Below are 41,529 nucleotides of genomic sequence, written 5' to 3'. Positions count from 1 at the left end.
ACCCAGCCCTGACCCGCAGATGACAACACACCGCCACCACCACCCCACCGTCAGGCCACCGTGGGCCGGAGGGGTCCATGGAGCCCACGGAGCCCACGGAGCCCACGGAGCGCCCACATGGAGCCCATGGTGTAACCAGTACCACCCGCAAAACGGATGCCTCCATACCTGCCTTGAGGGCCCGGTCCGGGCAAGATCGAGTGTCGACATCGTGGCCCGCAACATCGTGGCCCTCAAGGTTGGGAGAAGCATGCCGTCTCAGGGCACCCCCGCACGACGGTCGGGACGCGGCTGTCTCATCTGGTCCGTCATTGGCGTGCTGTGCATCGCCGCGTTTGTCGTGGGCGGTGTGCGCACGGGGTGGTACTGGCTGGAGCGGGCTCCGAAGCACACGGCGACCGAGCAGCGCACTTATGCGCACCCGATCGACCGGATCGAGATCGAGCTGCACAGCGGAAGCGTGGACTTGGAATCCGGCGAGGGCGGGCGGGTCGCGATCGACCGGACCTTGACCTGGAGCGATGACCGGCCGACCTATCGTGAGGAATGGCAGGGCAATGTCCTGCGGATCACCACCGGGTGCAGTGGGCGACGCTGCTCCCTCGATTACCGGATCCAGCTGCCCGCCGGAGTCGCGGTCGACGCGTACACGTCGGCGGGCAATGTCAACTCCCGGTCCATGCAAGGTGATCAGAAGCTGCGCAGCGACTCCGGTGATGTAGGCGCGGTCGACGCTTCCGGTCGGCTCTCGGCGAGCTCGGGCAGCGGAGATGTCATCGGTACCGGCCTGTCGTCCACCAGGACCGACGGTAAGACCGACTCCGGTAACCTCAGTCTGAAATTCGCCAAGGCGCCGGAGCAGGTGACCGCCGGCAGTGACTCGGGGAATGCGAGCGTGACCGTGCCACAGGTCGCGCAGGGGTATCGGGTGCGCGCTGACACCGACTCCGGCTCGCGGGATGTCGAGGTCACCCAGAGCTCCGGCAGCCCATATGCCATCACCGCGCACACCGACTCCGGGAACGTCGTCGTTCGCTATGCCTGACCGGGCAAGCGTGGTCGAGTGAGTGTGGTCGGGTGAGCGTGGTCGGGGTAAAGCAATATTTTGCTTTAGATTTACTTCTTGCTTAATGTGAGCGTGCCCGCCGGCTCTGTCGAAGGATTCACCGCAGTGAAGCGCTCCACCCGTACCGCCCTGTCTGCACTCTGCCTGGCGGGCCTTGCCCTTACTGGTACGGGATGCGGGCTGCTCTGGGGCGACGACGCGGCCTATGACGGCGCGGCCTATGAGGTGACGTACGAGATCACCGGAACCGGTGTCGACGAGATTGACTTCAGTGGCGGAAAGGGCACCGAGTCGGTCGGGTCCCCCGGGCTTCCCTGGCGCAAGACGGTCACGCTCAGGGGCGCCGAACCGCCGTCCGTCTCGGCCGCTCTCGGTGAGCGGGGTGAGGTCACGTGCAAGATCAGCTACAAGGGCAGGATGCTCAAGGAGAGGACCACCAAGCGCGGCTTTGACTCGGCCGTCTGTGTCGCGGTTTCCCCCGCCCCCTGAGTTTCGGCCGCCTTGGCCGAAAGGTCATTTCCGCTGACACGTCGTCAATAGCGTGGAGCCCTCGTCCTGTTCGGACGAGGGCTCCACGCATGTCCGGCGGTAGAGGCGGGTATGCGCCCATGGCTGGATGAATTATCGATTACGTTGAGCCGCTCTGGCCCGGTTGGCTGGGGAAGCACGGGTCCAAGTCGCCCAACTGCTCAGTGTGATGGGTCGGGAGCGGTCCGGGATCGCTCACCCGGAGTCAGCGTAAAGCTGATCGCGGTAACTGCCGGCGAATGAACTCAAGCTGGTGTTGCCCGTTCTCGTCAGCTAATGAGTGCATCTTCCCCTCCTGTATATAGATGCCTCACTCCTGGTGCGGCGTTCCGCCCTGTCCTTGACGGGTTCGCTCTCCCCCGTGGGGCGAACCCGCCAAGGGGGCGGTGCGCTTCAGGTGATTGATGCCAGTAGCCAGATGATGCAGGAGTGGTGCGATCATTTTGGTGGGAAGTTTTTTGATGGAAAAACCGTCATAGGTATTCGACTTCCCCGATGGGGGAGATCGTGATATGGGGAGTGGGCGTGGACAAGCAAGGACTCCAAGCTCTGCTGCGCGAGAGCAGAGCACTCATCGACCCGGGGGCGTTCGGTCTTTTCCGGCCGACCCGGCAGGGCCGACGCGCGCCTGGGCTGACTCAGGCCCAGATGGATCAACTGTTGCATCGTGCCCATGGAACTTACAACCGGCTCGAAACCGGCAATTACCGCAATCCCCCCGAGGGGTTATTGCGGGACGTCGCGCGGTTGCTGGCCTTCACTGAGCACGAGTGGGAACTGCTGTGGCGGTATACCCGCCGCTGTGACCCGCCAACCGGCCTGAATCCCAGTTCCGGGCAGGAAATTGCCGCAATCTGGCGGGAGGTGATGGACGGCATATCGCACATGGCCTATGTGACCGACCAATCCTGGCGGGTCGTCACCTACAACCAGCCGTTCGCCGACCTGTTCCCCCGGGGCGAGGTCCCCGCCAACTCCATGCGGTGGATGGTGCTGGACCCCGAGGCGCGCGACATCCTCGCCAAGTGGAGCGAGTGCTGGCTTCCGCTGATACTCCCCCAATTCGGCGCCGCCCGCGCGGCCTTGCCCCACGATGAGACCCTCGCCGAGCTGGAGCGGGAGATACTCGCCGAGCCGGTCGCCGGGCCGATGTACCGAGCCGGCGGCGTCTCGCCCGGCGCGCACGCCTATCGTCATGAGCGCCCCATGAACCACTCTCTGCTGGGGCCGGGCTGGGTGCACCTGTGCCCGGCCGAGCCCATGGCATCGCGCGGCGCACGGCTGATGATCATCGTCTTCCATCCCGGCGAGGAGCGCCCCAACTGCCCGGAGGGCAGCCTGCGGGCCGATGGGTAACCCAAGTGGGTGACATTGGGCGACCCACCGTAAATGTCGACCTATCTCCGCGATGATCTGGTTCATTCTCAATGAACCGGTTTATCGACAATGGATAGGAGCGCCCCCATGCGTCGCATCCTCACCGCGGTTCTGCTCACGGCCGCTCTCATCGCCGGTGCGGAGACGGCCGCGTCCGCCGGCGACGGAGAGCTGTCGCTCAAGCCCAAGCCACGCAAGGGTGGGGACGTGGAGATCGTCAAGACGTCGACGACGGCCACCAACACGGCGATCGGTGTCGCCAAGTGCCGCGACGGCTTCCACGCCACCGGGGGTGGCTTCGAGGGAACCCGGGGGCAGTCCATCGCCCCCGACTTCACCCGCCCCACGGACGACGGCCGGGGTTGGACGGCGAGTCTCTCCACGCGCGTGCCGCAGCCGTCCAAGACGCTCACCATCACGGTGTTCGCCATCTGCCAGGAGGACTGACAGCCGGCTCGCCTTCGGTTTCCTGCCGTGTTCCCGCCGTGCTTCCCGTGGCCGCGCCTGCCCGGGAGCACGGCGGTGTGCAGGCTCAGGTCTCGTCGCGCATCAGGCGCAGGTACACCACGGAGAACAGCGCTCCCACCAACAGAAGGAGCAGCGCCACCGCCGTGCCATAGCCGATCAGCGACTTGAGGAACGCCTGGTCGTACATGAAGACAGGCAGCGTCTGGCTGCGATTGCCCGGACCGCCCCGGGTCATGGCCCAGATCAGACCGAACACGGAGAGTGTCTGGAGGGTGTTGAGCATCAGATTGGTGCCGATGGAACGGCGCAGCATGGGGAGCGTGATGTGCCAGAAGCGGCGCAGCCCGCCCGCGCCGTCCACCTCCGCGGCCTCGGTGATGTCCTGGGGGATCTCGGCGAGGGCGGCGGAGTAGACCAGCATCGAGAAGGCGGTGCCCCGCCAGACATTGGCGAAGGAGACCGCGAGGATGGGGAGGGTGAACAGCCAGTTCTGGGTGGGGAGATGAAGGTGATCGAGGATGGCGTTGAGGGTGCCGCGCCGGTTGAAGAAGGTGTAGAGGAGAAAGGCCGCCACGATCTCCGGGAGCACCCAGGCGGCGATCACGATCGAGCCCGTCAGCGCCCGGACGGGCCTGGATGCGCGCCGCATCAGCGCCGCCAGCAGGAAGCCGAGCGTGTTCTGGCCGACGATCGAGGACAGTACGGTGAAGAGCAGGGTCAGCACCACCGCATTGCGGAAATTGTCATCCGCGAAGGCCCGCCGGAAGTTGGCGAGACCGACGAAGGAGGCCGACTCCTGGCCGGTCAGCTGGGTATTGGTGAAGGCGAGGTAGACGCAGTAGGCGATGGGACCGGCCAGGAAGAGCAGCATCAGGACGGTCGCGGGGGCGATCGGTAGCCAGCGGGCGGCCCGTCGGGCCCGCACTCCGGGGGTCGTCGTGGTCATGACCCGCTGCCGCCGGTGATCGACGCGATTTGCTCGTCGTAGTGCCGGGCGGCCTGTGCCACGGAGGCATCTCCGGTGGTCACGGATTCCATGGCGTCCTGGATCGCGCCGGACACCTGGGGGTAGACGGGCAGGGCGGGCCGGTAGTGGGTGTCCTTGACCAGGCCGGTGAAGAAGTCGACGCCCGGCATGGAGGTGAGGTAGCGCCGGTCGGCGGCCACATCGTCGCGGACAGCGATCTCGGCGTCCCTGATCTCCCATTCGGTGGCGTTCTGTTGGGTCTGCAGCGTCTCGATGGCCTGCCAGGCCAGGTCGGCCTTGCCGGACTTGGCGGGGATCGACCAGGTCCAGCCGCCGGAGAGGCTGACCCTGCCGGGGGCCTGGCCGTGCTGGGTGGGGAAGGGGGCCTGTCCCAGCGTCTTCGACCACTGCGGCCAGGGCTTGGCGCCCCGCGGCAGCCAGTTCTGGGCGAGCCAGGAGCCGTCGAGGTCGATGGCGAGCTTCCCGGCCGGGAACCACTCGCTCTTCACCCGGGTGCCGATGTTGGGGTCGAGGGCGTCGGAGCGGTCGGGCCCGAGCTTCTCGGCGTAGACGGTGTGGATGAACTCCAGGGAGTCCTTGAACCCCTGGCTACCGGTCACCCACTTCTTCTCCCGGGGCCGGTAGAGCGGATCGGGCCCGGTGCCGTACAGCAGCATCTCAAAGCCCTGCATCACGGAGGCCTCGCCGGGCCCCTTTCCGGTGTAGACATTGAGCGGGATGACGCCGGGCACCGCGCGCTTGACGGTACGGGCCGCCTCGAGGACGTCCTGCCAGCTCTTGGGCCGCCAGTCGGCGGGCAGTCCGGCCTTGGCGAAGATGCTCTTGTCGAACCAGAGGCCTCTGGTGTCGGTGCCATCCGGTACTCCATAGGTCCTGCCGTCCTCGCTCCGCGCCGCGGTCTTGGCGCTGGGCAGGTAGTGGCTCCAGTCCCGCCAGGTGGACAGCTTGTCGTCCAGCGGTCTCAAGTAGCCGCTCTTGATGTCGGAGTTGATGAGGAAGGTGTCCTCGCGGATCAGATCGGGTGCGGTCTTGGGGGACCGCATCATCTGCTGGAGCTTGGTGTAGTAGTCGTTCTCGGCAGCCTGGATGGGAACCAGCTCGAGCTTCTTGCCGGGGTGGTCGTGCTCGAACTGCCGCTTGACCCCGGCCAGATAACCGTCCATTCTCCGGTCCTTGTTGTCCGTGCTGCGCTGGTAAGCGATCTTCACGGTGTTGGGGTCATGGTGGGAGTCATCGCCGCAGGCGGTGAGCGAGGCGGCGGCGATCGCCAGGGTGGCGAGGAGCACGGGGGCGGTGGGACGCATGGGGCGACCTCCTATGTCGGCACCTTGCTGCCCTCGTACGTTCCCGGGTCCGACCGCGGCTACGCGGTGGGTTACTGCCCGGTCAGCCACCGGTAATGGCCGACAGTGTGCCCTGTGGCCGATTCCTGATCGTAATGAACGAAAGGGTGATCGCCTTCGCAGCAGCATGCATAGTCACCGGGACGAGCCGCGAGAACGAGGAGGCGCCATGGCATCGGTGAGTGTGAACGGACGGCCGGACCGGACCCACTACCTCTATCTCGCGGTGATCGCCGCGGTGCTGGTCGGCATCGCGGTCGGCTTTGCCGCGCCCGGGGTCGCGGTGGAACTCAAGCCGCTGGGCACCGGGTTTGTGAACCTGATCAAGATGATGATCTCGCCCGTCATCTTCTGCACCATCGTGCTGGGCATCGGTTCGGTGCGCAGGGCCGCCAAGGTCGGTGCGGTGGGCGGGCTCGCCCTGGGCTACTTCCTGCTGATGTCGAGCGTCGCGCTGCTCATCGGGCTGGCGGTGGGCAATGTGCTGGAGCCGGGCAGTGGGCTGCACCTGACCGACAGCCTGCGGCACGCGGGGGCGGCGCAGGCCAAGGGGGCACACGAGTCGACCGCCGACTTCCTGCTCGGCATGATCCCGACCACCCTGGTGTCCGCCTTCACCGGCGGCCAGGTGCTGCAGACGCTGCTGGTCGCGCTGCTGGCGGGTTTCGCCCTGCAGGCGATGGGCCCGGCGGGCGAGCCGGTGCTGCGGGGGATCGGGCATCTCCAGAAGCTGGTCTTCCGCATCCTGTCCATGATCATGTGGGCTGCTCCGGTGGGGGCGTTCGGCGCGATCGCGGCCCTGGTCGGGGCGACCGGCGTCGATGCGCTCAAGTCGCTCGCCGTCATCATGATCGGGTTCTATGTGACCTGTGTGCTGTTTGTGTTCGTGGTGCTGGGAACGCTGCTGCGGGTGGTGGCCGGGGTGAATATCTTTGTGCTGCTGAAGTATCTGGGGCGGGAGTTCCTGCTGATCCTGTCGACCTCGTCCTCGGAGTCGGCGCTGCCGCGCCTGATCGCGAAGATGGAGCACCTCGGCGTCAGCCGGCCGGTGGTCGGCATCACGGTGCCGACGGGCTACTCCTTCAACCTCGACGGCACGGCCATCTATCTGACGATGTCCTCGCTGTTCATCGCCGAGGCGATGGACAAGCCGCTGTCACTGGGCCAGCAGGTCTCTCTTCTGCTGTTTATGATCGTCGCGTCGAAGGGGGCGGCGGGTGTGACGGGTGCGGGCCTGGCGACGCTGGCCGGTGGACTGCAGTCCCACCGGCCGGAGTTGGTGGACGGGGTCGGCCTGATCGTGGGTATCGACCGGTTTATGAGCGAGGCCCGGGCGATGACGAACTTCGCGGGGAACGCGGTGGCGACGGTGCTGGTCGGGACCTGGACGAAGGAGATCGATCACGGCCGCGTCCGCGAAGTCCTGGACGGCCGACTGCCGTTCGACGAGGCGATGACGGCGGCGGACGGCGGGCACGCGCCGGAGCCGGAGGGCGACAAGGCGCCGGCCGTCGCCTGAGACAGGCCCTGGCGGGGGTCCGGGAAATCCCGGACCCCCGCCAGGGGTGGATCAGTTGGCCGAGTGGCTGCCGTCGTCACAGAACATCGGGATGTTCGGGTTGCTGCCCGGGTAGCCGTCCGGCACCTGCTGCAGGCTCCAGGGGTTTCCTCCGTTCCCCCGGATCTCGATCCCGCAGGTGCCGTACGCGGACGATCCGTTCTCGCCGTTCGCCATGGCGCCGAACTTCTTGAAGTTGCCGTCCTGCACCGGGCCGCTGGTGGGACGGCCCGCCTGGTCGACCTGGTGGCCGTCCAGGTAGAGGTACAGGCTCGGCATATAGCTCTGGTACACCAGGCCCAGCTTCGGCTCGTTGTTCTCGAAGTCGGGCACCGCCTGTGTGGACTTCACGGTGCCGTCGGTGCAGAAGCCCATGCTGAGGTTCTGCCAGATCGGTCCCGCCATGTTGAACAGCGATCCCTCGGCGATGTCGGTGCCCGACAGGCGCGCTTTGCGGAAGAACATGCTGTAGATGTCACCGGCAGTGTTGGCGACCTGGGGTGGCAGATCGCCCGACTCGGCCAGGGACTTCAACTTGTCCACCCACGCCGACACCTCGGAGTCCGCGTTCGAATGGGACAGCAGCGGCCGGTAGCCGATGGTCCCTCCGCTGACGTACTTCGTGGTGACGCACTTGCCGCTGTCGTCGATGGAGGTGGGCTTCTGGCCGGTGCGGTAGGCGATGCCCGGGGTGACGCCCGTCACCATCGGATTCGGCACCGTCCGGTGGTTCCCCGGCTCATTGGCGTCGTCCATCTCGAACGACAGGTCGGGCATCTTGACTCCGAGCGCGCCGTAGTCGTCAACCGTCGCCTTGACGAACGAGCGGACGAACCCCGCGATCTCGGTGTCGCCCGTTCGCCCCTTGGGCACCACGGACTCCGTACCCGGGATGATCTTCCCGTCCTCGCCGGTGACCCACTCGGCGTCGACATGCGTCTTGACCTTGTACGAGCGGTCGTTGTCGAAGCTGTGCTCGTCGATTGTCGAGGGCGGGTCGGCGATGGCGAAGTTCATCCAGTCCGCCTGGGACGGCCGCCGGTCCGGGTCGGTCCCGGCGGCATCGATGTCGGTCTCCCATTTCCGTGCGGCATCGTGGACATTGCTGCCGACGCAGTTGGCGTTGTGGGCGCCGTCCGTGCAGATGCCGAACTCCAGCATGCCCTTGAGCACCGCGGAGTTGTCGTAGGCCATGCCGCCGGTGGTGCGCGAGCGGCCCCAGTCGTAGAGGGTCTGCCGCGTCCGCATCGGCGTCTTCAGCAGATAGGGGGTGTCGGTGTCCAGGTTCTGGTTGCTCCGGAACACGGACACTGCGTCGAAGGTGTGGTGCTCGTACTTGGCGTTGACCGGTATGAAGGCGAGTGCGTCATAGGCGACTGTGCTGTCACCGGAGCTGCTGTCCTTGGTGACATTGGTCAGTGAGACCCGGGCGTTCGAGCCCAGCTCGAAGTAGCCGATGTCCACCCAGTCGTTGGATGCCTTGCTCTGGTCGACGATCCTTTCCACGACCCGCCCGCTCTTTGTCATGATCTGGTAGCGGGCCGACTTCGTCTTGAGCCCCAGATATGGCATAAACGCCCGGACCTTGTACACCTTGTCCGCGAGCTGCGGCTTCCAGGTACCGGTCGTCACCAGCAGGTTGTCGAAATTGTTGGGCTCGCGGCCGTGGGAGAACCAGTAGTGGCCGCCGAAGCCGCCGCCGATCTGGTGCAGGTCCTCCCGCGCCTCGTAGCGCCCCTGCTCGTCGGCAGTGAACGACCACTCGAAGTTGCCGCTGCTGGACCAGGCGCGGGCGCCGCAGCGGCTGGACGGGGCGTCGTCCGGTTCGTCGTCCACGAGCACGGTGCCGCTGGGCAGGTCCCCGGAGCCACAGGGGCCGGGGTTCGGGTTGGCGTCACCGGGCTCGGCGCGGACCGTTTTGTAGGTGAGGTACTCATTGCCGCACTGCCGGCCCCCCGGGGACGGGTTCGTACCGCAGTTCTTCCAGGTGGCGTCGTGCCGGAACCAGTGTGGGGTGTAGCAGGCCTCGTCGTGGCAGACCGGCGGAGCGGCCGGGTCACAGGCGTTGCTGTCGTCACAGAAAGTGCGCCGCGGCGGCAGGATGGCCGTCGAGCGGTCAGCGGCGAGGGACCACCAGGCGGCCGAATAGCCATGGGTGTTGCCCCCGTTGCGGTTGCCGTTGTCGTCATACGAGCGTCCGGCGTCGAGCGGGTAGGCGCCCCAGCCCATCACCTTCTCCTCATACGGCCAGTGCTGCGGGTGGGCGGCGTCCGCGTAGTGGTTGTTGTCCAGGAACGGCAGCCGGTCGGCGGGATACTTGGGGTTGGCCGGATTGTTGCCCCAGCCCAGACCCCAGGCACCGGACGGGTCCTTGCCGGGCGGGTTGAAGCCGGCGTTGTAGTTCCAGACGGCGGCGAACCAGTTCTCCGGGCGGGCCGGGTCGTCGTCGTTCAGCCGGATGGTGCTGCCCGGGGTGTGAAGTTCGTTCCACTTGTCCTGGAGGATCTGCGTGGAGTACGCGATGCCGGTGGCGTAGTCGAGGGCGACCGCGCGCTGCTGGTCCGAAGGAAGGGGCGTCTCGCCAGGCTTGGCGTGCCCGGCCATGCGCATGCCGTCGGTGGCCTGTCCGACGCCGTAACCGCAGTCGGCCCGCTCCCAGTTGATCTTCCAGATGAGCTTGGGGTCATAGCCCGGGGTGCCGGCGTAGATGTTGGTGCCGTAGAAGTTGCTGACCAGCGGGTTGCCGTATTCGCCCGGCTCGGCGTGCGAGCTGGCCTGCCAGAGGTTGGACTCCGAGGCGAGGATGCCCAGCAGCACCTGGGCCGGGATGCGGCCGCCGGTGTTGAGGGTGCGCGGTGGGAACATGCCCTGCGGAGTCCAGGCCGACAGGCCCGAGTTGTGCCAGTTGCCGGGCCGGTTGACATTGCCGGATATCAGCAGTCCGCGGATGGCCATGTCGGCGGCCCACTCGATCTGGTTGGGCGTGGGCTGCATGACCTGGGTCCGTACGTCGTTGCGGGGCACCGAACAGTAGCGTTCGTCGTCCACCGGGTCGTGCGAGACGTCTCCCGGTGCCGCCGTCTTCTTCCCGGCCAGGGCCTTCTTGGCTGCGCCCGCTCCGCCCGTGACATACGGCAGCAGCGGGGACGGCTTTCTGCCGCCCGTCCGGTCCGATGTCTTGCCGGTACCGACCGAGAAGGTGAGGTCCTTGCCGCTGCCGGTGGCCTTCGCGGTGATGTCCACCGGCTCCGGTCCGTCGCGGCGGGCGCGGTCCAGGGGTGAGGCGACCTTGTCCGCGAGGTGCCGCGGGACCGCCTGGGTGACGGCCAGCTTCCCCTCGACGGACAGCTCCGCCCGGCCGGGTACGTCCGTCCTGCGCTGGATGGTCTTCGGCAGGCCGCTGCCCTGCGGGCGGGAGTCGCCGGTCAGGAAGACCGTGCCGCCCGCGCCCTGGACCAGGCCGACGTCACCCAGCTTGCCGTTCGCCACGGTGGCGACCTTGCGGCCCTTGAGGTACTGGACGACAGCCTTGTCGCCCTTGCCGTCCGCGGGTTCCAGGAAGGCCATGCCGCCGTCGGCGTCCGGGCGCAGCCGCAGGGGCGTCTGGCGGGTGGTGGCCAGCAGCTCGGTCCGGCCCGAGCGGGTCAGGCGCAGCAGGCGCGGGCCCGAGGCGGCGACCACGTCGGTGCCGACCGGGACGGCGGAGGTCGCCTGCCCGTTGACGGTGTGGGTGGCGACGGCCTTGCCGGTGGATGCGTCGATCGTCTGCAGCCGGGTCTGCTCGGTCTTCCCCTCGGCGGCGGCCTGGGTGATCACGGCGGTCTCACCGGTGCCGCACCCGGGGTTGAAGTAGGCCAGGCTCGCGTTCAGCGGCAGTTTGGTCACCTTGCCGGTGTCCAGGTCCACGACCGCGGTGAACGCGCCCCGGTCAAACAGGTGTTGGCGGTTGGCGAATCCGCGCGGGGCGTAGACCGCCACGGCCCGCCGGCCGGAGCCGGTCACACAGGCGTTGCCGATCCACTGGTCGGTCTCCAGGCCCGGCTCGGAGAGGGTGGCGGCGGTGCGCCAGGTGTAGCCGGATTTGCCCTCGGCGACCAGCACATGGAAGCCGGACGCGTCCCCGGCCGTCGTCCAGGCGCGGTCGGTGGACTTGCTCCAGTCCTTGCCGAGGGCGGCGCCCCGCTCGGCGGGGGCGATCGTGTCGGGGGAGGCCGGGGCCTGGGCGGCCGGCCGGGTGGCATCTTGCTGCTGCCCGGCCCATGCGGGGCCCTGCAGCAGTCCGGTGAGCGTGGCCGTCACCGCTGTCAGAGCTGTGGTGACGGCCAGGACCGGGGTTTTGCGGGATCTTCGGTAAAGCCTCAAGGGGGTCTCCGTTCTCTGGAATCTCATGTGCCGCATACGGCACATGACGGACCGTCGGATCGCTTTGTGGAGCACAGAAGCGATCCGACGGACGGCTCAGAGGGTGAGTCATTGCGCGCCACGGCCGGAGCGGCCGTGGAGACGGGGGACGGTTTTGTGCGGCGTTCAACGCAAGGAAGCAGGCCGGATCAGTCCGGCTCGGCCGGATTCACCGGCCGTCACATGCCGGGGATGGGCGTGTCTTTCCGGTCACCTCAGAGTGAGACTGCGCCTGACGACCGCCCTGTTGCGCTCCTTGACCCTGTCGAGTTCGGCCTTCTTGGGTGCGAGCAGCCGTGTCTGGATCCGGGAGTCGGCGCTGAACCATACGTCGAGGAGTCCGGTGGACTGTTTGCAGTCGACTTCGGTGACTGCGATCTGCTTCGCCTCGGGGCTGCTGCCCCAGCCTTCCTCCGTCCGGCCCTGGGTGATTTCGAGTGGGGTCTTGTAGTCGTAGCCCGCTGTCTTCATGCATGCGGACCAGGAGGCGAGTGCCTGAACCACCTCGGGGTCGCTCAGCGACTGCTTGAAGGCTTCGCCGTTGATGTCGTTCGCGGTGGTTTCGTCCTGGGTGCCCACGACCTGCCGCGCTTCGGCGATGCAGCCGCCTTTGGGCACGGGCTTTCCATTGATGGTGTTCAGGGCTTCGCCCTTGTCGTTCTTCCCGTAGAGGACGTCCAGTTGGGCGGCGGTCCGGGTCCAGGTGGGCGGCTCGGCCGGGCCGCCGGGCATGTCATAGCCCCACTGCTCGGCGGTCGCCCGGTCGCTGAGTCCGTAACGACGCCCGAGGTTCGCCGCGTTGTCGGCGAATGCGGGGCGTTTGCTCTGTCCGACGGGCGGGTCGTAGGTCAGTCCGAGACGCGTCATGCAGGACTGTTCGAGCTTCAGTTCGGCGTCGTCCTGCGCGATCGCGTCCGTATGGGGGATCAGGTACTGCTCCACGGGCAGTACGCGGCTCTGGAGCAGACCGCGGTGAGTGGCGGAATCCGGCGCCTTGGCCGGCGCCGGTGCCGCGGCGCTCACCGGGGACGCATGGTCCGCCGTGTGATCGGCCGCGTACCAGGTGAGTCCGGAGACCGCGGCCACGAGCAGCGCCGCGGAGGTGACCTTCAGGGGTATGCGATCGGCCATGGCTACCTGGTCTCCCGCCAGCTGGAGGCGTTGTTGTTCCGCACGGCCGAGTTGAGGCTCCCGTACGTGTCCTGAGGGAAGTGGTGGAACGGCCCCTCGTAGTAGGAGTTGTAGTACACGGCGTGACCGACCCAGTCCTGATTGGCCACCGCGGCTGCGGCATTCTTCAATTCATGCCCGTTCCCCCCGGCCTCCTCGGGCCAGCATTCTATTTGCACTCCCAGGTGAAACGGAATGATGGCATGTCCGGGCTGGTTCCGGAATTCGTATCGAGTGGTCACGCCATGCTCTGCGCGGCCCCAATGGTCCGTGATCGATCGGTTCGTCAGGAAGCAGGCGTTCTGCATGACGCCGTTTTTCGGGCCGTAGTAGAAGAGCCCCATGCACGAGCCGACATTGGAGCTGCACACGTCATAGGTGTACTCAATGCGGTCGGCCGAGGCCGGTGATGCCGAGGACAGGGTTATGGCCGCCGCGAATGCGGCCGTGGTGGCGGCCACCCCGGATGTTCTGCTCCGCCATTTCTTTTTCTGTCTTTCGGAGTTTTCGTTCATATCGAAATTGTCAGAGGTTTGACAGGGACAGGCCAGTTCTGATCAGGACGCCCTCCGTCGGGAACGGATCACACGGGAGGTGCCGGACCGGACATCAGGCGACGGTCGGCCGTCGGCTGAAATGGCGCGTTCCCCCCTTGTGTCCGAAGCATCTGGCCGGAATTGAAGGCATTCTCAAACCAGGGATACGGTCTGGTTGATCATGGCTGGAAAGTATCGGTTCTTATTTGCCGCCAAGCGGCTCAACAGCCCCGATATCAGAGAAATTCGCCCGCTCGCCGCACCGCCCCGGCCAGCGTCTCAAGGGGACCTCCGGAGTCTGGGATTTCGCAGGTGACATCCGGCCCATGACGGCCCGTCAAACCGCTGTCCTGGTGCCGCAACGGTCTGACGGGCGTGGGGGGAAGGCGGCTCTGTGGTCACCTCAGGGCGAGGCTGCGCTTGACGACGGACCGGTTGTGTTCCTTGGCCTTGTCGAGTTCGGCCTTCTTGGGCGTGAGCAGCTTGTTCTGGATGCGGGACTCGGTGTTGAGCCACACGTCGAGCAGCCCGGTGGACTGTTTGCAGTCGACCTCGGCGACCGCGATCTGCTTCGCCTCGGGGCTGCTGCCCCATTCCTCGTCCGTCCGGTTCTGGGTGATCTCGAACGGGGTCCTGTAGTCGTAGTCCTTCGTCTTCATGCACGCGGACCAGGAGGCGAGTGCCTGCACCACCTCGGGATCGGCCATCGACTGCGTGAAGCTCTCGCCGTTGATTTCGTTCGCGGCGGTTTCGTCCTGGGTGCCGACGACCTGCCGCGCCTCGGCAGTGCATCCGCCCTCGGGTACGGACTGCCCGCCGATGGTGGTCAGGACCTCGCCCTTGTTGTTCTTCCCATACAGGGCGTCCAGTTGGGCACTGGTCCGACCCCAGGCCGGTGGCTCGCTCTTGCCGCCGGGCAGTTCGTAACCCCACTGCTCGGCGGCTGCCCGGTCGGTGAGGCCGTAACGGCGGTCGAGATTGGCCGAGTTGTCGCCGACGGCGGCGCGTTTGGCTTGGCCGACCGGGGGGTCGTAGGCGAGTCCGAGGCGCGTCATGCACGCTTGTACGGCCTTCAGCTGGGCCGCGTCCTGGGCGACCGCGTCGGCATGGGGGATCAGATACTGCTCCACGGGCAGCGCACGGTTCTTGAGCAGACCGCTGCGCAGGGCGAGTTCCGGTGCCTTGGCCGGCGCCGGTGCCGCGGCGCTCACCGGGGACGCATGGTCCGCCATGTGATCGGTCGCGTACCAGGTGAGTCCGGCGACGGCGGCGACCAGCAGTGCCGTGGAGGTGACCTTCAGGGGTATGCGATCGGCCATGGCTACCTGTCCTCCCGGTAGCTGGAAGCGTTGTTGTTCCTCAGCAGCACGGGGAACCGCCCGAGAAAGTCCTGCGGAACGCGGACGCCATATCCCTCGTAGTAGGAGTTGACGAATACGTCGTGCGCGACCCAGTCCTGGTTCGCTACCGCGGCAGCGGCATTCTTCAATTCACTCCCGGATCCGTAGTATGTGGGCCAGCATGCCGTATCCACTCCTAGTCGGAAGCGGATGATGTCGTGTCCGGGTTGGTTCCGGAATTCGTACCGAGTGGTCACGCCGTGCACTGTGCGGCCCCAGTGGTCGACGATCGAACGGTTCGTCAGGAAGCATGCGCTGTGGATCACGCCGCCCTTGTTCGGCCCGTAGTAGAACAGGCCCATGCACGCACCGACATTGGAGCTGCACAGATCGTAGGTGTACTCGATTCGGTTGGCCGAGGCCGGAGATGCCGAGGACAGAGTCATGGTCGCCGCGAATGCGGCCGCGGCGGCGGCCATGCCTGCCGATCTGCGGCGCCATCTCTTTTTCTGTTTTCCGGGGCTATTCATGACGGAATTATTGAGGGACTTGACATAGTCGAGCCAGCTTTGATCAGGCCGCCCTCCGTGGGGTACGGACCGCACGGGAGGTGCCGGACCGGACATCGGGTGGCGGTTGGCGGTCAACCAAAATGGCGTGTTCCCCCCTTGTGTCCGGAGGGATTGGCCTGGATTGAAGGCGTTCTCAAACCGGGTGTGCGGTATGGTTGATCATGGCTGGAAAACGTTGGTCCCGCCGTACTGTCAAACGGCCCAACTGCCCTGATGCCGGGGGGATTCACCCACGTCGCGCTACCCCGGCCGCAGCCACACCGTCGCCAGCGGCGGCAAGGTCAGCGTCATGCTGGACGGATGCCCCCGGTGGCGCACCGGCTCCGTCTTGACCGGGTCCGGGTTGCTGACGCCGCCGCCGCCGTAGCGGAGCGCATCCGTGTTGAGGCACTCCTCCCAGACGGTGTGCCGGGTGGGCACCCCCAGCCGGTAGCCATGCCGCACCACCGGCGAGAAGTTGCTGACCGCCAGCAGTGGCGAGCCGTCCGCGGCGAAGCGCAGAAAGGCGAAGATGTTGTCCTCGGCCGCATCGCCGTCCACCCAGGCGAACCCCTCCGGCACGGTGTCCCGCTGCCAGAGCGCGGGTGTGGCGCGATAGCGCGCGTTGAGGTCGCGCACCAGATCCCGTACGCCCCGGTGGTCGGGCTCGGCCGCGTAGGAGGGGTCCAGCAGCCACCAGTCGGGGCCATGCCCCTCCGACCACTCCGCGCCCTGGGCGAACTCCTGCCCCATGAAGAGCAGTTGCTTGCCCGGGTGGGCCCACATAAAGCCCAGGAAGGCCCGGTGGTTGGCGCGCTGCTGCCACCAGTCGCCGGGCATCTTGGAGACCAGGGAACGCTTGCCGTGCACCACCTCGTCGTGCGAGATGGGCAGTACATAGTTCTCGCTGTAGGCATAGACCATGGCGAAGGTCATCTCGCCGTGGTGGTACTTGCGGTGCACCGGCTCCTTCGCCACATATTCCAGGGAGTCGTGCATCCAGCCCATGTTCCACTTCAGCCCGAAGCCCAGCCCGCCGAAGCCGCCCGCGCCCACATGGTGGGTGGCCCGGGTGACGCCGTCCCAGGCGGTGGACTCCTCGGCGATGGTGACCACACCGGGGCAGCGGCGGTAGACGGTGGCGTTCATCTCCTGGAGGAAGGCCACCGCGTCGAGGTTCTCCCGGCCCCCGTGGACATTGGGCGACCACTGACCGGACTCCCGGGAGTAGTCGAGGTAGAGCATCGAGGCCACCGCGTCCACCCGCAGGCCGTCGAGGTGGAACTCCTCGCACCAGTACACCGCGTTCGCCACCAGGAAGTTGCGGACCTCCGGGCGGCCGTAGTCGAACTCCAGCGTCCCCCAGTCCGGGTGGGCCGCCCGCGCCGGATCCTGGGGCTCGTACAGCGGCCGGCCGTCGAACTCGGCCAGCGCCCAGTCGTCCCGGGGGAAGTGCGCCGGAACCCAGTCGACCAGCACCCCGATGCCCGCCTGGTGCAGCGCGTCGACCAGGTACTTGAAGTCATCGGGGGTGCCCAGCCGCGCCGTCGGGGCGTAGAAGCCGGTGATCTGGTAGCCCCAGGAACCGCCGAAGGGATGCTCGGCGACGGGCATCAACTCCACATGGGTGAAGCCCAGATCCCGGACATAGGTGGGCAGCTGCCCGGCAAGCTGACGATACGTCAATCCTGGTCGCCAGGACGGCAGGTGCACCTCGTACACCGAGAACGGTGCCTCGTGCACGGGCCGTTCGCCGCGGCGGGCCAGCCACTCGGCGTCCTGCCAGGCGTGGTGCGAGGCATGGACGATCGAGGCGGTGGCCGGTGGTGCCTCGGTGCGCCGCGCCATCGGATCCGCGCGCAGGGTGTGCGAGCCGTCGGGGCGGGTGAGCTCGAACTTGTAGAGCGCGCCCTCGCCGACGTCCGGCAGAAAGAGCTCCCAGACCCCCGAGGCGCCCAGCGAGCGCAGGGGATGTCCGGTGCCGTCCCAGTGGTTGAAGTCGCCCACCACCCGCACCCCTTGGGCATGGGGCGCCCACACGGTGAAGCGGGTCCCGGTCACCCCCTGGTGGGTCATCGGCCGGGCGCCGAGCGCCCGCCACAGCTCCTCGTGCCGGCCCTCGCCGATCAGGTGCAGGTCGAGCTCACCGACGGCGGGCAGGAAGCGGTAGGGGTCGTGGACCTCGGTCTCGGTGCCCTCATAGGCCACCACCAGCCGGTAGTCCGGGACCTCCTTGAGCGGCAGCACCCCCGCGAAGACCCCGTCCCCCTCGTCGATCAGCTCCGCGCGCAGCCCCTTGGCGACGACCGTGACCGCCCGGGCGAACGGCCGCAGCGCCCGGAACGCCACCCCGCCCGGGGCGTGGTGCGCCCCGAGCAGCGCATGCGGATCGTGGTGGGCGCCGTGCAGCAGCCGTCCGCGTTCCGCCTCGTCCAGCGGCCGGGCGGGCCGCACGCCGCGGCGGGTGGGAGCCGGTTCGGGCGAGGACTTCTTCGGCCGGTCCGGACCGGGCAGGAAGGTGGCCGGGATGTGCCCGGGCTCCGGTTCGCGGCGTGCCGGGCGGGACGGCGGTCGTGCGGTCACGGGGTGGTCCTCCCAAGTGGGTGTCGTCGCTGGTGAGTTGAGGGGGCGTCCGCTACGCTCCGCCCGCCGCCCGGTCCGGGCCGTCGGCCTGGGCGGCCAGCCTGCGGATCGCGGACATCGGGACGGGCAGCCAGTCCGGCCGGTGGCGGGCCTCGTAGAGGACCTCGTAGACGGCCTTGTCCGTCTCGTGCGCGCGCAGCAGGCGAGGGTCCTCACGGGGATCGCGGTGGACGGACGCATACCCCTCGCAGAAGGCGTCCCGGGCCCGCCCGGCCCAGCTGCCGCCGGCCCGGCCCACCGCCGCCGCATAGTCGAAGGAGCGCAGCATGCCCGCGATGTCCCGGGCGACGGGCTGTGGCTGGCGGCGCTCGGCCAGTGGGCGGGCGGGTTCCCCCTCGAAGTCGATCAGGGACCAGCGTCCGTTCTCGGCGGTGCGCAGCGTCTGCCCCAGGTGCAGGTCGCCGTGGATGCGCTGGGCGGGACGGGTGTGCCCGGCGCGGCCGAGGAGGGCGAGCTCGTCGTATGCGGTGCGCAGCGCCGACCGGTAGGGGCGCAGGGCCGGGACGGCGTCGGCGGTGAGGTCCAGCCGGTGGGTCATCGCGGTGGCGAGCCGTTCCAGCTGGGGGCGGCGCAGCAGGACGGTGGGCAGTGCTCCGGCGAGCGCGCGGTGCACCTCGGCGGTGGCATGGCCGAGGGCGCGGGCGGGGGCGGTGAACTCGGCCTGGACGGCGAGTGCGCCGAGGGCGAGCTGCCAGCCGTCGGCGGAGCCGGGCAGATAGGGCTGGAGCACGCCGAGGGTGAGGGGTTCCGGGTGGGCGTCCGGCAGTTCCGCCTCGAACCAGGCGGCGGGTGCGGGCACCCGGGAGCAGCCGGTGCGGGCGAGTGCGCGGGGCAGTTCGAGGTCGGGGTTGGTGCCGGGGCCGACCCGGCGGAAGAGCTTGAGGATGTAGGTGTCGCCGTACACCGTCGAGGAGTTGGATTGCTCGGCGCCGAGCAGGCGGGGCGCGAGGCCGGATGGGATGGCGGTCTCCGGTTCCCGGCTGAAGCGCAGCGGGCCGAGCCGTCCGGGGGACCGCAGCCGTTCCAGGAGCAGCGAGGCGAGGCGGGGGTCGGCGAGCCCCTCGTAGAGGGTGCGGCCGCGCAGCGGTCCGTCGGCCGGGCGGCCGATGAGCGCGGGGCCGAGCTGGGGTGGCAGGACGTCCTGGACGCCGAGCAGCAGCTGGTAGCAGTCGTCGGTGTGGTCCGCCGCCCGGGGGCCCGGCTGCCGGGCGCGGACCAGCAGGTGCAGCAGGCCGGGGGAGTTGCCGCCGGGGGTGCGGTGGAGGAGTTCGGTGGCCGCGACGAGGGTGAAGCCGGTGATGGGGTGGCCCTTGCCGGCGAACCAGCGTTGCCGGGGCAGCCACTGGGTGAGCAGCGGGACGAGTGAGTCGAGCGGGTCGGTGGCGGTGTCGGTGAGGTGAGGGAGTGGTGCGGCATCCGACATGGCGTCGCGTCCTTTCCCCGGGGCACACGACAGATTGGGCAAAGTGTCCCGGATTGCGGCTTTGTCTGGTGCGCGGTGCGGGACGTGTCGGACGAGGATCGTCCGTACGGTCGGGGAGGTCTCCGGGGCCCCGGGTCCGAGGACCCGGAACCCCTTGGGGCGGGGTGCTCAGGTGGCCGGTACGGCCGTGGGGGCGTTGCGGCGCAGCCGGAACCAGTAGAAGCCGTGCCCCGCCAGGGTCAGCAGATAGGGCAGTTCACCGATGGCGGGGAAGCGCACCCCGCCGATGAGTTCCACGGGGTGGCGGTTGTTGAAGGTCCGGAGATCGAGCTCGGTCGGCTGTGCGAAGCGGGAGAAGTTGTTCACGCAGAGAACAAGGTCGTCCCCGCCGTCCCCAGTTGGCGGAGCCTCCCGCAGAAAGGCCAGCACCGCGGGGTTGCTGGAGGTCAGTTCGGTGTACGAGCCCAGCCCGAAGGCCGGGTTCTGCTTGCGGATCTCGATCATCCGGCGGGTCCAGTGCAGCAGCGAGGAGGGGCTGCTCATGGCCGCCTCGACATTGGTGACCTGGTAACCGTAGACCGGATCCATGATGGTCGGAAGGTAGAGTCGGCCCGGGTCGCAGGAGGAGAAACCGGCGTTGCGGTCGGGCGTCCACTGCATGGGCGTGCGCACCCCGTCGCGGTCGCCCAGCCAGATGTTGTCGCCCATGCCGATCTCGTCGCCGTAGTAGAGGATCGGCGAGCCCGGCAGCGACAGCAGCAGGGCGGTGAACAGCTCGATCTGGTTGCGGTCGTTGTCGAGCAGCGGGGCGAGACGGCGCCGGATGCCGATGTTGGCGCGCATCCGGGGATCCTTGGCGTACTCCGCGTACATGTAGTCGCGCTCTTCGTCCGTGACCATCTCGAGGGTGAGCTCGTCATGGTTGCGCAGGAAGATGCCCCACTGGCAGCGGGAGGGGATGGCCGGGGTCTTGGCCAGGACCTCGGAGACCGGATAGCGCGACTCGCGCCGCACGGCCATGAAGATGCGCGGCATCACGGGGAAGTGGAACGCCATATGGCATTCGTCGCCGCCCTTGGCGTAGTCGCCGAAGTAGTCGACCACATCCTCCGGCCACTGGTTGGCCTCCGCCAGCAGCACGGTGTCCGGGTAGTGGGCGTCGATCTCGGCCCGCACCCGCTTGAGGAACTCATGCGAGCGGGGCAGGTTCTCGCAGTTGGTGCCCTCCTCGGCGAACAGGTACGGGACCGCGTCCAGCCGGAAGCCGTCGATGCCCAGATCCAGCCAGAACCGCAGGGCGGCCAGGATCTCCTCCTGCACCGCCGGGTTCTCGTAGTTGAGGTCCGGCTGGTGGGAGAAGAAGCGGTGCCAGTAGTACTGCTTGCGCACCGGGTCGAAGGTCCAGTTCGAGGTCTCGGTGTCGACGAAGATGATCCGGGCGTCCTGGTACTGCTTGTCGTCGTCGGCCCAGACGTAGTAGTCGCCGTACGGGCCGTCGGGATCGGTGCGCGACTGCTGGAACCAGTCGTGCTGATCGCTCGTATGGTTCATGACAAAGTCGATGATGACGCGCATGCCCCGCTGGTGCGCCGCGTCCACGAACTCCACGAAGTCCGCCAGGTCGCCGAACTCCGGCAGCACCGAGGTGTAGTCGGAGACGTCATAGCCGCCGTCCCGCAGCGGGGACCGGAAGAAGGGCGGCAGCCACAGGCAGTCGACGCCCAGCCACTGCAGATAGTCCAGCTTGGAGGTCAGCCCCTTGAGGTCGCCGATGCCGTCGCCGTCACTGTCCTGGAAGGAGCGTACGAGGACCTCATAGAACACCGCTCGTTTGAACCAGTCGGGATCCAGGTCCTTGGCGGGAGTGTCTTCGAAGGTGTCCGGTACGGGCTCGTTGACGATCATGATGTGGGTGACCCTCCGATCGGTGAGGACGGTCGCAGCGAGAATACGTGCGCGGGCGCGATCGATCGGCCCGGCTCAAGGCGCACATAGTTGTCCCTGCCCCAGTGATAGGTCTCTCCGGTGAGCTCGTCGCGCACCGGGACGGACTCGTGCCAGTCGAGGCCGAGCGCCGCCATGTCCAACGAGACCATCGCCTCCTGGGTGTGGTGGGGGTCGAGGTTGACGACGGTCAGCACACAACTGCCGCGGGACCCTCCGGAACTCTTGGAATAGGCGATGACCGCGTCGTTGTCGGCGTGGTGGAAGTGCAGGCCGCGCAGCCGGCGCAGCGCCGGATGGCGCCGCCGCAGCCGGTTGAGCACCGTGATCAGCGGGGCCAGGCTGCGCCCCTCGCGCTCGGCCGACTCCCAGTCCCTGGGCCGCAGTTGGTACTTCTCCGAGTCCAGGTACTCCTCGCTGCCCGGGTGCGCGGGGACGTTCTCGCACAGCTCGTATCCGGCGTAGACGCCCCAGGACGGCGACAGCGTGGCCGCGAGCACCGCCCGTACCTCGAAGGCCGCCCGGCCGCCCTCCTGCAGGTAGGCGTGCAGGATGTCCGGGGTGTTGACGAAGAAGTTGGGCCGCATCACGGCCGCCGCCTCCCCGGTGAGCTCGCCGAGGTAATCGGTCAGCTCCTGCTTGGTGTTGCGCCAGGTGAAGTAGGTGTACGACTGCTGGAAGCCGATCGCGGCCAGGGTGCGCATCATCGCGGGCCGGGTGAACGCCTCGGCGAGGAAGACCACATCGGGGTCGGTGCGGCCCAGCTCCGCGAGGACCCGCTCCCAGAAGACCACCGGCTTGGTGTGCGGATTGTCCACCCGGAAGATCCGCACCCCGTGGTCCATCCAGAAGCGCAGCAGGCGCAGCGTCTCGCGGACGATGCCGCCGAAGTCCTCGTCGAAGGCGAGCGGATAGATGTCCTGGTACTTCTTGGGCGGGTTCTCGGCGTGGGCGATGGTGCCGTCCGCCCGGTGGTAGAACCACTGGGGGTGCTTGTCGACCCAGGGATGGTCGGGGGAGCACTGCAGCGCGAAGTCCAGCGCCACCTCCAGGCGCAGCTCGCGCGCGCGCTCCACGAAGTGGTCGAAGTCGGCGAGGGTGCCCAGCTCCGGGTGGACCGCGTCATGCCCGCCCTCGGCCGAGCCGATCGCCCAGGGGCTGCCCACATCGCAAGGCCCGGCGCTCAGCGCATTATTGGGACCCTTGCGGTAGGAGGTGCCGATGGGATGGATGGGCGGGAGGTAGACGACATCGAAGCCCATCGCCGCGACCGCCGGGAGGCGCCGGGCGGCGGTGCGGAACGTACCGCCGCGGGGCGGCCGTCCGTCCCGGGGGAGCACCGCGCCCTCCGAGCGCGGGAACAGCTCGTACCAGGAGCCGAACAACGCCCGTTCCCGCTCGACCAGCAGCGGCAGCGGCCGGGTGGTGGTGACCAGTTCGCGCAGCGGGTGGGCGGCCAGGGCCGTGGTGACCTCGGCGGCCAGGGCCGCGGCCAGCCGCTCCTCGGCCGGGCGGTGCGCGGCGCGCAGCGCGTCCGCCGCGGCCAGCACCGCCTCCCGGCCGGCGTTCTTGGGCACCCCGGTGGCGGCCCGTTCGTACAGCCGGGCGCCCTCCTCCAGCACCAGCTCGGTGTCGATCCCGGCCGGTACCTTGATCCGGGCGGCCTGGCGCCAACTGCCGACCGGATCGCTCCAGGCCTCCACCGCGTAGCTCCAGCGGCCCGCCGAGTCCGGGGTGACCTCCGCGCCCCAGCGGTCCGTGCCCGGGGCCAACTCCCGCATGGGAGACCAGGGTCCACAGCGGCCCGCCGCGTCCCGCAGCACCACATTCGCCCCCACGGCGTCATGGCCCTCGCGGAACACGGTGGCGGTGACCTCGAAAGTCTCGCCCACCACCGCCTTCGCGGGTCTGCGGCCGCAGTCCACGAGGGGGGCGAGGTCCAGGACGGGAATGCGACCGATCATGGAATCACCTGGGAGTTCGACGGAAACCGGAGGACCGGCTCGGGATCTGGCGAGTTCTGCTCTTTCTATCCGCTTCGCCGGCCGTCGGCGGTGCGCGGGCATGACCGCTCCGGCCCGCGTCACCCGGGTGGGCGGAAACGGAAGCGAAGCGGAATCCGGATGGCGGCCAAGATGACGGACGGGCGTTTCTGTATACCGGGGGAGCTTTCCCATCAGGCCCGGGCAGGCATGCCCGCACCGTACGAACTACCGGTGCGTAGTTCCCATGGCACCGCCTGAGGAGGGATGCCCCACCACCGTCACCCGTACGGAGTCTGCTCGCCGGGCCGACGGGCTGCAACGTGACGAAGCGGGGTGGCCAACAGCCGGACGGGGGAAACGCGCCCTGGCAAAGCCTTCGAAGGTCGCAGCGACTTCTGGCCTTAGACACTGCTGGTGGACGCGGGACGTATTTCTGGGTCGTACCAGCGCAGCAACACCTGCCCACCCCTCGTCGGACGTCAACTACGCGCGCTGCGGCTGACGTTGCCGCAGCATCGGTTCAGGCGTAAGAGCGCACTTGGCGGCTTGGCCCCGAACCGCCGGTGCCGCACCGCTACCGTCGTGCGGGTGAAGGCCATTCGTCGATTCAGCGTGCGCCCCGTCCTTCCGGAGCCCCTACGACCGCTCAGCGAGCTGGCGCGCAATCTGCGCTGGTCCTGGCACCCCGAGACCCGTGAGCTGTTCCAGACCCTCGACCCCGAGGGCTGGCGGGCCGCCGACGGCGATCCGCTGCGGCTGCTGGGCGCCGTCTCCGCCACCCGCCTCGCCACCCTCGCCGCCGACCGCCGCTTCCGCCGCCGGCTCGCGGCCGCCGCCGACGACCTGCAGGACTACCTCACCGGCCGCCGCTGGTACCAGGAACAGCCGCCCGGACTCCCGGCCGCCGTCGCCTACTTCTCGCCCGAGTTCGGCATCACGGCCGCCCTTCCCCAGTACAGCGGAGGCCTGGGCATCCTGGCCGGCGACCATCTGAAGTCCGCCAGCGACCTGGGCGTCCCGCTGATCGGCGTCGGACTGCTCTACCGGCACGGCTACTTCCGGCAGTCCCTCTCCCGCGAAGGCTGGCAGCAGGAGCACTATCCCCTGCTCGACCCCAATGAACTCCCGCTGTCCATGCTCCGGGAACCCGACGGCACCCCCAGCCGCATCTCGCTCGCCCTCCCCGGCGGCCGCTCGCTGCGCGCCCACATCTGGCGCGCCCAGGTCGGGCGGGTGCCCCTGCTGCTCCTGGACTCCGATGTCGAGGAGAACGGCCACGGCGAGCGCGATGTCACCGACCGGCTCTACGGCGGAGGCAGCGAACACCGCTTGTTGCAGGAGATGTTGCTGGGCATCGGCGGGGTGCGTGCGGTCCGTACCTACTGCCGTCTCACCGGCCACCCCGCGCCCGAGGTCTTCCACACCAACGAGGGCCACGCCGGCTTCCTCGGCCTGGAGCGCATCCGCGAACTCACCGAACGGGGCGCGGACTTCGACTCCGCACTGGAGAGCGTCCGGGCCGGCGCCGTCTTCACCACCCATACGCCGGTCCCCGCCGGAATCGACCGCTTCGACCGCGAACTCGTCGCCCGGCACTTCGGCGAGGGCGCGGAGCTGCCCGGCATCGACGCCGACCGGATCCTCGCCCTCGGCGTGGAGAGCTACCCCGGCGGCGAGGCGGGACTCTTCAACATGGCCGTGATGGGGCTGCGCCTGGCCCAGCGCGCCAATGGCGTCTCCACCCTGCACGGCAGGGTCAGCCGGGAGATGTTCGCCGGCCTGTGGCCGGGCTTCGACGCCGAGGACGTGCCGATCACCGCCATCACCAATGGAGTTCACGCCCCCAGCTGGGTGGCCCCCGAGGTCTTCCGCCTCGGCGCCCGGCAGATCGGCGTCAGCCGCGCCGAGGACGCCCTCACCATCGGCGGCTCCGAGCGCTGGGACTCGGTCGCGGACATCCCCGACTCCGACATCTGGGAGCTGAGGAGCACCCTGCGCGAGCACCTCGTCGAGGAGGTGCGCGAGCGGCTGCGCGCCTCCTGGCGCGAGCGCGGTGCCGGCACGGCCGAACTCGGCTGGATCGACGGCGTGCTGGACCCGGCCGTCCTCACCATCGGCTTCGCCCGGCGGGTCCCCTCCTACAAGCGCCTGACCCTGATGCTCCGCGACCGCGAACGCCTGGCCGGGCTGCTCCTCGACCCCGAACGCCCGATCCAGATCGTGGTCGCCGGCAAGGCCCACCCCGCCGACGACAGCGGCAAGCGCCTCGTCCAGGAACTGGTCCGCTTCGCCGACGACCCCCGGGTGCGGCACCGCATCGTCTTCCTGCCCGACTACGGCATGGCCATGGCCCAGAGGCTCTACCCCGGCTGTGATGTCTGGCTCAACAACCCGCTGCGCCCGCTGGAGGCCTGTGGCACCTCCGGGATGAAGGCGGCCCTCAACGGCTGTCTCAACCTGTCCGTCCTGGACGGCTGGTGGGATGAATGGTACGAGCCGGACTTCGGCTGGGCCATCCCCACCGCCGACGGCTCCGCCAGCGACTCCATGGACGACGCCCGCCGCGACGACCTGGAGGCCGCCGCCCTCTATGACCTGCTGGCCCAGCGGGTGGCCCCGCGCTTCTACGACAGGGGCCCGGATGGACTGCCCGGCCGCTGGATCGAGATGGTCCGCCACACCCTGGCCACCCTGGGACCGAAGGTCCTCGCGGGGCGCATGGTGCGTGAATATGTGGAACTGCTCTATGGCCCCGCCGCCGAGGCCCAGCGAGCACTGGCCCCCGACGCGGCCCGTGAACTCGCCACCTGGAAGGCCCGGGTGCACTCCGCCTGGCCGGCCGTCTCCATCGACCATGTCGAAGCCTTCTCCGACACTCCCCTCAACGGCACCGCCGAACTCGGCGCCACCCTCTCGCTCCGGGTCAGCGTCCGCCTCGGTGACCTCGACCCCTCCGATGTCGAGGTCCAGGCCGTGGCGGGCCGCGTCGACCAGGCCGACCGGCTCACCGGCACGTCCGCCGTCCCGCTGAAGCCCACCGGTGCCCCCGGCCTGGACGGCCGCCGCCTCTACGAGGGCCCCCTCACCCTCGACCGCACCGGCCCCTTCGGCTACACGGTGCGCATCCTCCCCGCGCACCGCCTGCTGGCGAGCGGCGCGGAGCTGGGACTGGTGGCGGTGCCACCGGAGGCCACGGGAGAGGCGGCCGGGGTGCTGATGCGCTGACCGGCGTTCGCGCCACGGTGACCGGACCGTCGGGTGGCCGGAGAGCGTTCTCCGGCCACCGCTCAACAAGATGGGGCTACTTGACGTTCACCGCGTCCCAGGCGGCCTGCACCGTCTTGTACTGCTTGCTCTTGGTGCCGTAGAGCGCCTTGGCCGCCTTGAGGGTCGCCGAGCGGGCGCCCTTGTAGTCGGTGGTGGAGGTCATATACGTGGTGAGGGCCTTGTACCAGATCTTCTGGGCGGCATCCCGGCCGATGCCGGTGACCTTCTTGCCATTGGCCGTGGGGCTGTTGTACTGGAAGCCGTTGATGCTCTTCCGGCCGCTGCCCTCGGCGAGCAGGTAATAGAAGTGGTTGCCGACGCCCGAGGAGTAGTGCGGGTCGAGCTGGCCGAGACGCGAGTTCCAGGCGTCGGGCGAGTCGCCGTCCTTGCTGGGCTTGTCCATGTAGCGGATCGGCCTGCCCAGCTTCTCACCGAGGAAGTAATTCCCGGGAGCCGTCTTGTTCTTGGCGTAGAACTCGACGGCGGTGCCGAAGATGTCGGAGGTGGCCTCGTTGAGGCCGCCGGACTCACCGCTGTACCGGAGGTTGGCGGTGGCCGAGGTGACGCCATGGGTCATCTCATGGCCCGCGATGTCGAGGGACGTCAGCGGGTGCTTGTTGTCCTTGCCGTCGCCATAGACCATGCAGAAGCAGTCGTCGTTCCAGAAGGCGTTGTCGTAGCCATTGCTGTAGTGGACGAAGGAGCGCGCGGCCTTGCCGTCGCCCTTGATTCCCTTGCGGCCGAAGACGTTCTTGTAGTAGTCCCAGGTCGTGGCGGCACCGTACTGGGCGTCGACGGCGGCGGTCTGGGCCATGGTCGGCTTGCCATTGCCCCAGGTGTCACGGGAGTTGCTGAAGGGCGGGAAGGTGCCGTCCTCCCGGTGCTGGGCGTTGTACACCTGCTGGCCACCACGCGGGTTGTCGCGCAGGTAGTAGAGCTTGCCGATCTTGACGCTGCCGACCTTGACCCGGCCGCTGTACTCGCTGGTGCCCGTGCCGGTCTCGATGGCCTGGTACTCGTACAGCTTCGCGCCGGTGGCCGCGTCGGTGACGACATGCAGCTGGCTGGGGGTGCCGTCGTGCTGCAGACCGCCGACGACGGTCTCATAGGCGAGCACGGGCTTGCCCTGGGCGGCCCAGATGATCTTGCGGGGCGCCTTGTCCTTGGCGAACTTGCCGCCCTTGTCCGTGGACTTGGCGAAGGACATGGCGGACTTCTCCGCCACCGGGGGCGCGATCTTCGCCTTGGTGGTGGGGACCTTGATGGTGGCCTCGGTGGCCTTGTCGACGTCCTCGATCTCGCCGTTCTTCTTGGCCTGGTGGACGACGACATCGCCGCCGAGGACGGGCAGTCCGTCGTAGGTGCGCTCGTACCGGGTGTGGACGGTGCCGTCCGGGTCGGTGATGACGCCGCGCGGGATCAGCTTCTCCTTGGCGCCCAGGTGCAGGGCCTTGGCCGGGTCGTCCGTGCCGTCGGCGGCCTGGGCCGGAGTGGTGAAGCCGGCGGCCAGCAGGACCGTGGCGATCGAGGCCGCACTCACGGCGACCGCGGGGCGGCGGATGGCGGAACGAGCTATTCGGGACGTGCGCATCATGCTCCTGGTCTTTGGGGGCGCCGGCCGTGGGATCACGACCGACCGCGCCATTTTGATCGAACTTGCGTACGTCTCGCCGGGAATATCGGGACTGGAGTGACGGCAGTTTGATAAAGATTTCGTCAAGTTCGCTTAATGAAAAGGGAGTTAAGGGGTGAATGAGATGGAATTGCATATTCCACCATCGCGGCAGCTGGCCTGCCTTGACGAACGCCCGTCCATGTCAGGGGCGTTGAGGTCCCCGGTCGGTTACCTGACGTTGACGGCGGTCCAGGCCGCGGCGACCGTCCGGTACTGGGTGCTGTTCCGGCCGTAGAGCGCCTTGGCGGCCTTGAGGGTCGCCGAGCGGGCGCCCTTGTAGTCGGTGGTGGAGGTCATATACGTGGTGAGGGCCTTGTACCAGATCTTCGCCGCGGCCTCGCGGCCGATGCCGGTGACCTTTTTGCCGTTGTAGGTGGGGCTGTTGTACTTGATGCCGTTGATGGTCTTCTTGCCGCTGCCCTCGGCGAGCAGATAGAAGAAGTGATTGGCCACGCCCGAGGAATTGTGCCCCTCGAGCTTGCCGACCTTGGGGCTCCAGTAGTCGGCGGACTTGCCGTCCCTGCTGGGCTTGTCCAGGTAGCGCATCGGCTTGCCGTCACCAGTGAGGTTGACCTGCTCACCGATCAGGTAATTGGCCGGGTACTTGTGGCTCTTGGCGTTGTAGAACTCGATGGCGGTGCCGAGGATGTCGGAGGTGCCCTCGCTCAGCCCCGAGGACTCGCCGGAGTTCTTGAAGTCGGCCGTGGCGCGCATGACGCCATGGGTCATCTCATGGCCCACCAGGTCGAGGGAGGTGACGGGGTGCTTGTCGTCCTTGCCGTCGCCGAAGGCCATGCATTCGCAGTAGGTGTCCCAGAAGGAGTTGGCGAACTTCTTGCCGTAGTGGACAAGGGTGCGGCTGGCCTTGCCATCGTTCTTGAAGCCCTTGCGGCCGAATACGTTCTTGTAGAAGTCCCAGCTCACGGCCGCGCCGTATTGCACGTCGACGGCAGCGGTCTGCGCAGTGCCCGGCTTGCCGTCCCCCCACTTGTCGGTGGAATTCCTGAAGTCCGGGCCGTCCTCCTCGAACTTGTGCCGGGCGTTCAACGGTTGATGGCCGCCACGGGCGGTGTCCTTCATCAGGTACCCGGCGCCGGCCTTGACGGTGCCTATGGTGACCTTGCCGTTGTATTCGCCGGTTCCGGTGCCGTTGTCGATGTCCTGGGTTTCGGAGAGCTTCTTGCCGGTGGTGGCGTCGGTGATGAGGCGCACTCGGCTGGGGGTGCCGTCCGGCTGTACACCGGTGATGATGGTTTCGTAGGCGAGGACGGGCTTGCCTTCAGCGGCCCATATCACCTTGCGAGGTGCGACGTTGGCGGCCAGGGAGTTCCGTGCCGCCGGGGGCGCGGCCTTGGGCTTGGTGGTGGGGACGGTGATGGCGGCGTTGGTGGCCTTGTCGACGTCCTCGATCTCGCCGTTCTTCTTGGCCTGGTGGACGACGACATCGCCGCCGAGGACGGGCAGTCCGTCGTAGGTGCGCTCATAGCGGGTGTGCACCGTGCCGTCCGGGTCGGTGATGGTGTCCCGGGGGATCAGTTTCTCCTTGGCGCCCAGGTGCAGAGCCTTGGCGGGGTCATCCGTCCCGTCGGCGGCCTGGGCCGGGGCGGCGGTGAAGCCGGCGGCCAGCAGGACCGTGGCGATCGAGGCCGCGCTCACGGCAACCGCCGGACGACGGTGACCGGAACGGGGTATTCGGGATGTACGCACTCGTGCTCCTACGCGCTATGGGGCTGTTGGTCCGGATTGATCACGGACAAGCCACACAGTTGTATCGAACCTGCGTGCGTAAAACTGTGGTCGGTGAGGCTGAAGTGATGAGAGAGGCGGTAAAGATTTCCTCAAGTCTCCATGATGAGTGCGGAATAAAGGGTGAAACGGACAAGGCGGGCATGAGAAGGCGCCGCCCGGGGGAGTTGTCCTCACCCCGGACGGCGCCTGGTTCAACAGGGCGCGAGTGTCAGCTCAGAAGGTCAGCCGCCACTTGTTGAGGTAGCCGGTGTCACCCGAGTACACGTCCTGCACCTTGAGCTTCCAGGTGCCGTTGGCCGGCACGGCGGAGGCGTCCACGGTGTAGGTCTCGGTGACATCCGCGGCCGAGTCCCAGGCGTCGGAGTTCTTCAGCCGCCAGGTCTTGCCGTTGGGGGCCACCAGGTCGACCACGAGGTCACCGCGGTAGGTGTGCTTGATCTCGACATAGGCCTTGAGGGTCTTGGACCCATTGCCGCTGCGCGTCACGACGATGGGCGAGGTGATCGCCGGACCGGCGTCCGGGATCTGTACCTGGGTCGAGTTCTCGAAGACGCTCCCGCCACCCGAGTCGTTGACGATCCACTTGAAGGACGCGCTGCCGGTCTTGCCCGCGGAGTCCTTCACCGTCACCGCCACATTGCTGGTGCCGGTGGCGGTCGGGGTGCCGGAGATCAGCCCGTTGGAGGAGCCGATCGACAGACCGGCGGGCAGCCCGGTGGCCGAGTAGCTCAGGGTGCCGGGGTTGGAGCTGGTTGCCGTGATCTGCAGGGAGACCGCCGTGTTCACCTGGGTGGTCTGGTCACCGGGTGCGGTGATGTTGACGCCGCTGCCGGTGGAGAGCCGGCTGCCGACATTGACCGCCGCCCAGGCGTTGCCCACGTTGTTGTAGGTGTCGCTGCCGACGCCGAACAGTTCGCCGGCCGCCCACAGGGTGGCGTCCCGCGCACCCGCGTAGTCGGTGTTGGACCGCATCTTCTCGGTCAGCGCCTTGAACCAGATCTTCGCCACATTGTCCCGGCCGATGCCGGTGACGGGCAGCCCGTCGGAGGTCGGGCTGTCGTAGTGGAAGCCGTTGATGTCCTTGGGACCGCTGCCCTCGGAGGCCAGGTAGAAGAAGTGGTTCGCCGGGCCCGAGGAGTAGTGCACGTCCACGCCGCCGATGCCGGAGTACCAGCTGTCCTTGGACCGGCGGTCCTTGCTGGGCTTGTCCATGTAGCGCAGCGGGGTGCCGTCGCCATTGATGTCGATCTTCTGCCCGATGAAGTAATTGCCCGGGCTGGCAGGGTTGTTGGCCCAGAACTCGACGGACTTGCCGAAGATGTCGGAGGTGGCCTCGTTGAGGCCGCCGGACTCACCGCTGTAGGTGAGGTTGGCCGTCGCCGAGGTGACACCGTGCGTCATCTCGTGCGCCGCCACGTCGATCGAGGTCAGCGGCTTGGCGTCATTGGCGCCGTCGCCATAGGTCATGCAGAAGCAGCTGTCGTCCCAGAAGGCGTTGATGTAGCTGCTGCCGTAGTGGACCCTGCTGTATGCGCCCACCCCGTCGCCGCGGATGCCGCTGCGGCCGTGCACGGTCTTGTAGTAGTCCCAGGTGAGCTGGGCGCCGTAGTGCGCGTCGGCCCCGGCGGTGGCCGGGTCGTTGACCGTGCCGTCCCCCCAGATGTCCGTGGAGTTGGTGAACAGCGTGCCGGTGCCGGACGACCCGTGCTGCAGGTCGTAGGTCTTGTGGCCGCCGCGGGTGGGGTCGTTGAGCTCATAGCTGCCGCTGGTGCCGATGGTGACCTGGCCGCTGTACTGGGTGTTCCCGGTGCCGGTCTTGATGCCCTGGAACTGGAACAGCTTCTTCCCGGTCTTGGCGTCCGTGATGACATGCAGCTGGTTGGGCGTGCCGTCGTCCTGGAGGCCGCCGACCACGGTCTCATAGGCCAGGACCGGGGTGCCCTTGGCCGCCCAGATCACCTTGCGGGGCGCGATGTCGGCCTTCTTGGCCTTGGATCCCTGTGCGGTCGCGGCCTTCACCGCGTCCTTCTCGGCGGCGGAGGCGGCGAAGGAGGCGGTGGTCGAGGCGATCGCCAGCCGGGCCTTGTTCGCCTTGGCGACGGTCTTGATGGTGCCGCCCTTGGTCGCGTCGACGACCAGGTCGCCGCCGAGGACCGGCAGCCCGTCGTAGGTCCGCTCATAACGGGTGTGCAGGGTGCCGTTGTTGTCCTTGACGGCATCCTTGACGACCAGCTTCTCCTTGGCCCCGAGGCCCAGGGTCCTGGCGGTCTGCGCCTTGGTCGCATTGGCGTCGCGGATCAGCTCCGCGCGTTGTGAGGGGGACAGCTTCGCGGGCTGGGCGCCGGGGTCCGACTTGGCGATCTTCTGCTGGGGTGCGGACCGCTTCGCCTGGTCCGTACCGGCGTTGGCGGCACCCGACTGCACTCCGACGGTGATCAACGCGGTGGCGGCGACCAGCGCACCGGTGGCCATGGCGCGTTGGCGGGAGCCGGATTTCCTGGTGGTGGATCTCTGGGGGGTGGATCTCACACTGACTCCTTCTGCGGCGGCCACGCCAGGTGGGTGCATGGCCGGACGGCCGGACGGCCGAGCCGGCCGCCCGGGCTGAACACGGCAGAACAAGTGGAGATTGCGCAGAATTGCGGTAGTTGGCCGAGGTGAGGAGGTGGGGGTGCGGTGCTGTGGGGGGTGTCCAACGTCGGTCGAGGTGCAGAGTGCCACCGACCACATGGACATGTCAGGAGTGCGACGGCAAGTTGGCCGGAAACTGTCCGTTGGCCAAAGATCGCTGTCCGGATAACGGGCACGAGGAGCGGAATGGTGACGTCAAGGTCTCGCTAAGAGGGGGTGAGAGGCATGTGCCCTCTTGTTAGCGTCCAGAACTGGTGTGGCGGATGTGACTACGCCACAGGGTTGCCATCGGTGCCAGTGAGGGCGGAAGCGTGGCGTTCAACGATGAGTGGGCCCGGCTCAAGGCCGACACCGCCACCCGGATGCGGCTGAATGGTGCCGGTGGTGGTTCCCAGGATCGACTGGTGGTTCATCAGGACGATCTGGGGCGGGTCGGCCATGACGCCTTCGAACTGCATGGTCGGTTGGGGAAGGCCGCGGATGTCGCCCGGGGCGGGGGAGAAGGGGTGACCGCCAAGGCGGCCCGAGTCCTCGGACAACACAACTTCGCCACCGGCAGTGCGCTGAGCGCGGCCGTCACGGTGTGGGGCGACCAGGTCAAGACGCTGATGCAGGCGTGCGCGCACATTTCCAACCACCTGGATTTCACCAAGGCCACCCATGCCGAGGACGATGCCCAGATCGCCGCGTCACTGCGGCACCGCGACGGCAGCGCGGTGTCCGTTTCCGAGATCTCCAAGTATTTCGATTAGCGGGGCAGGGACCACGGCATGGCCAAGCTGACCTATGACGATCTCCTCCAACTGCCCCTGGAAAACCTGGGCGAGGCGGTGGCGGAATGGAAGGACATGGTGAGCCGGCTCGACGGGCTGGCGAAGGACGCCAACGACGGAATGGCGAAACACTCCGATGCCGCACGCTGGGAAGGCGCCAACTCCGATGTCACCAAGCCATTTGTGCGCAAGACCGCCGATGAGTTCCGGGCTGCCCATACCGAGGCGCAGAGTATCTGGACCGTGCTCAGCCAGGCGCATGACGACCTCGAGTGGGCCCAGACAAACCTGAAGACCGCGGTGTCGGATGCCCAGAAGCGCGGCTTTGTGGTCATGGACAAGCGGGACGGCACCGTCGGCTGCGAGTTCGCGATCTGTGGCACGACCCCGCCGAAACCGGAGGAGATGCAGGCCAAGCAGACCTTCGAAGACCGCATCAACAGCCTGATAGCCAAGGCGGAGGAGATCGACGGTGGCGTCGCGCAGGCACTGGGGAAGAGCCATGGCAACGACAGCCACAACTTCGCCCGCCATGCGGTGTACCGGACCGTGGACGAGGCCCGGGCCGAGGCAAAGGTCCAGATCGACTCGGAGGAGTACACCCGGCCGGACAAGTTCGGCAGCAGCACCGTCAAACCGGCGGCAGAATTCCTGAGTTACCGCTCCTGGATCAACAGCACGGATTCCTTCCTGCACGGGGACTACCGCAAAGGCTGGGACTACCTCATGGGCGGTACCCCGTCATGGTCCGCCGGAGAGGTGAGCAAGGGCCTGGAGAAAAACATCGGCGGCGGCGGACGACACCGAAAGCCCTCGGCCGTCAACCTGCTTGGCCGATTCGGCAGCAAGGTGTTCGGTTGGCCCGTCGCACTCGTGGCCACCGCGGTGGACTACTATTACACGCCGCCCGGCGAATTCGACCGGGACAAAACCAAGGACACCAAGGTCGTCGCCCCGAGAGACCCGGGCAGCCGTCCGGTGAAATGGAAGTAGCGCCCACCCATGGAAGCAGCGCCGATGAATGACGACTCCGCCGGAGCGCGTCGTCGGACCCAGTCCTGGGTGCGCAGACTGCAGGAGCGGCCTCCGCCTCTGCTCCAGGGCCACCGCACGCTGCTGCTGGGAATCGTCGCGGCCGTCGGAGGGATCGCGGGGGCGATCAGAGCGGTGATCGAAGGCGCGGGGATCTGGGAGATCCTCGGCTGCCTCGGAATCGGCATTCTCGGGGTCCTGCTGGCGAGCGTTTATGTCATCGCCTATGCGGGTCGGCCTGCCCGGCGGGGGCGTCGGTGAGCGGGGGCCGGTATGGGGTGGTGGCCCGGATCAGAGGAGACTGATTCCGGCCTGCGCCTTGATGGTGTCCACGGCGTCACTGGTGAGCCACCGAAGTGGCACGACGGTCCATCGTTCACCCTTGCGCATGATCACGGCATTGCCGTCTTTGGTGCGCCCGATGTGTACGAACCCATGGTCCCGGTGCAGGTCTCTCGCCAAGCTTTCGCCGTGGACCATGCGCTACTTCCCTTCGCGCTCCTCATCGTCGGCCATGCTGCTGTAGACGTTACCGTTCTGGGAGACCTGCGTATCGGGGTCGGTGACCTGGTCCCTGTTCTCGTCCGGGTCCCACTCGTCGTCCTTCCTGCCCATCTTGCGCTCCCTCCTGATCATCCTGATCGTCAATGCCATGTCGGCACCGGGCCCGTCAAACTGTGCCGTCTGAGGGCCACTGCTGCGTCGACTTGGGCGGTCCCCTGCCGGTGGCTTCTCAGTCCGTGCTCATGCTTCGTCGCAGCGTTGTGGTCGTGCCCTGCCGCCGCTGTGGTGGCGTCCTGAAAACGCTTGCACGCGCCGCTGCTCGACCGCGTCGGCACCGTCGACGGCCGGTTCTACCGGCAGCTCACTGACGCAAGCAGCACCGAGGACCTCGTCACCCGATGGGCCACTGCCCTCAAGGAGGTCCCCGCCACACTCACCGACGGCTCGTGGGACGTGGGCCGCGTGGTCCGCAACTACTACGAGTGCCGCGGGGGCGACAACAGGGAATGGGAGCCCAGTTGTCACCAGGCTGCGACCGATCACGGAAGGGGCAGCGGGCCGGACAGGCTGCCGGTTGCCGATCTTCCGGGCAACACTCCGGCCCTTCAGCACGTGGCTGTGAGCAGGATAGGTGAACTGCGCGCGGTGGCGCTTCAGTCGGGGAGGAGCTGTAGGTGGATGGCGAGGACGCCAAGGGCTTCCTTCTCAGGTGGGTAGATGTTGTGGCAGGCGGACAGCAGGTCGTCCCGCGTCATGTCCTCGCTGCCGATCGTGGCGTTGTCCTCGGCGTCCAGCATGGCCTCGAAGGACGGGTACTGGTTGACCTTGGTGACACGGGTGCGGACGGAGGCGTCGCCTGAGGTGAACCGCAGCATCTGGCCCGGGGTCAGTTTGCGCATGCTGGGGTAGCCGACGCGGACTTCGATGGTCTTGCGGCCTTCGGCGATCAGTTCCAGGTAGGGCTTGCGGATGTTGATCACGCGTTCGTCGGCATCCGGCTCGGCCATTGCGGGGCTCTCCTTCACTGGACAGCGGGCAGCGTGGAGCGGGTCGACGGGGCTGCTGCGGTGAGGCGTTCGCGCAGGCCCTCCACAGCGGTCTGCCGGGGATAGCGACGGGTGAGGAAGGCCGCGAGGTCGTCGGCCCGGCCCAGGACGGAGTCCACGACGCGGGCGGAGTCCAAGGCCTGGTGCCCGAGGACCACGGCGTCGTCGGGGTCGCCGAGTTGGGCATGGGCAAGCGCGAGGTCGATGCGGGCGATGGCTTCACGGCTGGGTGAACGGGAGGCCGCAGGCGCCGATTCGTAGACGGCCAGGGCGTGCTCGGCATGGCCGCGGGCTGCCTCGGCCCGGCCGAGCCAGATGCAGGCGGTCGCCGGGTACGAGGTGAGCGCGTACTCGGCCAGCGGGGCGACGTCCATGCCGAAGCGCCGGGGCGGGCGGGGAGGCAGCAGCCGATAGGCGTCCTCAGCGGCCTGGAAGGCCATAGTGAACCCGTCGACGTCGCCTTCGGCGGCGGCTGCGCGAGCTGCCTGGGCGTGCAAGCGCACAGTCAAGGGGTGATCGGCCGGGGCTTCGGTGAGGCCCTTGAGGGCGGCTTGGCGGGCCTTGGCAGGGCGGTGCTGGTAGAGGTTGATGGAGGCGGCGGCATCCATCGCCCACGCGCACAGCTGCCCGTGCCCGGCCTGCTGTCCATGAGTGAAGGCATCGGCGGCGAATGCCAGGCCGGTCCTGGCGTCGCCGAGGTCGTGAGCCAGCCACGCCAGGAGCTCGGAGAGCCAGCCGGCGAAGGCGAACAACTCGCGGCCCTGCCGATGGGTATGGCTGCCTCGCAGCATGGCGTCGACCTTGCGGCGGTAGTCCAGCATGGCGTCGAACACCAGATGCGGAGGCTTGAGCGAGTAGGCGTGGTTGAACTCGGTGACAGCCAGATCTAAATGATCGAGGGTGCCGGAGCCGAGGGCGGTTGCCTCTGCCTGGCGAGTGAACTCCATGGCCTCGGTGGCTGCTTGTTCCAGGATGAGTGCGGCGGCTGCCGGCGCGGCCAGGGTCAGTCCGGCGAGTTTCACCGCGTCACGACGCTTCGTCTCGTCCACCTCCGCCCTGGTGTTTGGGCTGGTTTCGCTGGCAGTTGCCCGTCCTGCGGGGAGTGTCGCACTCGCTTTGGACCCGCTCCAAAGTGGATCAGCGGACCTCGGTGAGTAGTCGTTGGCGAAGCCCAACTGCACGGGATTGGTGGCGAACAGGCGGCACAGCAGGTCCTGATAGTCCGGACTGGGCGGGTGGCCGGCTTCCCAGTCCTTCCACGATCGCTCGGCCAGCCCGACCTTGGGGAGCTGTTCGCGTTCGACAAGGTCGTGGGCGGCCTCCACCGCCTGGGCGACGGTCCAGGCCATCGCCAGGCGACGGCACTTGAGGCGGTGGTGCCCACAATGGGCCTCGATCTCCGCTGTGATGGCCGCGACCAACTCGGGCGGCACCACTTCGGGCGAACCAGCTCGGCCGAGTGCGCGCTCCCGCAGGCGCCTCCCGCAGGAGACGTCATGGACCGGACTGCTCGGTGTCGTGCCTGTCACGTTGGCCTCCCCACCGGGCGCGGACCAAGGTCCCGGATGCGCCGCCGAAGATTGCTTGCCTAACCCCTGCACTGGCCAAACCTTCCCGCTGCGGGCGGTCCCACCGCCCGCAGCGGGCGACAGCGCCGCCCATGAGGGGCAGGCATCTCTCACTACCAGCGCAAACGCGGCCGGACCAGTCTGATGCCCAGGCGCCGCGTCCGGCCGACGCACCTTCCCACCGGCTGGGCTCCCCCCTAGCGCGAGGCGAGGACACCGGCCGGACGCGAGCGCCCTCCACCGCCAACCTGCACCGCCCCTTGCCCACCGGGCGGGGCGATGAGACGTGAGAGGGAAACGAATGGGAGATCACCCGCCCACTGGGGCGCTGTCCGATCAGATCGCCCAGCTGGTGAGGCTGGAGCCGACCCGGGTCGAGCGGCTGCGGCACGAGGCCCTGACCGCACCGGCGCCCTGGAAGGCCGAGTACGGCGACTACCAGTCGGGCGGCTGGTGGACGACGTCGCTGATGAACGCCTCCGGCAAAGCGGCCGACATCACGATCACCGACTGCACCGCGAAACCCACCGCCCTGCTGGAACAGATGCCCGCCACGGCCGAACTGCTGGCCGAGCTGGGTCTCTCCTACATGTGGGTACGGCTCGCCAGGCTGGAGGCAAACGCGTTCCTCTGGGAGCACCGCGACTACGACGAACTCACCCACGCCGAGCGACACCGCCTGCACATCCCGCTGCACACCAACTCCTCCGCCTTCCTGGTCACCAGGGGCACGAAGGTCCACATGTCCGACGGGCGGATCTGGCGGCTCACCCCGACCTTCGCGCACGGGGTCTGCAACCTCTTGGGACCGGACCGGATCCACCTGATCGCCGACGTCTACGCGGATAACGCCTATCGGAACCTGGCCGGACCGGCCGAGCTGGAGACGCCGGACGCCGAGGTACTGCCTGAGGCATCCCAGACGGTGCTGGCGGACCGGCTCGCCGCCGCCCGGCGACTGGCCGACCTCGGCTACATCCAGGCGGCCGAACGGCTGCTGCTGCGCCTGTTCTACTCCTTCGCCCTGCCAGAGGGCACCACGTACGACCTGATCACCGAGCTGCACACCTGCCTCGGCGACACCGAGTCCAGCACCCGCTGGGCCCAGGCGAAGACCAAGCTCCTCGCGCTCACCGCCTGAACACGCGAACGGTCCCTTCATCCGCTGCACCCCTTCCTGGAAGGACTGCGCATGCCTGCCACGCTCATCACCGCCCCGCCCGACCTGCGGCTGGCCGAACTCGCCGAAGTCAACCGGCCGGTGCAGCTGCCGCTGGTCACCCGCACCGCCGAACTGCTGGTCGCCGCCCCGGCGGTGACCCACCTGCTGGTTCGCGGCTCGCTCGCTTCCGGCACTGCGGACCGGCTCTCGGACGTGGACTTCCTCGTCGGCATCCGCGACGGCGCGCTGCCTGCCTTCATCTCGGCCCTGGACGACCTGATGGCCGTCGAGGCCGGAGCCTTGCTGCCTGGCTGGCGGGACAGCATCGTCGTGGACCTGGGCGGGATCGGGTTCGTCTTCCTGGTCCCGCACGACGGGAAACTGCACCAGATCGATCTGTACCTGGCTCCCGCGTCGCAGGTCCCCGCGATCCGCCGTCGCGTCGCCGGCGCGATCCTGTTCGAACGTGAGCCGTCGGAGACGACTACCTCGCAGATCCGGCAGGCCAGGGAATGCGTCGCCGAGCAGAGGGCGCGGCCGAAGTCGTGCACCGAGCTGCTCATCGAGCACCTGGTGCTGGCGTTGCTGCTGCACAAGCGCATCCAGCGCGGTCAGCGGTTCATCGCCTACGCCGAATGGCACCTGCTGCACACCGCGACCAAGGACCTCATCAAGACCGCGCTCGCCCCCACTTCCCGGTTCTGGGGCTGGTACCAACTGCGTGAGGAGATCGCACTCACCCCGATCGGCCGGGCCTGCCTGGCCGACCTGGAGATGGCGGTCACCTCCCCGCCCGTCCCGGACGCGGCGGACATCGACGCCGCGCTGGACCGGGTGATCGCGCTGACGAAACGGGCCTGCCCCAGTGCGCTGGACGGCCTGCACGACGCCGTCACCGCGTACCGGACCTACCTGGAGCTGGTATGACACCCACACCGGAGGCGACAGGCAAGACGGCGGTGTTCTTCGGCGGGGTCGTCCCCGCGTCCGAGGACGAAGAGCGGATGGCCGAGGAGATCGGCATGGCCCTGGCCGAGGCCGGGTTCACGCTCCTGCACGGCGGCTACAACGGGCTGATGGAGGCCGCCGCCCACGGCGCCGCTGCCAAGGGCGGCCAGGCGATCGCAGTCACCCTGAAGGACAAGCACCCGGAATGGGGCGACTTCAACCCGCACATCACCGGGGAACTCCACCTGCCCGACCTCGGCGCCCGCCTGAACCACTACCTTGCTCGCGCGGACCTCGTCGTCGCGATGGGCGGCGGCATCGGCACCCTGCACGAACTGACCGCCGCCGTCTACTACGCCGGCAACATCCGCCCCGTTCCGGTCTGGCTCGCCGGCCCCACCGCCCTTCGTCTGCTGGCCTTCCTCAAGCGGGAGAGCTGGCTCTTCGAGTCGCCCACCAGGCCCCTGGGATTCCTCACCCCCATCGCTTCGGCGGCACTGTTCGCCACCGAACTCGCCCACCTGTCCCCGTCAGCAAAGGGGGAAGCGTGACCAGGACCACGAGCATCACAGCTGCCCTGTCGGCTCGGATCGCCGCTGCCTGCGTGGACGGCCCGTTCACCCTCGCTGACGGCCAAGTACTGGACTCGTACTTCGACGAGTTCCGGCTCGCCGGCGACCCTCGGCTGCTGCACGACGTTGCCAAGGCGATGCACGCCTTGGTCCCCGCCGGGGCCGAGGTGCTGGCCGGGGTGGAGCTCGGTGGCATCCCGCTGGTCGTCGCCCTGTCGGCGGCCACCGGCCTGCCGGCCGCCTTCCTGCGACGAATGCCCAAACGCTACGGCTCACAGCAGCAGATCGAAGGCACCCAGGTGGAGGGCCGCCGCGTCGTCCTGATCGATGACGTAGTCCGCTCCGGCGGCCAACTGCTGGCCATGGCCCATGCCCTGAGGGTCGCTGGAGGCCACGTCTCCGACGCGCTCTGCATCTTGGAGCGACCGCTGGGAGGAAAAATGCTGCTCGACGAGCACAGCATCGCCCTCGGTTCGCTGCTGCACGAAAACGACCTGCCCGCCTCGCCCGGGGCGGCGTCATGAAGCCCGTCGTGCTGTTCGACCTGGACGGGGTGCTGCTGGACAGCCAAGCCGCGATGCTGGCCACCCTGGCCGGAGTCGCCACCGCTGCGCTCGGGCGCCGCGTCACGGTCGCGGACCTGCCGCCGGACGCCATCACCACCCCGCGCGTCGAGGTTCTGTCCGCACTCGGCGTCCCGGCCCCGGACGAGCTCTGCGAGATCTGGTGGAACCCGGCCCTGGCCACCGCCGCCGGCACCACCCTGTTCCCCGGCGTTGTCGACGGGATCACCGCCCTGCGGGCCGCCGGGGCCGCCACCGGCCTGGTCACCCTCCAGACCAGAGGCCGCCTGTCCTGGCTCCTGCCACCGGAAGTCTTCGAGCTGATGGACACCACCATCTGCCGCGAGGACGCTGAGCCCAAACCCGCCCCCGACGGCATCTTCCTGGCCCTGGCCCGCCTCGGCGCCACACCCCGCGCGGCGCTCTTCGTCGGCGACACCCTCACCGACCGGTGGGCCGCATTCCAGGCCGGGGCCGCTTTCGCCGGAGCCGGATGGGGATACGCAGGCTGCCGCGCCCTCACCGAAGCGGGCTGTCCGGTGGTGCTGACGAACCCGGCCCAGATCGGCCCCGGCCTGCTCGACCTGATTCCCGGCGGGCGGGCCCCACAGCAGGTGACGACCGCATTCAGCTGAGCGATCTTGACTCTGTACCCGCTACAGTCGGTGGGGGGGGGCAACCCCGCGGGCCGGGGGGGACACCGGGTTAGGGGTGCCCC

The 41,529-nt window shown here is 68.2% G+C and carries 32 protein-coding genes; 14 read left to right on the top strand and 18 right to left on the bottom strand.

Going from position 1 to position 41,529, the window contains the following annotated elements:
- Positions 1-250: 250 nt before the first annotated feature.
- The 4 genes from ABCR83_RS27185 to ABCR83_RS27170 all read left to right on the top strand — a co-directional run bounded on the left by ABCR83_RS27185 (position 251) and on the right by ABCR83_RS27170 (position 3,418).
- Positions 251-1,045, top strand: coding sequence for a DUF4097 family beta strand repeat-containing protein (locus tag ABCR83_RS27185; RefSeq protein WP_462697846.1), 795 nt, complete (start codon positions 251-253; stop codon positions 1,043-1,045).
- Positions 1,046-1,171: 126 nt separating this feature from the next.
- On the top strand, positions 1,172-1,555 hold the full coding sequence (locus ABCR83_RS27180) for a hypothetical protein (protein WP_462697845.1): 384 nt from the start codon (positions 1,172-1,174) through the stop codon (positions 1,553-1,555).
- Positions 1,556-2,119: 564 nt separating this feature from the next.
- Entirely contained in the window at positions 2,120-2,950 is an 831-nt protein-coding gene (locus tag ABCR83_RS27175) for an MmyB family transcriptional regulator (protein WP_462697844.1), read from the top strand.
- Between the two features lie 108 nt (positions 2,951-3,058).
- Complete coding sequence (locus tag ABCR83_RS27170; RefSeq protein ID WP_462697843.1) at positions 3,059-3,418, top strand: hypothetical protein; 360 nt, start codon at positions 3,059-3,061, stop codon at positions 3,416-3,418.
- Between the two features lie 85 nt (positions 3,419-3,503).
- Here ABCR83_RS27170 and ABCR83_RS27165 read toward each other — a convergent pair whose 3' ends face one another.
- Positions 3,504-4,385 (bottom strand): carbohydrate ABC transporter permease, encoded by an 882-nt coding sequence (locus ABCR83_RS27165; protein WP_462697842.1) that lies wholly within the window; start codon positions 4,383-4,385, stop codon positions 3,504-3,506.
- A complete protein-coding gene (locus ABCR83_RS27160; protein WP_462697841.1) occupies positions 4,382-5,731 on the bottom strand; it encodes an extracellular solute-binding protein in 1,350 nt (449 codons plus the stop codon). Before ABCR83_RS27160 ends, ABCR83_RS27165 begins: the two co-directional genes overlap by 4 nt.
- Positions 5,732-5,939: 208 nt before the next feature.
- Here ABCR83_RS27160 and ABCR83_RS27155 point away from each other — a divergent pair, with 208 nt between their 5' ends.
- On the top strand, positions 5,940-7,289 hold the full coding sequence (locus ABCR83_RS27155; protein ID WP_462697840.1) for a cation:dicarboxylate symporter family transporter: 1,350 nt from the start codon (positions 5,940-5,942) through the stop codon (positions 7,287-7,289).
- A gap of 51 nt (positions 7,290-7,340) precedes the next feature.
- Here ABCR83_RS27155 and ABCR83_RS27150 read toward each other — a convergent pair whose 3' ends face one another.
- The 9 genes from ABCR83_RS27150 to ABCR83_RS27110 form a co-directional block, all read right to left on the bottom strand.
- Positions 7,341-11,690, bottom strand: coding sequence for a golvesin C-terminal-like domain-containing protein (locus ABCR83_RS27150; RefSeq protein WP_462697839.1), 4,350 nt, complete (start codon positions 11,688-11,690; stop codon positions 7,341-7,343).
- A 249-nt stretch (positions 11,691-11,939) separates the two neighbouring features.
- The gene (locus tag ABCR83_RS27145; protein WP_462697838.1) at positions 11,940-12,860 is read right to left on the bottom strand and encodes a hypothetical protein; all 921 of its coding nucleotides are present in this window, start codon (positions 12,858-12,860) and stop codon (positions 11,940-11,942) included.
- 2 nt (positions 12,861-12,862) lie between these two features.
- The gene (locus tag ABCR83_RS27140) at positions 12,863-13,414 is read right to left on the bottom strand and encodes a hypothetical protein (RefSeq protein WP_462697837.1); all 552 of its coding nucleotides are present in this window, start codon (positions 13,412-13,414) and stop codon (positions 12,863-12,865) included.
- A 419-nt stretch (positions 13,415-13,833) separates the two neighbouring features.
- Positions 13,834-14,754 (bottom strand): hypothetical protein, encoded by a 921-nt coding sequence (locus ABCR83_RS27135; RefSeq protein ID WP_462697836.1) that lies wholly within the window; start codon positions 14,752-14,754, stop codon positions 13,834-13,836.
- Positions 14,755-14,756: 2 nt separating this feature from the next.
- Positions 14,757-15,305, bottom strand: coding sequence for a hypothetical protein (locus tag ABCR83_RS27130; RefSeq protein WP_462697835.1), 549 nt, complete (start codon positions 15,303-15,305; stop codon positions 14,757-14,759).
- Positions 15,306-15,587: 282 nt separating this feature from the next.
- Positions 15,588-17,909 (bottom strand): 1,4-alpha-glucan branching enzyme, encoded by a 2,322-nt coding sequence (glgB, locus tag ABCR83_RS27125; RefSeq protein ID WP_462697834.1) that lies wholly within the window; start codon positions 17,907-17,909, stop codon positions 15,588-15,590.
- A 52-nt stretch (positions 17,910-17,961) separates the two neighbouring features.
- Positions 17,962-19,392 carry a maltokinase N-terminal cap-like domain-containing protein gene (locus ABCR83_RS27120; RefSeq protein ID WP_462697833.1) on the bottom strand — a complete coding sequence of 477 codons (1,431 nt, stop codon included), beginning with the start codon at positions 19,390-19,392 and terminating at the stop codon, positions 17,962-17,964.
- A gap of 168 nt (positions 19,393-19,560) precedes the next feature.
- On the bottom strand, positions 19,561-21,297 hold the full coding sequence (gene treS / locus ABCR83_RS27115) for a maltose alpha-D-glucosyltransferase (protein WP_462697832.1): 1,737 nt from the start codon (positions 21,295-21,297) through the stop codon (positions 19,561-19,563).
- On the bottom strand, positions 21,294-23,300 hold the full coding sequence (locus ABCR83_RS27110; RefSeq protein WP_462697831.1) for an alpha-1,4-glucan--maltose-1-phosphate maltosyltransferase: 2,007 nt from the start codon (positions 23,298-23,300) through the stop codon (positions 21,294-21,296). Before ABCR83_RS27110 ends, treS begins: the two co-directional genes overlap by 4 nt.
- 609 nt (positions 23,301-23,909) lie before the next feature.
- Between ABCR83_RS27110 and glgP the strand changes: the two genes are divergently transcribed.
- Positions 23,910-26,546, top strand: coding sequence for an alpha-glucan family phosphorylase (glgP, locus tag ABCR83_RS27105; RefSeq protein ID WP_462697830.1), 2,637 nt, complete (start codon positions 23,910-23,912; stop codon positions 26,544-26,546).
- Positions 26,547-26,622: 76 nt separating this feature from the next.
- Here glgP and ABCR83_RS27100 read toward each other — a convergent pair whose 3' ends face one another.
- From ABCR83_RS27100 to ABCR83_RS27090, 3 genes are all read right to left on the bottom strand, one after another.
- Positions 26,623-28,182 (bottom strand): M4 family metallopeptidase, encoded by a 1,560-nt coding sequence (locus tag ABCR83_RS27100; protein WP_462697829.1) that lies wholly within the window; start codon positions 28,180-28,182, stop codon positions 26,623-26,625.
- A gap of 249 nt (positions 28,183-28,431) precedes the next feature.
- The gene (locus tag ABCR83_RS27095) at positions 28,432-29,919 is read right to left on the bottom strand and encodes a M4 family metallopeptidase (RefSeq protein ID WP_462697828.1); all 1,488 of its coding nucleotides are present in this window, start codon (positions 29,917-29,919) and stop codon (positions 28,432-28,434) included.
- Between the two features lie 306 nt (positions 29,920-30,225).
- Entirely contained in the window at positions 30,226-32,541 is a 2,316-nt protein-coding gene (locus ABCR83_RS27090; RefSeq protein WP_462697827.1) for a M4 family metallopeptidase, read from the bottom strand.
- Positions 32,542-32,954: 413 nt separating this feature from the next.
- Between ABCR83_RS27090 and ABCR83_RS27085 the strand changes: the two genes are divergently transcribed.
- The 3 genes from ABCR83_RS27085 to ABCR83_RS27075 are packed head-to-tail and all read left to right on the top strand — an operon-like array spanning position 32,955 to position 34,709.
- A complete protein-coding gene (locus ABCR83_RS27085; RefSeq protein WP_462697826.1) occupies positions 32,955-33,395 on the top strand; it encodes a hypothetical protein in 441 nt (146 codons plus the stop codon).
- Positions 33,396-33,413: 18 nt separating this feature from the next.
- A complete protein-coding gene (locus tag ABCR83_RS27080) occupies positions 33,414-34,409 on the top strand; it encodes a hypothetical protein (protein ID WP_462697825.1) in 996 nt (331 codons plus the stop codon).
- A 24-nt stretch (positions 34,410-34,433) separates the two neighbouring features.
- The gene (locus tag ABCR83_RS27075) at positions 34,434-34,709 is read left to right on the top strand and encodes a hypothetical protein (protein WP_462697824.1); all 276 of its coding nucleotides are present in this window, start codon (positions 34,434-34,436) and stop codon (positions 34,707-34,709) included.
- A 30-nt stretch (positions 34,710-34,739) separates the two neighbouring features.
- On the opposite strand, the gene ABCR83_RS27070 is transcribed toward ABCR83_RS27075, so the two are convergent.
- From ABCR83_RS27070 to ABCR83_RS27055, 4 genes are all read right to left on the bottom strand, one after another.
- Entirely contained in the window at positions 34,740-34,928 is a 189-nt protein-coding gene (locus ABCR83_RS27070; protein ID WP_462697823.1) for a hypothetical protein, read from the bottom strand.
- A gap of 3 nt (positions 34,929-34,931) precedes the next feature.
- Positions 34,932-35,063 carry a hypothetical protein gene (locus tag ABCR83_RS27065; RefSeq protein ID WP_462697822.1) on the bottom strand — a complete coding sequence of 44 codons (132 nt, stop codon included), beginning with the start codon at positions 35,061-35,063 and terminating at the stop codon, positions 34,932-34,934.
- A 542-nt stretch (positions 35,064-35,605) separates the two neighbouring features.
- Positions 35,606-35,959, bottom strand: a complete 354-nt coding sequence (locus ABCR83_RS27060; RefSeq protein ID WP_462697821.1) for an ASCH domain-containing protein — start codon at positions 35,957-35,959, stop codon at positions 35,606-35,608.
- A 14-nt stretch (positions 35,960-35,973) separates the two neighbouring features.
- Complete coding sequence (locus tag ABCR83_RS27055; RefSeq protein WP_462697820.1) at positions 35,974-37,527, bottom strand: tetratricopeptide repeat protein; 1,554 nt, start codon at positions 37,525-37,527, stop codon at positions 35,974-35,976.
- Positions 37,528-37,867: 340 nt separating this feature from the next.
- Here ABCR83_RS27055 and ABCR83_RS27050 point away from each other — a divergent pair, with 340 nt between their 5' ends.
- Genes ABCR83_RS27050 through ABCR83_RS27030 form a run of 5 tightly spaced genes read left to right on the top strand, consistent with a single transcriptional unit; the run spans position 37,868 to position 41,446 of the window.
- Positions 37,868-38,707, top strand: coding sequence for an aspartyl/asparaginyl beta-hydroxylase domain-containing protein (locus tag ABCR83_RS27050; RefSeq protein WP_462697819.1), 840 nt, complete (start codon positions 37,868-37,870; stop codon positions 38,705-38,707).
- A gap of 51 nt (positions 38,708-38,758) precedes the next feature.
- Complete coding sequence (locus ABCR83_RS27045) at positions 38,759-39,655, top strand: nucleotidyltransferase domain-containing protein (RefSeq protein ID WP_462697818.1); 897 nt, start codon at positions 38,759-38,761, stop codon at positions 39,653-39,655.
- Positions 39,652-40,227: an SLOG cluster 4 domain-containing protein gene (locus ABCR83_RS27040; RefSeq protein ID WP_462697817.1), complete on the top strand. Its 576-nt coding sequence runs from the start codon at positions 39,652-39,654 to the stop codon at positions 40,225-40,227. The genes ABCR83_RS27045 and ABCR83_RS27040 overlap by 4 nt, the downstream gene beginning before the upstream one ends.
- The gene (locus ABCR83_RS27035) at positions 40,224-40,772 is read left to right on the top strand and encodes an orotate phosphoribosyltransferase (RefSeq protein WP_462697816.1); all 549 of its coding nucleotides are present in this window, start codon (positions 40,224-40,226) and stop codon (positions 40,770-40,772) included. The genes ABCR83_RS27040 and ABCR83_RS27035 overlap by 4 nt, the downstream gene beginning before the upstream one ends.
- Positions 40,769-41,446: an HAD family hydrolase gene (locus ABCR83_RS27030; RefSeq protein ID WP_462697815.1), complete on the top strand. Its 678-nt coding sequence runs from the start codon at positions 40,769-40,771 to the stop codon at positions 41,444-41,446. The genes ABCR83_RS27035 and ABCR83_RS27030 overlap by 4 nt, the downstream gene beginning before the upstream one ends.
- Positions 41,447-41,529 lie beyond the last annotated feature (83 nt).

The organism is Streptomyces xingningensis (genome assembly GCF_054957865.1).
This window is presented reverse-complemented; position numbering and strand designations above follow the sequence as displayed.

Coding starts and splice junctions, on each gene's coding strand:
- ABCR83_RS27185 (WP_462697846.1), top strand. CDS start 251: ATGCCGTCTCAGGGCACCCCCGCACGACGGTCGGGACGCGGCTGTCTC.
- ABCR83_RS27170 (WP_462697843.1), top strand. CDS start 3,059: ATGCGTCGCATCCTCACCGCGGTTCTGCTCACGGCCGCTCTCATCGCC.
- ABCR83_RS27165 (WP_462697842.1), bottom strand. CDS start 4,385: ATGACCACGACGACCCCCGGAGTGCGGGCCCGACGGGCCGCCCGCTGG.
- ABCR83_RS27160 (WP_462697841.1), bottom strand. CDS start 5,731: ATGCGTCCCACCGCCCCCGTGCTCCTCGCCACCCTGGCGATCGCCGCC.
- ABCR83_RS27155 (WP_462697840.1), top strand. CDS start 5,940: ATGGCATCGGTGAGTGTGAACGGACGGCCGGACCGGACCCACTACCTC.
- ABCR83_RS27145 (WP_462697838.1), bottom strand. CDS start 12,860: ATGGCCGATCGCATACCCCTGAAGGTCACCTCCGCGGCGCTGCTCGTG.
- ABCR83_RS27140 (WP_462697837.1), bottom strand. CDS start 13,414: ATGAACGAAAACTCCGAAAGACAGAAAAAGAAATGGCGGAGCAGAACA.
- ABCR83_RS27135 (WP_462697836.1), bottom strand. CDS start 14,754: ATGGCCGATCGCATACCCCTGAAGGTCACCTCCACGGCACTGCTGGTC.
- ABCR83_RS27130 (WP_462697835.1), bottom strand. CDS start 15,305: ATGAATAGCCCCGGAAAACAGAAAAAGAGATGGCGCCGCAGATCGGCA.
- ABCR83_RS27120 (WP_462697833.1), bottom strand. CDS start 19,392: ATGTCGGATGCCGCACCACTCCCTCACCTCACCGACACCGCCACCGAC.
- treS (WP_462697832.1), bottom strand. CDS start 21,297: ATGATCGTCAACGAGCCCGTACCGGACACCTTCGAAGACACTCCCGCC.
- ABCR83_RS27110 (WP_462697831.1), bottom strand. CDS start 23,300: ATGATCGGTCGCATTCCCGTCCTGGACCTCGCCCCCCTCGTGGACTGC.
- ABCR83_RS27100 (WP_462697829.1), bottom strand. CDS start 28,182: ATGATGCGCACGTCCCGAATAGCTCGTTCCGCCATCCGCCGCCCCGCG.
- ABCR83_RS27080 (WP_462697825.1), top strand. CDS start 33,414: ATGGCCAAGCTGACCTATGACGATCTCCTCCAACTGCCCCTGGAAAAC.
- ABCR83_RS27075 (WP_462697824.1), top strand. CDS start 34,434: ATGAATGACGACTCCGCCGGAGCGCGTCGTCGGACCCAGTCCTGGGTG.
- ABCR83_RS27070 (WP_462697823.1), bottom strand. CDS start 34,928: ATGGTCCACGGCGAAAGCTTGGCGAGAGACCTGCACCGGGACCATGGG.
- ABCR83_RS27065 (WP_462697822.1), bottom strand. CDS start 35,063: ATGGGCAGGAAGGACGACGAGTGGGACCCGGACGAGAACAGGGACCAG.
- ABCR83_RS27060 (WP_462697821.1), bottom strand. CDS start 35,959: ATGGCCGAGCCGGATGCCGACGAACGCGTGATCAACATCCGCAAGCCC.
- ABCR83_RS27050 (WP_462697819.1), top strand. CDS start 37,868: ATGGGAGATCACCCGCCCACTGGGGCGCTGTCCGATCAGATCGCCCAG.
- ABCR83_RS27045 (WP_462697818.1), top strand. CDS start 38,759: ATGCCTGCCACGCTCATCACCGCCCCGCCCGACCTGCGGCTGGCCGAA.
- ABCR83_RS27040 (WP_462697817.1), top strand. CDS start 39,652: ATGACACCCACACCGGAGGCGACAGGCAAGACGGCGGTGTTCTTCGGC.
- ABCR83_RS27030 (WP_462697815.1), top strand. CDS start 40,769: ATGAAGCCCGTCGTGCTGTTCGACCTGGACGGGGTGCTGCTGGACAGC.